The organism is Sphingomonas sp. UYAg733, from assembly GCF_054057355.1.
This window is the reverse complement of the sequence record NZ_JBSRZE010000007.1, coordinates 1-56,299: the sequence shown is the minus strand read 5'-3', so window position 1 is coordinate 56,299 and position 56,299 is coordinate 1. Positions and strand designations below refer to the sequence as shown.

Genomic DNA, 56,299 nt, shown 5'->3' with positions numbered 1-56,299 from the left:
CATCGCGCTGATCGGCGAGCGCGGGCGCGAGGTGCGCGAGTTCATCGAAGACAGCCTCGGTGTGGAAGGTCTGGCGCGCTCGGTCATCATTTGCGCGACGTCGGACCGTGCGGCGATGGAACGGGTCCGCGCGGCGCATCATGCGACCGCCATCGCCGAAGGTTTCCGGGCCGAAGGCAAAAGCGTGCTGTTGCTGATGGATTCGGTCACGCGCTTCGCGCGCGCGCTCCGCGAGATCGGGCTGGCGGCGGGCGAGCCGGCGGTGCGGCGCGGCTTTCCTCCTTCGGTGTTTGCCGAACTGCCGCGGTTGTTCGAGCGCGCCGGCAATGACGAGACCGGGTCGATCACCGCAATCTATACGGTGCTGGTCGAGGATGAGGAGGGCGGCGATCCGATCGGCGAGGAAGTCCGCTCGATCCTCGACGGGCATATCGTCCTGTCGCGCAAGCTAGGGTCGGCGGGACATTACCCCGCGATCGATATCCTGGCGAGCCTCAGCCGCCTCTTCCCGCGGCTAGCCGACGCGCCGCACCGCGCCGCGGCGACGCAGGTACGGGCGCTGATGGCGAAACATGCCGAGATCGAATTCCTGGTGCAGGTCGGCGAATATCGTGCCGGCGCGGATCCGGTCGCCGACCGCGCAATTGCCGCCAAACCGGAGATCGAGGCATTGCTTCGCCAGGACGCAGCGGTGCCCGAAGCGTGGGATAGCGCGTTGATCCGGCTGCGGGGGATCGGCGGATGAGCGCGGAAGCCAGACGGCAGGCCGCAATGCTGGTGCGGCTGCGAGAGGTTCGCATGAACAGCGCCGCATCCGCGCTCGCCGTCGCGCGCCTGGAAACGCAGCGCGCGGAGCAAGCGCGGGCGCACGCCGACGCGTCCTCGAACGATGCGCAAGACGCGTATCTTACGTCGCGTGACCGGCTGGCCGACGATCCCAACGAAGCGGAAAGGCTGTTAGCCGTGGTCGATCGCATGCGGTTCGCCCAGTCGGTGGCACGCAGCGCGTTGAACGACGCGCTGGAAGCCGAGCGGCTCTGCGTCGCGGCCGAGGCGGCGCGGCGCAAGACGATGATCCTTGCCCGGGCTCGCCATGATATTCTTGCGGAGCATGCGGCCGCGGCACGCACGGCAGTCGCGCGGGCCAATGAAGACCGTAACGCGGAAGAAGTCGATGAATCGAGGAGGATACGATGACCAGCGTCAACAGTGCCACCCGTAGTCAACCCAGCCGGACGCTAGATTCGCGTCCGCAGCCCGGCCTGGCTCGCACCCAACCGGCCGACGCAAAGGCGATGTCGGATGCCTTTGCCGCGGCGCGCAAGACGATGGGATTGCCGCCCGAATCACACGGCAAAGCGGGTAAGGAGGCTAAGCTTGGTGCACATGGCGAGCGGGAGAGTTTCACCGCGGCGGTCGATGCCAAAGCGCGCGATGCCGATCTGATCGTGCGCGAGCGGGAGTCGCAGGATCAGCATGGCCAGGGTTTTGGCGCGCCGGCCCAGGGCGTACCGATCGTTCCGCTGGCGATGCCGGCAATGCCCGCCCCGCATATCGACGCGAGTGCCTTTGCGCAGATGCTCGCCGACCTGTGGACGCGCGAGAACGGCAAAGGCGCGCGCGAGGTGCAAGTCCTCTTCGGCGCGAATGCATGGCCTGCTACGGGCGCCCGGCTGGTGCGTAACGCCGCCGGCGCGCTGGATATCGCGTTGCAGGTCGGCGACGGCGGTCGCGCCTATGGCGATCGCTTGCAGGGCCTGGGTGCTCATCTGGAAGAGGCTGGCGTCACACTGGGCGCACTGGCCATCGAGGACGCCTGACGCGAGACAATCCGCCTGAAATCGCCATCGCTACTGGATCGTCGCGGTCCCCTTGGCGCGGGCGACGAGTAGCGCGAGAATGTCGGCAGGCATTGGCGCGGCCTTTATCCCGGGCGGCGGCCAGTTTCCGCTCAGTGCCGCCTCGCGGATCTGGCCGGGTGTCAGCGCGGGATTGGGCCAGCCGAGCGCCAGCGCGCGCTGCGCCAGCCGGGCCTGGCTCGCCTCCTCCTCGGACACGGCGGTGAACATCGCGGTCGTGACCGACGTCCCCAGATTGGCCCCGCTCGCATCGATCGCCCAAGGGTCGGCGCCACGATCGAGCAGCAGTTCGGCGATCCGAAAGCGCTCCATGTCAAGCGCAACCTGCAGGGCACGGGTACCGGTCGGACCCGCCGCCCGGAGGTCCGCGCCGAAGTCGAGCAACAGCCTGACGGCGCCGACCGAATTCGCCGCGATCGCCGCGCGCATCGGGCCGAGCGGGCTATCGGCCGGGGTCGCCTTTGCCCCGGATTGAAGCAGCCGCATCGCAAAGGCCGGGTCGTCCGCCATCATGGCCAAAGCCAGCGCCGGCCCCTCGACCCGCGCGCCATGCGCGATCAGCAAGTCGAGCGCATCGGTCGACGCGGTCGCGAGCGCGACGCACAACATGTCGTAGGTGTCGCCGATCCTGAACGACGCCAAAGCGGGATCGCGCGCCAGATAGCGCTGAGCGGCGTCCAGATCGCCGTCGAACAATGCTTCGGAAAGTGCCTGAGCCGACGAGCCGATCCGCAAATTCCCGACCACATCTTTCCGCGTCGGAAGCGCCGCGCCACCGACGAAACGATCGAACCGCGCATCGCCCGTCATCATGAGATCCTCAAGGTCATACGCCAGCATCGACCCACCGGGACGGACGCGTCAACCGCTTAGCCGCCGGTGTAACGCGCCGTGCTGGCCAGGACCGCATCGATCATGTGCCGGTTGACCGGATTGCCCTGCCACCAGGACGCGCCCTCCGGCTTCACGTAGGGCATGGTGTGCTGATTGCCGAACGCCTTGGGCAAGTCGAGCCTGGCCGCGCCGACACCGCCGCCGATCGCGCCGCCAATGCCGCCGGCGATCGTGCCCAGCCCCGGGATGATCGACCCGATGCCCGCGCCGGTCGCGCCGCCGGCGAGCGCGCCGACGATGCCGCGCGCGCCCGGGTTTTCCTGCAACATGGTCAGCGCTTCGCCATCGACGCGGTAATTGTCGACGTCGCCCGGCGCCCTGCCCGCAGCGGCAGCTTCCGCTTTGGCGATGGTCGATCCGTGCAGGCCTGCTGCATTGAAGGTCGTCGCATCGCGACCCGACGCGATTGCCGCCTCGGCGGCAAGCCCCCCGCCGAGCGAATGACCGACCAGCGTGACTTCCGCTCCCGAATTCTGCAGCTGGCGGCCGATCTCGAGCGCGCGCGCATAATGGACGGAATCGGCACCGAATGCCTGCTTGGCATCGGCGGCGATGTCCTTCATCGAGCTCGGGTTAGTGCCCCGGAAAGCGACCGTGTAGGAGGTGCCGGACGGGCTGTCATGGGCGTAGACCCGCGCGAAAAACCCCTTTTCGTCTGCCTTGCCGAGCAGATTGGCATCGACGCCAAGCGCCTTGATTTCACCGGTGCTCGCGGTGCGGAAACCCGCCGGTGGCGAGATCGGGCTATCCTTGGCACCGGTCTTGTACACATCGCCCGCCAGTTCGGCGCGCTCCATCAGCGTCGGTCCCGCATCGGCCGCATTGGCCAATGCGGGGGCGGGCCCGCCTGGCGGCGGCGGGTCGGCGCGCAGCGCGGGCTGAAGTGCCGGCGGCGCGGCGAGCGTGCGGGCGGTTGCCGGCGCGACTGCATCGTCGGCAGTCCGCGCGGCCGGCCGCGCGACATCTGCACCCGTCTGAGCGGCATTGCCGCCACCGCGAAGTGCGGCCTTTGCGGCGTCGCCGATGCCCGGCACGAAACCGATCAGGGATGCGCCGAGATTGAGCCAGCCGCTGCTTTCTCCTCGTGCGATCTGACCGATCGAGGCAGCGGTGTCGCGAACATCGGCGATCTGCCCTGCAATCGGCACGAAACCCATCGCGACCTGCCCGGCGGTCGCCGACCAAGTGTGATTATCGCTGAAATTGCCTGCGACCGCGCCGGTGAAGAAGGAGCCGATACCTTCCTGCGCCTCAGGCGGCGGGGTGGGCCGGCCGGCGATCGGTTGGGGGCCAGCGGGCTGCGTCGCCCAATCACTGCGATAGGATGAGGTCGGCTGGATACCGGGCAGCGCCGGTCCGCGGACCGGCAGCAGCGCAAGTTGGCTCGGCGGCGGCGGTGGCGGTGGCGGGGCCTGGCGAATGGGCTGCACGGCACGAACTCCTGTCCTCAATCTGCAAGGACTATCGGCCGAAAACTGCTTCCGGGACCATAATCGATCCGACTATCCCGATTTGCAGGCTCGTGCGTTTGAACCGGACTGGCGTGCCGGCCATCACGAGTTAACGAAGGAGAATGACGATGCGGCGATCCCGGAAATCATGGCGGGCGATATCGGCTCTGGTCGGGCTGGCGGCGCTGGGTACACCCCTGGGGATCGCCGAAGCGCAGAGCGTGCGTGAACGCGTCCGCTGCGCGATCAACGATGCGCCCGACAATCTCTGCGTGCTGGTCGATCAGGTGCGCGCACCGGGCGTGCATCGCATGACGTTCCTCGCAGGGAATCGGCGGATCATATTCGAAGGGCGATCGAACAGCGGATGGTGGTCGGGAAGGCTCAACGGGCGCGCGGCAATGGGTTATGAGCGCAATCGCGGCAATGTCGTCTTTTCGACGACCGACCTGAAAATCCGCTTCTCCTGGTGGTATCCGACCAATGCGCATGGGACATACTGAGGCGGAGGCTCGGCGGCCGCGACCGCGGGCTTGGAGCATCGAGCGTTACATCAGACGGGGATCTGACAATGGTCGAGTCCGTGCGCTCGTTGCGCCGTGGCAATGCTGTTCCGACAATAAGAAAGAGCAAGCCGGTTTAAGTCCGGCAAGGGATGACTTCCCAGATTCTGTGCCGTGGTTGAATCGCCGCCGCCGACAGGATCGCGGGGATGACCGGCCAGAGATATGTCACACCGGTATGTGACATTTCTCGGCAAGACGTTACCGCGATAATATTATTATATATCAGATTGTTGAATTACGATAAGCGGCTCACCGTAATTGCTCACCCCCACTGATTGCCATTGTTTGGGTTTAGGGGATTGAGTTCAAGCGATTGCGGTGAGGGTTTCGCCTGCGAGTGAGAGGCGGATGGCATCGATGGCACGGATGTTTCTGCGTCGTCCGGTTTCGACGGCGGATCGGATATCGGCGTAGAGAGTGGCGGCCCAGTGACTTCGGAACCCGTTGGTGATCTTTCGGTAAACAGCACAGGGCCGCAGGGCGCGTTCGGAGCCGTTGTTGGTGGCGCTGACCTGTCGGTTTGTGACGAAGACGAACAGGTTGTGGCGCAGCTTTTGGATGATCTTGATCATCTTGCGGCCGGCCTCGCAGAGCGGGGTCAGCGTCAGGATGAGGCTCATCTTGCTGACCAACTTGCGGCGATGGGTCTCGAGTTGGGCATCGTTTAACTGGTCTCGCCGTCGGCCAACAGCACAGGCGCGCTTGAGCAGGCTCATGAAGGCTGGGGCGATGACGGTGTCGCCAGCGTCGATATGATAGCGCGTGTCGCGGATCAGATGGGCCAGGCAGAACTGATGTCCCTTGCGGGACCAGCCCCTTTGGCCGCCATAGCGGTCGGATATCCAGTAATCGGGCCGCCAGTCGCCGAGAAAGCCTTCGACCACCGCCTTGGCGCGGCTCTGATCGGCAAGGAACAGAGCGGTGGGCCCATGATGGAACACCCATAGCCAGCGGTTCTTCTTGCCCACTCGGAGGCCGGTTTCATCGGACGCGATGACCGTGCCGCGCTTCAGATCGGCCGTGAGGCGGCCGGCCTGCCCGGTAAAGGCGCCGCGCGCCGCGCGCAGGATATTGACCAACGCGCCCTCGCTGATCGACAGCCCGAACAGATCCTTGAACAAGCAGCGCAGCCGAGCCAGGGGGGTGCCCTGTACCGAGCGCAGATAGATCGCATAAGCGCGCAGTTCCGGCCCGAACGGCGAGCCGGGTTCGAGCCCTGCCGGCGCCGCTGCCTTGAAGCGCCCGGCACAGCATGGGCAAGTTCCGCCGTGCAGTACTACCCGGGTCACATCCGGCTCGATCTTCGGGATTTCTATCCGGTCGTAGACCGCACACGGGCTTTGCTCGACACCCGACACGTCCGCTCCGCATCCCGGACAGGTCTCCGCCAATACCTCGCAGTGCCGGGTCGGGTTGGGATGCAACGCACGGTGCGACCCGGCATGCGGCTTCTTCTTGCGCTTCGCCTTCAAGGACCCAGACGCCTTCATGCCGCTCGATCGCGGCAGGCTCGAATTGTCAGGCCCCTTGGGTGGTAAACCAAGCTTTGCCTCAAGCACCGATATCCGCGCCAACAGCGATGCATTCTGCTTCAGCAGAGCCGCGATCAACGCGTCCTTGGTGGCGAGGGCCTCTTCGTGCGTCACATGCAGGTTGACTCACATCCCCACACAAACCGCAACCAAAAATCGCTACCAAAACCACACCGCCACGTGAGCAATTACGGCTCACCCGATAGATGAACTCGGGCCGAACGGATGGTGGCGGACCGCTTTAGCGGTCCTTTCCGTAGCGAAGGATCGTGACGGGATTTGCACCAGCCGATGCATGGCGCGTGAGCCAGATCATGACAAAAGCCTGGTCGCCATGCGTGAAACCGAAACCGTGCCCGCCGCCGGCCCTGGCCGCGCCTTCGACGTCGGGCAATGGCTGCCAGCGCTGGGCGCGCTCGCCATACCAGTGGCGCACCGCCGCGAAGTCGGTCCCGGCCGGCGCGGTGAGATGCGTTTCGGCCGGTTTGCCGAAGCGTGCACGCAGGGCCTGATCGATTTGGCCGACGAGATGTTCCTCGGCGCTCGCCACCTGATCGCCGAACGCATATTCTGCGGGCCGGACGATCGGTGCAGGCGGGTCCGGCAGAGTCATGATGACCGGCTCCTTCTGATTGCATGCCGCGAGCGTCAGCGCTGCGGAAAATGACACGGACCAGCGCCATCCGAACCGTGACGGAGGGCCGCGATCGATCATGGTTCGGCGGTGCGCTGCACGCGGCTCAGCGTGGTGTTGAAGGCATCGGCGACCGGATCGCCAACGCCCAGTTCACCGGTCTGCGGGTCCTGCGGCAAAGCGGCGCGCTCCAGCTTCTGCGCCGCGGTCGCACCCGGATCGGCGATCGCCGCGCGCACCGCGAACTGCACCCATTCCTTGCCGACGCTCGCCGCAGTGCCGACCGCCTTGCCGCCCACGCCCGCCTTGTCGACCACGGTAAGAACCGATTTCAACACCGCCGTCACCACCTCCTGCTGCGCCTTCACGTCCTTGGAATGCGCAGCGGCGCCAGCGTAGATCGCGCCGGTGAAATAACCAAGCGTACCGGCATTCTCGCGCCGTTCCTGGCCGTTGACGGTCGTCGTCTGATTTAGTCGCGCGATCGGATCACCTTGCAAGTCGTTCCCGAACTGAATCCGTGCCATTTGCTCGCCGAGCTTCGCTTCCTTGCCGTCGGCGATCATCACCTGGGCATAGGCGGCGAGATCGGAACCATCCTGCGTTTCGGTATTGTAGGTCAGTTCGCGGGTGATGCCGGCGGTGTCACTGTCGAGCAGCCTGGTCATCGAATCGGTGATGGTGGAGAGAGTTTCGCCCCGATCCGGCGAATTCTGGCCGATCCCGACGCCTTGCGTGTCGCGCACGGTGCGAAGCGCATCGGCGCCAGCGTCGAAGATTCGCGCCTTGAGATCCGGGTTAGCGGTGCTGGCCGCCGCGTCCATCACCGACTGGAAGCCCTTGGCGTCGAAGCTGGTGATGACACCGCCCTGCGAGTATTGGTTATTCTGATCGATGCCCGTATTCATCACCGCGCGCAGCTGATCCTGATTGAGCGCGCCGAACGCCGCCTCCGCCTGGGCGCCGCGCATCGATCCGATCACCTTGCCGATCGCCGAGGCTTCCGCGTCCACTTCACGTGACCAGGATCCGCCAAGAGTGATGCCATCCAGTCCCTTGCCGTCGGTGGACTGAGCGGCAAGTGCCTTCACATAGTCGACCTTGGCCGCAGATGACGCATGCGACGCGACGGCGTCGGCAAGTTCGCCGACCCGGTTATAACCATCTTCCCCGCCCGACGCCTTGGCGAACGCATTGCTCACCTTGGCCAGACTGTCGCCATCGAGCTTTCCCGCAAGATCGGTGAACATGTCGCGGCGCTCATTGTCGGTATAACCGCCATTGCCGAACCACGACCCATCAACCGCCTCGGACGCGAAGCGATCGAGTTCGCCGCTGCGCTGCATTTCGTCGATGACCGCGTCGGCATCGGTCGCGCTCAGCCCCTTGAGCTTCGCGGCGACATCGTTGACTTCGTCATGGGTGACGGTGTTGAACCAGCCGCCATTGTCGAGCTTGCTCTTGATGTCGTTATAGGCGGACTGCTGTACTGGGTTGAGCGACACTGACCCGACTCCTGTGATGAACCTAGGGGCCCGTTGAAGCATATTTTGGGAGAAGCGGCTGTCATCGAAACGACTAGGTCGGCGATCCCCGCCCAGCCCGTCGGCCACAGGCCCCAAATCAACAATCTTTACACCCTGAGATCGGCCGGGATGCCGCCCTGATCACGGTCATTGACGTTTAGAGGCGGGGATAAAAGTGGGCCGAGCCCGTTTTCCTACCCAAAGTGCCCCAAGCAGGACCCAAACGAGCACCTTGCCCAAGGCCCTTCCGCAGCAAGTTTCGGATTTCCTTCTCAAAGGACTGGTGCCCCACAGGGGACAAAGATGGGCACTCAGATCGTTGGATAATCTCAGTGCCACGCGGCTGAAGTTAGGCCGGTTGCTGCCTGTCGGCTTTGGGCGTGACCTCTCAAAAAGCGGCCTCTTGACGGTGTCACAACCGTTCGGTTGTGACACCGAGCAAACGTCCGGGCGTGGATGGTAAGCGGCGCGGCACGCGAGCAGCCGAAGGTGTCGCTGCCGAGCTGAGTTCAACCGATACCTCGTGGCGGAGAGCGGAAATCCGATCCATCCGCCCCGGGATCCGTCCAAATTCCCCGAGAGCTCGTTCAATGATCGCCTATGATCGCCCCACAGCCATCGCCACGATTTAGCGCCCGGCGGTTCAGGAACGAACCTGGGGTGCTTGTCGCCCTGCGGGGTTGGCTATCTGCCAGTCCGCTACAACCTCGCTCAGCACCTTGACGCTGAGGTCAATGCCACTCTCCGATATCCTGCCATAGCCCAGGAACAATCGTCGCGGGCCGGCTGCGGTCGCACTGTATCGGCTTAGACCATCCGTCGCGAACCCGCGACGCAGCAACGCAGCAAGAATCGCGGCTTCCCCATCCGCATCCACTGCATCCGGCAACCTTAGAGTTAGGTGAAGGCCGGCTGCTGCACCTTCCACCTCGAGTCCCGGCATAGCCATGCGGAGGCGTGTGAGCAGGTGATTACGCCGATCGCGGTATACTCGCCGCATCCTGCGCAGGTGCCGGTCGTAGGCGCCCGATCCGATCAGTTCCGCGAGGGCGTCCTGATCAATCCGCGGCGGCCCTTCGCTCCATCGGCGCAGTTCCGAATTCATAGTGTCGACAAGTGAAGGGGGAACGACGAGCCATGCAAGTCGGAGCGCGGGCGCCAGGGTCTTGCTGGCGGTGCCTGCATAGATGATTTTGTCAGGGGCGAGCCCCTGGAGCGCCCCAACCGGCGCTTGATCGTATCGGAACTCGGCGTCGTAATCGTCCTCAAGCGCCAGGCGATCGCCGTCGCGTAGCCATTGCACCAGGTACTGCCGTCGCTCGGCACTCAGGACGCCGCCGATCGGAAATTGGTGAGACGGTGTGACCAACACCGCATCGGCTCCGGACCCACCGAGATCCTCGACCTGCATGCCATCCCCATCGACCGGTATCGACAACCGGCGGAGTCCGGCCCTGTCCACTGCCGTCCAGTCGCTGTAACTCGGGTCTTCAACTGCCAGGCATCGCGCGCCCCGCGCGTGGAAAACAGCGCAGGTCAGCGCTCGCCCTTCTGCGAAACCACTGGTGACAAAGATGCTGGACGGGTTGGCGATCACCCCGCGCACCCGCCCTAGATAGTCGGCCAGTGCCTGGCGCAGAACAGGGCTTCCGCGCGGATCGCCATAGCCAAGATCGCTGGCCGGAAGCCTATGAAGCACCGTCCGAATCGCCCGGATCCAGTCGTTTCGGGGAAACATGCCAACATCGGGCATGGCGGGACGGTGGTCGAGGCGAATGGGATCGGTGACCGGTTCGTCCGGGCCCTCGAAGGCAGGCGTGCCGCTGGGATCGACGATCACAATCGGTCGGACTCCCCGTCGCGACGCAAGATAGCCTTCAGCTGTCAGCTGGCCGTAAGCATCCACGACGATCGGACGCGAAACGCCGAGTTGTTTAGCGAGCGCCCGCGTGGATGGCAGGCGGACACCGCGACGCAGTGCGCCTGACCGGATCAACCCGAGCAACGACCTACGCAATTGCAGCCTCAGGCTGTCGGCAGCGTCTTTAGCCAGGGAGATCGGCAGATCGGAAGGCGAACTGGTCATCGTTTTGGGCCTGAATGTGGTCATTATCTCTGGTCCAGTAGCACGGTATTACCTGGGTCAGCAGTCTAGCAGGAGTATCGTCCATGACAGCCCTACGAACTCCAGCGCGCGAAGCGGCTTGCGAGGCCATCCTCACACCCGCCATGCTTGCGCTTTGCGCACTGATCATGGCGGCGATGAGTAGCTACTATCTGCTGCTCTCAGCGGTGCCCGCCCATATCGCTACCCTAGGCGGAGACTTCGCCGCCGGGCTGGCCACAAGTACGCTTATGGCAACAACGATCGTGGGCGAACTTTACGCTGTGCGCATCATGGGACGGATCGGCCGGGGTCCTGCTCTTACATTCGCCCTGCTCGCCTTGGCCGCGCCTTCGCTCTGCAGCCTGTCGGACAGCAGCTTCATAGTGCTGCTCAGTTGCGCAGTTCGCGGGTTGGGAGTTGGCGTGCTGCTAGTCGCAGCTGGCGGGCTTGCAGCCAGGATCGCGCCGCCGGCACGGCGGGCGGAGGCCATGGGAATTTATGGCGTGGCTTCAGCGACCCCCGCCATCCTGTGCATTCCCATTGGACCGTGGGCTCTGCCTCAATGGGGACCGTGGCCCATTGAGCTTGCCGCGGCCCTGCTGGCGCTGGCCGGCACCATCTGCATCGCGCTTCTTCCGCGTGGCAGCGTAATCCCGGAGGGCGTCTGCGGCACGAACCGCCTGCCTGCGCTGCGGGACGCCGCCTGGCCGACAGCCTCGCTCGCCTTCGGTGCGATAGCGATCGGCGCGGCCGTCACGTTCCTGCCATTAGCTCATCGAGAGTTGAGCACGGGAACGATAATGCTGGCGCTGCTGCTTCAGGGTTTGACGTCCGCGGTCGCTCGCTGGGGATCGGGACGGTTCGTCGACCACCGGGGTCCGCAGGGAGCGATGGTTGCCGGCATTGCCCTAACCGCCTTCGCGACCCTCCTCCTCGCATTTCGGGGTGACATCGCCGTAATTGCAGCAATGGTGCTCAGCGGCGTCGCATTCGGGGTCCTGCAAACCGCCAGCCTCGCGCGGTTGCTGGCGCGCACGACCGCGCGCCAGGTCGATGGCGCCAGCGCTCTCTGGAACGCGGCCTACGACGCCGGACTTGGTCTCGGCGGCTTCGCAGTCGGCGTACTGGCGGCCACCTCCGGCTACCCAGCAGCGTTCGCGATCACCGGCGTCGGGGTTGCGGTGCTGGCTTTGACCATCTTCCAGCTCTTCGAGGCGCAGAAGTGAGTTGCCGAGTTCGGCCGCCGCCGCCACCGGAGCGTGAAGCCGCTTGATCTTTCTTGCCACCAAAAGGAACGAAACCATGGCAAATCTCGTCTACGGAATGATGCAGTCTCTCGACGGCTATGTCTCTGGCCCGGAAGGTGGGCCGGGGCTAGGGGCCCCGGACGAGGCACTCCATCGACACTTCAACGAACACGTGCGAACCCTCTCCGGCTGTCTCTACGGGCGGCGCATATACGAGATTATGCGCTACTGGGACGAGGATGAGCCGGGCCAGGACGATGTCGGGCTTGAATTTGGGGCGACCTGGCGGGATTGCCCAAAATGGGTTGTCTCACAAACCCTGAAGTCGGTCGGACCGAACGCCACTCTAGTTGACGGTGACCTCGAAGAATTCGTTAAAGCACTGAAAGTCGGCCAAGATGGCGAAATCGGGGTCGCAGGGCCAGAGCTGGCCGGGAGCCTGACTGAGCTTGGCCTGATCGATGAGTATCGACTTTACGTCCTTCCCGTCGTGCTTGGCAGCGGCAAGCCCTTCTTCGCCGCTCCCGGCCCGCCGCTTCGCCTCGTCGCAAGCGATCGCGTCGGAGAAGACACCGTTCTGTTGCGCTATGTCCTTGCCTGAAGCTGCATCCACGTGTGCCCGACCAGTGAGTAGTGGCATTGGCAATGACGATTTCCTCAGGAATGAAACCGAAGGATGCTGCACAAAGCATCTTTGGCGCATCGCCTATCGGTGGTCAAAACCGGTCGGTTTTGACACCGTCGCTCATCTACGGTTTTCTGCGGGCGGGGAGTGTCAGAAACCCGCATCACAATGACCGCTTACGGGTTCGGCAAGAACGGGCTTCAACGACCGCGTCTCTAGGGCGCGAAGCAGACGTAAAACGGCCAACCGCAGCACCCGGAGCGGGGCCCCAGTTCTCAGGAGTCCTCTATGGGGGTGCCGGAAATTGGCAGTTTTCTGCCGATCCTGAAAATGGTGCCGCTTACAGGACTCGAACCTGTGACCCCCGCATTACGAATGCGATGCTCTACCAACTGAGCTAAAGCGGCATACCGACCGGGCCCGCAACGAGCCTTGGCAAGGCGGCGGCGGTTAGCAGGTCCACCCGGACCTGACAAGCGCCCCACGCGCAACTCGTTTAGCCAGCAATGCCTTTACGCATCGTTTACCACGCGCGGTGCACAACGGCCGGTAATGGATGCCTGTATGTCCGGTAAGGGTCTTTTGCGTAATGGATAATGTTCGCGGCTTCGACGAGGATCGGATCGGCATGGATGAGCGCGACGCCTACGCGGGCGGCGGCGAGCCCGCGATCGACATTGGCAGCGACGAGCGCCGGATGCATGTCCGCGCCTATAATCACTGGGTCTCGTTGCTCCAGGGCCGTGCCTATCCGTCGATCGAGGATCTCGACCCGGCAAGCATCGCCGATTTCGGGCCGCATAGCGTGCTGCTCGATTTCTCACGCGGGATCGAGGATCCGACGATCGCCTTTCTTGGCGGTGCGTTGCGTGAGGAGTGCGGCCTCGATTCGTCGGTCACGCTGATCTCTCAGGTGCCGGGCCGTTCATTACTGTCACGCCTGACCGACCATTATCTGCAGATCATCGCCAACCGCGCGCCGATCGGCTTCGAGGCCGAATTCGTCGCCACGCGCGGGCACAACACAATGTATCGCGGCATATTGATGCCCTTCTCCTCCGACGAGGATGCGATCGATTTCATCTATGGCGTGATCAACTGGAAAGAGCTGGTCGACGCCGAGACCCAGGCGAAGCTCGATGCCGAAGTCGCCGAATCGGTTCGCAGCAAGCCCCGTACGCCGGCCTCCGCCGCGGTCTGGGCCGATGGCCCGAGTGCCGGCCTGGATGACGAGCCCAGCGACGCCGATGACGACAATGCGCTGGTGATCGGCGCCAGCCTGTCCGACCAGTTGATGCTCGCGCAGCAGACCGCCGCCGCGGTACGCGCGCATGATACACGGAGCCGCTCCACGCTGTACCGTGCGCTTGGCCGCGCGCATGATTTCGCTGCCTGCGCCGATGCCGACCCGGCTGGTTACCAGGCGCTGCTCCACACCGCCGGCATCGCCGTCCAGTTGCGCGCGCCGATGACGCCGATCGTCAAGCTGGTGTTCGGCAGTGATTACGACAAGACGCGGCTGACCGAATTCGCCACCGTGTTGTCGCACGCACGCCGGACCGGTGTCGCGACCGGCCGCCTTGGCGCGTTCCTCGACGGATTCGACGGCGGGATCAAAGGCGTGGTCAAGGCCGAGCGCGCGCTGCGCCAGCCGACCGCCAGGCCCGTCGCCGACCCGGCCGATGCCTTGCGCGAGCGCCCGACGCTGGCCAGCGTATCGATCGATACGCATAGCGCGGCGGGTGAGTATGTCGTGTTGCTGGCGCGCGCCGGGGCGGGTGATACGCTGGATATCGTCGCGGCGATCGGCGGCGGCGATGCGCTGACGCAGCGCGCGATGCGGCAAGTTGCGGGTTGAGGTTATACTCCCTGCCGGGTTAGATTCCCGGACGTTTCGCTGCCGGCTCACCCCCTCCACCACCCGCTGAAGAAGCGGGCGGTCCCCCTCCCCGTGCCGGGGAGAATCTAAGTGTTCGTTGTGCACTGCCACAAGGGTTGAGGTCGAAACGCGACCGGCGCATAGGTCACCGCATGGTCAAGACTATGCTCAAATCGCTGTCGGATGCGCTCGCCGTCCGGCTCACCAAAGGCGCGCTTCCGGGCGAACTTCATGGGTTCGGCAAGGCCGAACGAGCCGCCGCCGCGGAGTTCATGGCGGCCACCGCGGAGACCCGCGCGCCCGGCGTAGCGGTGCTTTCGCTCGAGGCAATGGCCGGTACCGACCCGCGCCGCCGCATGCGGCTTGCCATCGTCAATGACGATATGCCTTTCCTGGTCGATTCGATCGCCGCGACGATCGGTGCACACAATATCGTCATCGACCGAATCATCCATCCCGTCGTGTGCGTCACGCGCGACGCGGGCGGCGTGCTTGGCAAGGTCGCCGAAGATGGCAGCGCAGAATCGATGATCTATATCGAGATGGAGCGTGCCGATGCGCGCGAACGTCGCGAGTTGATGACCGCCCTCGAACGAAATTTGCGCGACGTCCGTTCGGCGGTTGCCGACTGGCCAGCGCTGCAGAGCGCGCTCTCCGGGGATATCGCGCAGCTCGGGCAGAATGAGATGGGGAGCGAAGGCGCGGCGTTGCTGCAATGGTTGCTCGACGGCAACATGACGCTGCTCGGCCATGAAACCTGGCACAGCGACGGCAAATGCGATGCGCAGCTTGGGCTCAGCCGTCACGCGCACGATGTGCCGATCCTTGCCGATGCCTCGCGCCTGCTCGCGGTCAAATGGTTCGAGAAGGGCGGCGGCGGCGAAAATGGCGGGGCACCGCTGCTGCTCAAGTCCAACCTGATCTCGGGTGTGCACCGTCATGTACCGCTCGACCTGGTGCTGGTCCCGGTCAAGTCGGGCAAGAAGGTGGTCGGCCTGTCGATCCATGCCGGACTATGGACCAGCGCCGCGCTCGGCGCGCCGCCGCAGGAGGTGCCGGTGCTGCGCGCGCGGCTCGCCGCGCTGGAGGCAAAATTCGGTTTCGACCCGCGCGGCCATACCGGCAAGGCGCTGACCCATGCGCTCGCCGCGCTGCCGCACGATCTGGTCACCGCATTCGACACCGACCAGCTCGAGGAACTGGCGCTGACCGCGATGTCACTGGCCGATCGACCGCGGCCCAAGCTGGTGCTGGTGCGCTCGACGCTTGGCCGGCATTTGTTCGCGTTCGTATGGCTGCCGCGCGACGATCTGACCACCGCGCGGCGCATCGCGATCGGCGACATGCTGGCCGAGGCGGCCAACGGCAGCCTGCTCAACTGGTCGATCGCGATGGAGGACGGCGTGGTCGCGATGATGCGCTTCACGATCGACCTGCGCGGCGACGGCAAGATGCCCGACGCCGCACCGCTCGACGCGCGGCTCGGCCGAATGGTGCGCGGCTGGGTGCCGGCGATCGAAGCGGCGCTGTCCGACAACGGCCTGACCGACAGCGTCGAGCCGGCACGCGCAGCGCGCATGGCGCTGCGCTACGCCGCCTGTTTCCCGCAAGGTTATCGCACCGCCAACCCGCCGGAAGAGGCAGCGCGCGACATCCTGCGCCTGTCGCGGCTCGAGACGCCCGACGATCGCTCGGTCCGGCTCTATCGCGGCGCGCAGGGCACGACGCGGCTCAAAATCTATCGCCTTGGCGGCGCGCTTGCCTTGTCGGATGCGGTGCCGGTGCTGGAAAATTTCGGCTTCCGCGTGATCGAGGAAGTGCCGACCGCGCTGGCCGATGAAGGTCAGGCGTTCGTGCACGATTTCCTTATCGAAATGGGTGCCCAGTCGGCACGCGACGCGTTCGGCACCGATCCAGTGATCCTCGAAAATGCGATCGCCGCGGTGCTCGAGAACAAGGCGGAGAATGACGCGATCAACCGGTTGATCGTCGATGCCGGCATGGCGCCCGGCGCGGTCATACTGTTCCGCGCCTGGTTCCGCTATTTGCGCCAGGCCGGCATGACCTATGGCCTGGTCACCGTGGTCGATGCGCTGCGCCGCGCGCCGAAAGTCGCCGCCGCGCTGATCGATCGCTTCGCGGCGGCGCATGATCCGGCGCGGACCGCCAAGGCTTCCGCCGCGATTGATGCCACCGACGGCGCGATCGAGCGGGGACTCGATGCCGTGTCGGCGATCGACGACGACCGTATCCTGCGCGCCTTGCGCAGCGTGATTGCCGCGACGCTGCGCACCAACGCATTCGCGCCGGCCGGGAAAGTCGCGCTGGCGTTCAAGCTCGACAGCGCGCTCGTCCCCGGCCTGCCCGCGCCGGTGCCGTGGCGCGAGATCTGGGTCTATAGCCCCCGCGTCGAGGGTATCCATCTGCGCGCCGGCCCGGTCGCGCGCGGCGGCCTGCGCTGGTCCGACCGGCGTGACGATTTCCGCACCGAGATTCTCGGCCTGATGAAGGCACAGCGCGTCAAGAACGCGGTGATCGTGCCGACCGGTGCGAAGGGCGGCTTCTATCCCAAGCAATTGCCGCCGTCCTCGAACCGCGACGCCTGGCTCGCCGAAGGTACCGAGAGCTACCGCGTGTTCATCCGCTCGCTGCTGTCGATCACCGACAACATCGTCGAGAATCAGGTCGTCCATCCGAAATCGGTCGTCATCCATGACGGCGAAGATCCCTATTTCGTGGTCGCCGCCGACAAGGGCACCGCGACCTTCTCCGACGTCGCCAACGCGATCGCGCTGGAGCATAATTTCTGGCTCGGCGACGCGTTCGCCAGTGGCGGCTCGGTCGGTTATGATCACAAGGCGATGGGCATCACCGCCAAGGGCGCATGGCTATCGGTGCAGCGCCACTTCGCCGAGCGTGGCGTCGATGTGCAGAGCGATCCGATCACCGTGGTCGGCTGCGGCGACATGTCGGGCGATGTGTTCGGCAACGGCATGCTGTTGTCGAAGACGTTGAAGATCATCGCCGCGTTCGACCATCGCCACATCTTCCTCGATCCCGATCCCGATCCGGCGGCGAGCTGGGAAGAGCGCAACCGCATGTTCGTGCTGCCACGGTCGAGTTGGGCGGATTACGACGCCAAGCTGATATCCAAGGGGGGGGGCGTCTATCCGCGCACCGACAAGACGATCAAGCTGTCGAAACAAATCCGCGCCGCGCTCGGCCTCAATATGGATGAGATCGAGCCGGCGGCGCTGATCTCGGAAATCCTGAAAAGCCCGGTCGACCTGATCTGGTTCGGCGGCATCGGCACCTATGTGAAGGCGGCGGCGGAGAATAATATCCAGGTCGGCGACCCGGCCAATGACCGGCTGCGCATCAATGCCGAGGATATCCGCGCCACCGCGATCGGCGAAGGCGCCAATCTCGGCGTGACGCAGGCGGGACGGATCGCCTTTGCTGCTCGTGGCGGCCGGATCAATACCGACTTCATCGACAATTCAGCCGGCGTCGATTGTTCGGATAACGAGGTCAATATCAAGATCGCGCTCAACCGCGAGATGATCGAGGGGCGCCTCGCTTACGAAAAGCGTAACGTGTTGCTTGCAAGCATGACCGACGATGTCGCGCATCTCGTGCTTGAGGATAACCGGCTGCAGACGCTGGCGCTTTCGGTGATGGAGCAGGACGGCGCGCAGGCGCTGCCCTCCTATGTCCGCGTGATCGAGATCTTCGAGGCCGATGGCCGGCTCGACCGCGTGGTCGAGGGGCTGGCGTCGAACGACGAGCTGTTGCGCCGCGTGCAGGAGCATCACGGGCTGACCCGGCCCGAGCTCGCCGTACTGCTCGCGACTGCCAAGCTTGCGCTGCAGGCTGCGATCGAGAACGGCAATCTCGGCACCGACCCCGAACTGGCGCCCGATCTTCATGCCGCCTTCCCGGCGGCAATGCGCAAGAAGTTCGGCGCGGCGATCGACAGCCATAGGCTGCGTGGCGAGATCGTCGCGACCAAGCTCGCCAACCGCATCATCAACCGGATGGGCGTGCTATATCCTTTCGAACTCGCCGAGGAGGAAGGCGCCGCGATGAGCGACATCGCGGCCATGTTCGTCGTCGCGGAGCGGTTGTTCGACCTGCCCGCACTGTGGAAGGAGATCGAGACCGCGGCGATGCCCGAAATCGCGCGCATCGCTCTGTTCGACGAAGTCGCGGTCGCGACGCGGGCGCAGATCGCCGACCTGCTGCGCATCACCCATCCCGGCACCGGCCCGGGCGAGGTGCTCGCGCGGATCGCCAAAGGCATCGGGCAGCTCGACAAGCAGCACAAGTCACTGCTCCGTGACGAAGCCAATGCGCAGAGCGCGCGGATCGCTGGCCGGCTCGAAGAAGCCGGCGCGCCGAAGAAGCTGGTGCAGAAGGTCGTGCGGCTGTTCGAGCTCGACGGCGCGGTCGGCCTGGCCGATCTCGGCAACCGGCTCAAGCTCGACGAGACGGTGTTGACACAAGCCTTTACCCGGCTCGGCCAGGCGCTCGGCCTGGATTGGGCACAGACCAATGCCGCGCGAATCAGCCCGAGCGACCCCTGGGAACGGCTGCTGATCGCCGGCCTGGCGCGCGATTTCCAGCAATTGCGGCTCGACTTTCTCGGCCGCAGCGAGCGCGATCCGCAGGCGCTGGTCGAGAGCTGGCTGACGATCAACGCGCAGCGCGTGTCGCAGTTCAAGGCGGTGGTCGACCGCGCGCGCAACGCGCCCGCGCCGAATGCGGCAATGCTGGCGCAGATCGCCGGGCAAGCGCGGGTATTGCTGGGGCGGTAAGGTGCTGCTCCTCCCCGGCACGGGGAGGATATCCCATTTGCAATTGCGAATCGTTCGCGTTATCGCGACTCATTCTCAAGACACGAGTCGGGATGCGCCTCCACCAATGACCAGCCCGGCCGCGCGGCAGAAGCCACGGCGCAAGACCTTTTGGCTTAAACAGCTGCACACTTGGCATTGGATCAGTTCGGCCGTCAGCCTGATCGGCCTGTTGCTGTTCGCGATCACCGGTTTCACGCTCAACCATGCCGCCGATATCGAGGCCAGGCCGGTGTTCAGGGAACGCGCCGCGCAGCTTCCCGCACCGTTGCTGCCGCAGATCGCCCCGAACGACGCCCGCGATGCAAAGAAGCCGCTGCCCACCCCGGTCGCGCGCTGGGTCGAGCAGAATTTCGCGGTCGGCGCGGGCGGCGATGCGGAATGGTCGGCCGATGAAGTCTATCTGCCGCTGCCCCGCCCGGGCGGTGATGGCTGGGTGACAATCGCGCGCGCGACCGGCGCGGTGACGTCGGAATTCACCAATCGTGGCTGGGTTTCCTATCTCAACGATCTCCACAAGGGCCGCAATTCGGGTGCCGCGTGGAAATGGTTCATCGATGTGTTCGCCTTTGCCTGCCTGGTCTTTGCGCTGACCGGGCTGATCCTGCTGCAACTCCACGCCGCCAAGCGCCCGATCACCTGGCCGCTGGTCGCGCTCGGCTTCGCCATCCCGGCGCTCATCGCCATCATCTTCATCCATTAAGCCCGACGGCGATCGCCGTCTTCCTATCAGGGAGCAATCCATGCAGCTTCGCCACCACATCATCCTCTCCGGTACCGCTGCCGGCTTGATCGCCGCCGGCCCGGCCACGGCACAGTCGGTCGAGGTCTCGATCACCGTGCCGCGTTTGTCGGTCGCCGAATATCACAAGCCCTATGTCGCGGTGTGGATCGAGACGCCGGGCACACCCGCCAGGACGCTGTCGGTTTGGTACGACGTTGCCAAGGCCAAGAACGAAGGCCGCAAATGGCTCAACGAGGTGCGCAGCTGGTGGCGTGCCTCGGGTCGTTCCGGCCAATATGTCAGCGACGGCACCTCCGGCGCCACGCGTGCGCCCGGCGTGCAGAAACTGAGCTTCAATGCCGCCAGGCTCGGCGCGCTCAAGCCAGGCCAATATACGCTGGTGGTCGAAGCGGCGCGCGAAGTCGGCGGACGCGAAGCCGTGCGCCTGCCCTTCACCTGGCCGCCCAAGCCCGGCCAGACCGCCAAGGGCACCGGCACGACCGAACTAGGCGCCGTTTCCGCCACCTTCAAGCCATAAGCTTCAACAGGGGATTTTCGACCATGACATCGCTCCGCGCCAAACTCCTCGCCGTCGCGCTCGGCTCCGCCGCGATCGCCGCCCCGCTGCAGGCGCACCGCCTCTGGGTGCTGCCGTCGACCACCATCGTTTCGGGCGACGACGACTGGATCACCTTCGATGCCGCCGCGTCGAGCGATTTGTTCTTCCCCGACCATCAGCCGCTCCGCGTTGAGCCGGCTGTGGTTCAGCCCGACGGCACGCCGGGCAAGGTCGAGCATGTCAATATCGGCCAGTACCGCGCGACCTTCGACCTGCACATGGTGCAAAAGGGCACCTATAAGCTGGTCGTGCAGAATGGCGGCGTGATGGGCAGCTTCAAGGTCGACGGCAAGGAACAGCGCCTGCCGCGCGGGACCAGGCCGGATCAGCTCGCGACCGCGATTCCGGCCGGCGCGACCGACGTCAAGCTGAGCGAGACGGTCAACCGCAACGAAGTGTTCGTCACTGCGGGCGCGCCGACCGAAACGGCATTGAAGCCGACCGGGGTCGGGCTCGAACTAGTGCCGGTGACTCATCCCAACGATCTGGTCGCTGGCGAGCCGGCGACGTTCAAATTCACCGCCGACGGCAAGCCGGCCGCGAAGCTGGTCGTGACCGTGATCGCCGGGGGCAGCCGTTATCGCGGATCGGTCGACGAGAAAACCTTCACCGCCGACGCACAGGGTCAGGTCGCGATCAGCTGGCCGGCGGCGGGCATGTACTGGATCAACGCCACCACCACCGCGCCGAGCGTCGCCATCCCCAAGGCGGAAAAGCGCATGAGCTACACCGCCGTGCTCGAGGTCCTTCACCCCTGAACATCTACGCGCCCCGACCGAACGGCGTCATTGAGCCCCGGATCGCCATCCCCGACGTGTCGGTCGATGCGTTTCGGCGGCGCGATCCGACTGCCGCGATCGCCGCGCTGTCGGGCGCGACGATGGGCACGACCTGGTCGGCGCGAATCGTCTCGTCGCGTCGGCCGCTTGAGCTTAAGACGGCAATCGAAGACGCGTTGCGCGGCGTCATCGCCGAGATGAGCGACTGGGAGCCGGACTCGCTGCTTTCGCGCATCAACCGCGCACCGGTCGGCACATGGCGGAGTCTGCGCGCCGATCTCGCTTATGTTCTCGATGCCGGGCTGGCGATCGCCCGGACGAGCGACGGCGCGTTCGATCCCGCCGCCGGCACGCTGGTCGACCTATGGGGCTTCGGCCCCGCCGGCCGCTGCACCGCGCCGCCCGCTGCGAGTGCGTTGGAAGAGGCAGCGTCCGGCTGGCCGGCGATCGAGCGGCAGGGCAATCGCGTGCGCCGCACTGCCGATGTCCGGATCGACCTGTCGGGAATCGCCAAGGGCTTCGGTGTCGATGCGCTGGTCCGCGCCTTGCGTTCGATCGGGGCGCACGACTTCCTGGTCGAGATTGGCGGCGAACTGCGTGCCGAAGGCGTGAAACCCGATGGCCAACCCTGGTGGGTCGATCTCGAAGCGCCGCCGGGCGCGCGGCTCACGCCGCTCCGTGTCGCGCTGCATGGTATCGCGGTCGCCACGTCGGGCGATTACCGCCGGTTCTTCGACGCCGAGGGCAGGCGCTATGCCCACACGATCGACCCACGCACGCGCCGGCCGGTGGTCAACGATGTGGTGTCGGCAAGTGTCGTCCATGCCGAATGCATGATCGCCGACGCCTGGGCGACCGCTCTGACCGTGCTCGGCCCGGAAGCGGGAATCGCGCTGGCGACGCGCGAAGGCCTGGCGGCGCGGATCGTGGTGCACAAGGGTGAAGACCACCAGGAATATCTGTCGCCGGCTTTAACCGCGATGCTCGAATGACGACTCTCCCGCTATCGTCAGACTGGATCCGACCCCGGCACGAGCAGGGCGAGTAGCGCCACGTAGAACAGGCAGATGGTCGGCAGGAGGTAACGCACCGGATCGGCGACGCCGAACACGACCAGCATGCCGAAATTCCCCAAGGCGAGGCCGGCCGGGAGCAACGCGCCGAGCCGGATGCCCTCGCGCCGCCTGAGCCCGCACAACAGCAGGATCGCCAGCGATCCAATCATGGCGACGGATTGTACTTTGGGATATCTCAACAGGCCCGTTTCGAGCCACTGGAACGGCTGGTCGGCAGGGCGGGTCTGCCATAGCTGGACCGGACGGTTCGCCCGCAGCCGCGTCATCATCTCGCTCATTTCGAGCGCGCCGATGGGCGAGGCGGTATCGTTGACTGCCACCCCTGCGATCCCCCAGGTCGCATGATCCTGCGACCGTAACAGATAACCGGCATAGGTCAGCCGATGCTGAGCATAGGCGATCGGGTGCGACACGATTTCGGTCGCCCATCGACGCGTCAGCGGCCCGTCCAGCGGGTCGTAGGCGGCCGAATAACCGGCACATGGCCCCCATGGCGCGAACGGATCCCACATATTGGGCATGAAGCATTTCCCGATCGGCGGCAGTTTTGCGGCGGGCCAACCGGGGACCTTTGCGAACGCGTTCGTTCCCGTTCGCAGCGAGATCGCGGCAAGGTCGAAAATGACCAATTGCTTGTCGGGATGCATATCCTTGGCATGGAACAGGGCGCGATCGACCACGCGGTTCAACGGGACGGCGAGCAGACCCATCAGCAGCGCCACGGCGACGACGGCACCATAAATCTTCGGCGATCGCACGGCGAATGGCAGGAGCATGGCGATGCACAGGACGAAGGTCAGGAAGTTCGGCGCCTTGATCAACAGCATGAACAAGACGAGCAGCGCGAGCGCGATATAATGTGCATAGCCAAGCCGCACGTGCAGCCCATAACGGATCAATTGCACCGCGATCAGCAGTGTCGCGACGGTCACAATGTCCTTGCCGAGATAACCAAAGCTTCCGGCCAGTGTGAGACGAAAGAGCAATTCCAGCGCAAGCGTCAGCCGTCCTCTCATGGTCGGCAAGGTGCGCGGCAGGAAACCGGCGAAGAGCCCAAACAAAATCGATTGGATCAGCAGCCCGCCCGCCGGCTGTCCCAGCAGCGGTCCGGGCAAGCTCCATAGCCAGCCCAGGGTCGCGGAGTGCCAGTTGCCGAGCTCGCCGGGCGAGGTCATGGTGATGACGCTGTACAGCGAATCCTGATTTAGCCGCCCCGGATAACCGATCGCGAAGCAGATCGTGGCGAACAAGACGCCCACCGGCCAATAGAAACCAAGCGCTGGATCGGTAAAGCGTGGGGCTTCGATCCCTTGCCGCAAGCCGTGCAGCAGTGATGAATGGCGTGCCAGGCCTATGAGCTGCACGGCGGCGCCAACTGAGACGTGACGACCGAAGCATTGTCCGTGAGATGCCGCGCGAACACCGTGACCGGACAGGCGACCTCGCCGACCAGCCACATGCGGAGCATCGCCAGTTGCCCTGCCGCCGCCGCAGTCGCGATCAACGCATGCGGCATGGTGGCTGACACTCCCTCCAGCCGCTCGTCGATCATCGCGGCGAGCCTGCGCTGCAGCTTGGGCAAGCGGTCGGGATCAAAGATGACCCGGGCCAATGCGCGCTGTTGCCACATATGGTCGAGCATCATGCGCAGGCGCGCCATGTTGCCGCGGCCAGTAGCGGCATCCGCCAATGGTCCGAAAATCGGATCGATGACCGCGACCAGCACATCGTCCTTGTTGCGGAAATGTTCGTAAAAGGTCGAGCGGCCGATATCGGCTTCGGCAATCAGGTGCGCGGTACGGATCGTCTCGTAGCGCCGCGTAAAGAGCAGGCGGGTAAAGGCGCCGATAATCGCCGTCCGTGTCCGGCGCACTCGCCGATCCTGGTCCCCATCATCCTCGGATCCCTGCCTCATCCGGCAAGAATACACGATTCGCGCCGCCGATGAGCGACTATCGGCTGACCAATGCCGGAGTTTTTGGCATGATCGTCCGGAAACGGAGTCCCGCCGGTCCTTGTCCGTCGCGATGCGGTGACGCATGAAACAGAGTGTCCAGCGTCCTGAGCGCCGGATTTGGACGCCATTGGACCACTGAGGAAGGGACAGAATGACCGAGACCCATCGGGCGACCGCCATCGTGCCGAGCGACGATCTGGATGTCAGCGAAGCCTTTTACCGAAAGCTCGGCTTTCAGGTGGAAAGCGATTATGGCGACTATCGCATCCTTGCCGATGGCCGGGGCTGGCATCTGCACCTGACCAAGTGCGCGGGATGGCCGGCAAAGGTCGAGGACAATCCCTTTGGCCTGTATCTGTATGTCGATGATGTCGATGCGGTCGCCGACCGCGTTCGCGACCTGATCATCGAGAAAGGCACGCCGCACCTCAAGCCCTGGGGCACGTATGAGTTCGCGGTGAGCGACCCCAGTGGCACGCTTGTTCGGATAGGTCGCGCCATCACATGAGTTAGGGTGGGCGATCAGCCGGCGCTCGCGTCGCGCTCCGGGGCAATCCGCCGGACGTCCAGGCGCCGGGTCAGGTCCGCAACCAGCGCGGCTGCGGCGCTCTCTCTCAAATCGTGAATGTCGGGGCCGGCGAAGATGCCGGCGCCTGCCGTGTCGATGCACACGCTAGCCAGGCCGAGCCGGCGCTGGATCCAGCCGCGGCTGAGCGTGATCGACTGGATACGCGCGATCGGCACTACCCAGAGCGTGCGCGCGACGACGCCACGCTGAACCTGGAGCAAGTCACCGTCCAGCGCATAGCGGTGATACTTCCTGCGCAGCAGCGCGATAGCGAGCGTCGGCAGGAGAAGTGGCAAGGCGAACAGGGCCTCCAGTTTCCAAAATGCGGCCGCCGCGATCACCAGGGCAGGCAGTGCGACGCTGCGCAACATGGTCCGCCAGACGTGCCGGTGAGACACTTGCGTCATATCGACCGGGTCGATCCGGGGCAGCCGGAGGGCATCCAGCAAGCGGTCGAGCTCGTCGGCCCGGGCGAGCGGCGCGAGATCCTGACGGCCGGTTGCACCCTCCCCGCCGAGCAGCTGCCCGCGCAACCGCTGCCAGCCCAGCCAGCGCCGGAGCGGACCCGAGTCGATCGCCGCGAGCTGAATCCGCGGCAGCGCGATGACCGTTTCGCTCCGCGTCAACAGGCCACGCACCCGGCGCAGGCGCCCGCCATCGTCGGACAAGGAGAAACCATAGTCGCGTAGCGTCGTCCGGATCAGCCCCGCAACCACACCGAGCACAAGGACCAGCATCGCGCCGGTCGCGATGGCCGCAACCCAGGAGCCGGTCTGCGCGGCACCAATTCTGTCGGTACGATCGGCGGCGGCGCGCCAAAAGGTTTCGTCGTCGATGCCGAGCGCAGGCGCGAGAAACTGGACCGCGCCCAGTGCGACCGCGATCCACACGAGCGAGAAGTTGAACAGGCCGGAAAGCAGGACGCGCCCGGCGTCCATCGCGAACAGCAGCGAAGCTATCGGGGCCGGAACGGGGTCCGCCTGATTCTCCGGCGCTTCCGACACGACAGCGCCTGCCCGTTGTCGATGCAATACAGCACGAAGCCGTTCGGCCTCAGCCATCGACACGCTATCGAGCTTGCCCTCATCCTGCCCTGCCCCGCCGGTCTCCAGTGTCAACGTCGCCAGCCCGAACAGTCGTTGCAGCGGGCGTTGTTCGATGCCGACATCCGCCATGCGCTCATAGGGGATGGTCCGGCGATTGCGGCTGAGCACGCCGCTCTCGATGACCACCGCGTCGTCGGTCAGCAGGTAAGTGAACCGTCGCCACGCGATCCAGCGCAGCACAGCCGTGGCCAGAAAGACGGCAGCCGCCGCCCCGAGCACCAGAAGAAGGTCCATCTTGCCCACCACCGCCAGGAGTGCCGGAAGGCCGAGAAACGTCGAGGGAGCACCGCGTGCGACCGACACCAGCATGGTTGCCGGATGGAGTCGCCTGGGACCGCCATCGAGCCCGGCCTCACTCACCATTGTTCGGCCCTGATATGGCCGCGAATAGTATCGCGCAGGCTTTCGGCGGTCTCGCGCGTTACGCCCGGCAGCGTCACGGTCGCGTGCGCCGTGCCCGCGGTATGGAGAACGAGGCGCGCAAGACCAAGCGCCCGTTCCAGCGGCCCCTGTGCCACGTCGATATGCTGCACCCGGGCGAGCGGTACGACCGTATGGACCGTCGTCCAGACGCCATGCGCGACGTGGAGTTCATCCTCCTGCAAGGCCCAGCCCCATGCGGCCCAGCGCCGGCGCGGCGCGATCAGCAACGACCATAGCGCGACCAGGCCGAGGGCGAGCGCGAACGGCCAGCCGGGCAGATCGAGTTCACTGCGCGCGGCAAAGCCCGCCCCCAGGCCACCGGCGGCGAGCGCGAGCGACGGCACCAGCGCCCCGACATGTATGACGATGCGCTGACCGGTTTCGAGGGGGCCGAGGTGGACATCGCTCATTTCTGGCATGCTCTTTTTGCAGCGATACGCGCGGGCCGTGGACCATCGTGGCAGCTGAATGGATCGCCCCGCCATCGACAGGTCATGCGCGGCGATACTTCCCCCGAGCGTAATCACCAATAGCTCAGGGAAAGACCGCGCCCTGCGTTTCGCCGTGGCGCGTCTGGCGATCATATTCGATGTTATATTGGTCGATCTTTTCGATCGCCGCCGTGGCTGCTGCGTCGATCGTTGCGCAGGTCGCGCCCCTGATCGCCGTCAGCACCTCGTCGTGATGGTCGTACGCATAACGAAGATGGCCGGCCTCATGCTTTTCCAGCGCCGCGATATAAATTTGCCAGCGCGCCCGCAGTTCGGGCGACAGCGAGGCCGGCGCGGTCAGGCGCGGCATCACCACGGTGGCCGAAAAAGACAATGTGATCGAGGCGAGATCGCAGCCGCCCTTGCCGTCGCCCTTCTGACTCCAGGTCATGCCCCAGTTGCTCAGCGCATCGACCTTTTTGCCGTCATGCGGATCTGTCGGCCTGACCTCGTCGATCGCCAGACGCAGATCGCTGGCGGTGATCCCCGCCACATCATAATAAGCGTAGGTGATGTCGGGCACACCGGCAAAGGCATCGGTCGATTGCGCGATCGCGACCGGTGCCGACAGCGATGCCAGCAACAGGACAAGGCAGGCACGGCGCATCATCGCTCGCTCACGCCTCGGCCCAGCGGCGCAGCAGATTGTGATAGACTCCGGTAAGCTGGATCACCGCCGCATCGCCCAGACCTTGCGCAGCGGCGACCGACTGCACCGCCTGGTCGAGGTCGAACAGGATGCGCCGCGCGCCATCGTCGCGCACCATCGACTGTATCCAGAAAAAGGACGCGGTGCGCGTGCCGCGCGTCACCGGCTCGACCTTGTGCAGGCTCGATGCCGGATAAAGCAGCATATGGCCGGCGGGCAGCTTGACCGATTGCTGGCCGAACTGATCCTCGATCACCAGTTCACCACCGTCATAATCCTCGGGCGGTTCGAGGAAGAGTGTGGCCGACAGGTCGCTGCGGATACGAAAATCGCTGCCGCGCCGGATGCGGATCGCATTATCGACATGCAGGCCGAATTCCTGGCCGCCGGCATAACGGTTGAACAGGGGCGGGAAGACCTTGAGCGGGAGGGCCGCCGCGACAAACAAGGGCGACGCGGCGAGCGCGTCGAGCATCATATTACCGGCGCGCTTCGCGGCGTCCGATTCCTCAGGCAATTGCTGATTGCGCTTGGCCAGGGCGGATTGCGCGCCGGAGGTCGCATTGCCATCGATCCAATCGGCGGCGTCGATCAGCGCGCGCAGTTCGACTATTTGCCCGGCGCTCAGCACATCGGGAATGGCGATCATCATTTTACGCCGTTCCGCAATGCCGCAACGCCGCGCGTCGGGAAGCCGGCGGTATGCGAGGCGGCGAGCCAGACCGCAGCCTTGTCGATAAAAGCCGGCGTAGCGATTTCGCCGACCCGGCCGAGCCAGCCCAGCGCCTCGTCGATCCGGCCCGCCGTACCGAGCAGGCGCGCATGGTTGAACTGACCGCGAAAATCGCCGCCTTGCGCCGCGCGGGCATAATAACCGGCGGCCAGACCCAGATCGCGTTCGACCACCCAGCCATCCTCATGGAAGCTGCCGACGAAATTGATCGCCTTGGCGTTGCCCATAGCGGCGGCCTTTTGCAGCCAGCCGAGTGCCATCGCCTTATCCTCCGCCACGCCATCGCCGAGCGCGAGCAATGTCGCGTAATTGTACATCGCCCAGTCGAGGCCCTGTTCGGCCGCGACGCGGTAACATTCCGCGGCGCGGCGCTTGTCCGGCGCGGTGCCCCAGCCGAGATCGTAGCAGCGCCCGACCATGTTGAGCCCCATCACATGATGTTGCGCCGCTGCCTTGGTAAACCAGCCGAGCGCGTCGCGCGGGTCGGCCGTCACGCCGGCACCGTCGAGCAGCATTTGACCATAGACCGCCTGCGCCTCGGCCACGCCCGCCTCGGCCGCCTGACGCATAAATACCGCGCGCTCCTCCAGCGGGGCGGAGAGGCGCGCGGCGATATCGTCGGGCGTCAGTGTGTCGAGAGTCGCGCGGTCCATATGCTCAGCTAACCATTCCGCTCCGGCCGTGTCGAGCAAAGTCGCTCAAGCCGACCGGGGCGGAGGTCGCCTTCAGAAGCCGACGCTCAGGGTCGCAAAGGCCGAGCGGCCGGGGGCGATCGCGGCATAATGTGAGGTATAGACCTGGTTGAAATAGGTCTTGTCGGTCAGGTTCTGCACATTAACCGCGAGTTGCAACTTGTCGGTGAACTTATAGGCCACTCGAGCATCGAAGCGGACATAACCCGGCACGGTGCGCGAGATGATGCGGCTCGCCGGATTGACCGTGACCACACCAGCGTTGGTCTGGACCGCCGCGCGGTTGTCCTGATACCCGCCGAACACGCGGCTGGTGTAGAAAGCGCCACCGCCGAACGACAATTTGCCGAGCACCACGCTGCTCCAGATTGTCGCGCTGTGCTTGGCGGTCTGCGGTGCCTGCTTGCCGGTGTTGACCGACACGACCTGCGTTGTCTTTGCCGGCTGGATGATCGTCGTCACGTCACCGACAGTTTGCGTGATCGCAGGGGCGGTCAGCACCGTGAACCCGCCATCGATGATCTTAGGGTCAAGATAGGTATAGCCGCCGAATACCGTCCAGCCAGGCAGGATCGTACCGTTGACGCCGAACTCGACACCGCGGATGCGGCGCTTGCCGATAAATTCGATCGTGTTGTTGGGTCCGGTGACGCGGGCATTGTCGGTATCGGTCTGGAATGCGGCGAGGCTCAGATTGAGCTTGCCTTCGAACAGGTCGGCCTTGGCGCCGACTTCGGCCGACCTGGTCTTTTCGACCCGGAGCGCATCAAGCGGCGTGAGGAGTGCGGCAGCGGGTGTCGTCGGCAGTGCATTGGGCTCCTGCCCTTCGCCAAGCAGCGAGTTAGGCGGCGTCGCGGCAGTCGCATAGCTGGCATAAAGGCTGGTGTTCTTGGTCGGTTTGAACACCAGGCCGACCTGATAGTTGAAAATCTCGTCAGTGCGCTCGAACTCGACCACGCTGGTCGCGGTCACCGCCTGGCCAGGGCGGACCTGGGTATGGAAGCGGTCGTAACGCAGGCCGATGTTGAGAATCAACGGTTCGGCGAGCGTGATCGAATCGAAGCCATAGACGCTTTGCGTGCTGGCATCGTTCTGCGTCTCGGCGATCGGCAGATTGCGCACGATCGGTGCTGCGACGTTCGACGTGTCGTTGGCGTAATTGACCCAGTTCGCGTCATTATTCGGATTGAACAGATCGACACAATAGAACCGCGCGATCGACGCGGCGTTGCAGCGCGGCGAGATGGTCGATCCGGTGGAGAGAAGTTCTGATCCCGTCGCGTTAACGAAACCACGCGTCACGAACGCGCCGCGCCGCGCCTCTTCCCAGGAGAATTCGGCGCCGACCGAGAAGCTGTGCTTGATCCCGCCCGTGTCGAAATCGCCGTACAGGTCGGTCTGATTGACGATGCTCTTGGTATAGCCATAGCGCGTGTTGGCGCGCGTCCAGACATAGCCGCCGGTCAGTACGTCACCCCGCGCACCGGCTGCACCGGTGGTCGGGTTGGTCGCCGCAGTGCCGAAGACATTGCCCTGGCTGTCGTCGGGCAGCAGGAAGATATAGGCCTGATCGTTATGCGTGAAGCGCGACGTGTTGCGCAGCGTCACATTGCCGAAATCATGCTCGATCCGGATGGTCGCCTGTTGCGTGGTCGCATCGCGGAAGTCGCGATTCTTCAGGCCGTAAAAGGTCGAACGATCGACCGTGCCGGTGCGCCCGCCGGCGGTGGTGATGGTGCCGAGCGCGGGCTCGGAGTAACTGCTGCCGAGCGGCGCGTTGGCGATGGTGTAAAGGAACGGGATGCCACTGTCGGGCAGCTCGTGACTTTCGAGATAATAATAGGACGCAGTTAGCCGGGTCGGCGTGCCGAGACCGATGGTGACCGACGGCGCGACGCCCCAGCGCTTTTGCCAGATCGCGTTGCGGCCGGCGACGTCCTGATCGTGCCACATGCCCTCGATGCGGAAGGCGACCGTGTCGCTGATTTTGTGGTTCACATCGATCGTCGCGCGCTTGTAATCGTCGGTGCCGTAGCTGATCGCGGCATTCACGAAATCCTGCCGACGTGGCAGTTTCGACAGGATGTTGATCGACCCGCCCGCACTGCCGCGGCCGCCGAGCGTCGAATCCGACCCGCGCACGATCTGGATCGAATCGACCGCGAAGACCTCGCGCGTCTGCGCGGCGAAATCCCGCACGCCATCGACATAGGTGCTGCCCTGGCTGTCAAAGCCGCGGATGAAAGGGCGGTCGCCGATCGGGTTGCCGCCCTCGGCCGCGCCGAAGGTGATGCCGGGCACTGTACGCAGCGCATCGGCCAGGCTGGCCGAGCCGGTTTCGTCGATCACGTCGCGCGGCAGCATGACCACCGAGCGCGGCGTATCGATCCGCGGCGCGACGTCCTTGGGCGAGGCGTCGGGTTGATCACGACGGTCCGTTACCAAGATGTCGTCATCCCGGCGCTGCGCGTCATCCGCTTCCTCGGCGGGCGCCGCGTCGGGCCCGTCCTTGGCCATCGCGGGCGCGGTCATGAAGGCACCGAAGCACGAAAGCGCAAGGAACGCGGGCGCGACGGTAGCGCGCGAGACTATGCCTGAACGGCGCATGACGGTGATCCCCTTGAAAGTCAGGGGCCGGCTATTGCGAGTCACTCTCATTGTCAACGCTATTGAGAGTAATTCTCACTAGAAAATTGGAAAAGCCAGGTTCGCAACGCGCTTGCGAGATTTGGCGGATCATCCGCCGTGATGCGCAGCGCGTCGATCTCGGCGATCAGCGCGTTGAGCGGCAGGGCGCGGGCATTGGCCGCCGACTCCAGCGCGGCCCAGAAAATTGGTTCGAGGCTGACCGAGGTCTGGTGGCCGGCGATGGTCACCGAACGTTTCAGCGGCCCCTGAAAGCCGGCCGGCGGGGTGGTAATCACCTAATTCCTCCCCCGGTTCCCGGGGAAGGATTTAGGGGCATCTCCTTTATCACTCGGTATCGAACAGCGCCGCGAGCTGTTCGATGATCGTGCCGCCGAGCTGGTCGGCATCCATGATCGTCACCGCGCGCTGGTAATAACGCGTCACGTCATGGCCGATGCCGATCGCGACCAGCTCGACCGGTGACTTGGTCTCGATCCAGCCGATCACCTGGCGCAAATGTCGCTCGAGATAGCTGCCCGAATTGACGCTAAGCGTCGAATCGTCGACCGGCGCGCCGTCCGAGATGACCATCATGACCTTGCGCTCCTCGGGCCGCCCGATCAGCCGCCCATGCGCCCAGAGCAACGCCTCGCCGTCGATATTCTCCTTGAGCAATCCTTCGCGCATCATCAGCCCGAGCGACGCCTTGGCACGACGCCATGGCTCATCGGCCTTTTTGAAGACGATGTGGCGGATATCGTTGAGCCGGCCCGGCTGCGGTGGACGCCCGGCGGCAAGCCAGGTCTCGCGCGCCTGCCCGCCCTTCCACGCACGGGTGGTGAAGCCGAGGATCTCGGTCTTGACCCCGCAGCGCTCCAGCGTGCGCGCGAGGATGTCGGCGCTGATCGCGGCGATCGAGATCGGGCGTCCGCGCATCGAGCCGCTATTGTCGATCAGCAGCGTTACGACGGTATCGCGGAAGTCGGTTTCGCGCTCGATCTTGTAGCTCAGCGAGAGCATCGGGTTAACCACGATCCGCGCCAGCCGGGCGGCATCGAGAATACCTTCTTCCTGATCGAAATCCCATGAGCGGTTTTGCTGCGCCATCAACCGGCGCTGCAACCGGTTGGCGAGCTTGGTCACCACGCCCTGGAGATGGACGAGCTGCTGGTCGAGATAGGAGCGCAGCCGCGCCAGTTCGTCGGCGTCGCACAGCTCGGTCGCGGCAATCACTTCGTCATAGGCGGTGGTCCAGGCCTTATAGTCGAACTGCGCGCCGAAATCATGCAGCGGGCGATTGGGACGGACTGGGAGCATGCCCTCCTCGCCCTCGTCGCCCGGCTCGCCGTCCATGTCGTCATACTGATCGTCGCCCTGCTCGGTCGATTCGCCATCCTGCGATTCGGCGTCGCGGTCCTGGCCGCGCGCCTCAATCTCGCCCTGACCTTCCTCGCCCTCGCTCTCGCCTTCGTCGCCCTCGTCGGATTGCTGGTCGTCGGTGCCTTCGTCGTCGCTGCCACCCTCTTCGCTATCGTCGGGGATCATGTCTCCCTCGATCAGTTCGAGATCCTCGAGCAAGCGCGTCGCCAGCGTCGCAAAGGCGCGCTGGTCGTCGATCGCCAGCGCCAATGAATCGAGATCGTGCCCGGCCTTGTCCTCGATCCAGTCGCGGATCAGCGCCATGCCCATCGCGCTTGCGGCGGGCGCCTGCGCGCCCGTCAGCCGTTCGCGCACCATCAGCCCGAGCGCCGTCGACAGCGGCACTTCCTCGCGGTTGCGCGCGCGGGTGATCGGGTCGGCGCGCAGCTTCATGTCGAGCGCAGTCGCCAGATTGGCGGCGATGCCGGCATAGCCGCGCGCCCCAAGCGCTTCGACGCGCGCGCCTTCGACCGCGTCGAACACCGCGCGTGCCACCGCGTCGCCCGGCGCGATGCGGGCGTGAAGCGCCGCATCATGGTGCTTGAGCCGAAGCGCGAAGCCATCGGCGAAGCCGCGCGCCTCCGCCACCTGATCGGCCGGCAAGGTGCGCGCCGGCATCGGTACCTTGATATGCTTGCCCGACTGGGTCGGCGCGTCGGCGGTGAAGGCCAGTTCGATCTCGGGCTCGTCGGCAAGCGCACGCGACGCGCCGCCAAGCACGGCCTTGAACTGGTCGAGGGGGGTTTCGGTCGTCATTGGCTCAGCTCTGGCAGGACGATATGCCCGGGCGCAAGATCGCGGTTCATGATCACCGTCGCCTCGCCCGATTTCGCGTCGTAGGCAAGTAAAGTGATCACCGCACCCGCGATGATGTCGTGCGCAGGAAGCTTAACGGTCGACACCGTGTGGCGCGCGCCGGGCAGCGCGCGCATGCGCCCAAAGCCCGATGCCTCGAGATCGAACGACACACTGCCTTTCTCGCCGCCGCTGCCGACATAGCGCAGCCGGACTACGCTCTCGCCGCCGAGCGGCAACCCTTCGATCAGGCCATATTCCGCCTTGGGAATGGCGAAGGGCAATTTACTCTTGCCCTTGGCGCCGACCAGGAACGCATGGTCGAACCACGAATCACCATCGGCGTCGATCAGGCAATAACGCGTGTCGAGCTTGGTCGGACGCAGCGCGCCGACCAGCCCGAACAGCATCTGGCCGGTCATCACCTTGCCGATCGCCCCTTCCCTGCCCTCCTCGCAAAACACTCGCTGCGGATCGCCGGGCAAGCCCGGCACGCTGGCCGCCGCAACCACTGAGCCGCGCCCGAACGCACGCTTCTCGCCCGACTGATCGAGCGCGATTGGCGTGACCAGGATCGCCGCATCGGGCCGGCCTAGGACGCTCATCGCGACGATCGTGCCCGGCATCACCTTCTGCTCGCCCGCCGGGGTCAGCGACGGCAGCATACGCAGCGGCGGCGCGCCGATCTTGTAATCGGCCGCGGCAATTAGGAGGACCGCGGCGGCAAGCATTCCCGCACGAGGAAGCAATCGAATCGGTAGGATAAGCATCGCGCCCTGCTACCAGATCACATCGCAGCCGAATGCAGCGAATTCGGGATCGCGGGTGATTACCGACATGCCTTCGATCAACGCCTGCGCGGCAAGCAGGCGATCGAATGGATCGCGGTGTGCACCCGGGAGGAAACCGGCGCGCATGGCATGGTCGTCGGCCACCGCCAATGATTCGAAGCCGTTCGATTCCATCAATGGCTTATAATCGCGCTCGAAATTTTCGATTTCAGCCAATTTGCCCGACTGCGTCTTGATCGCGATCTCCCAGACGCTCGCTACGCTCACGACGATTGCATGGTCGCCGGCGGCGATAAGTTCACGTCCCGCTGGCCCCAGCCGATCGGGATTGGTCCACCACCAGATTAAACCGTGCGTATCGAGGAGATAGCGGCTCACAGCCGGTGTTTATCCAGCGGTTTGCCTTCCCAGAGTTCGAGCTCCTCCTCGGGCAAGGGATCGAACCACACAGAATCGGGGATCGGCGCTGTGATAACCAGTCCACCGGGTTGCCGACGCAGCTTTGGCGTGTCGGTCATCGGCACCAGCCGCGCATAAGGTTTACCGGCCTTGGCAAGGATGATCTCCTCACCGGCATGCGCGCGGTCGAGCAGCTTGGACAAATGGGTCTTCGCGTCGTGGACGTTGACGATGGCAGGCTTGGTCGGCGCATTCATCACCGCAACTCCATATGGACTTAGCTAACCTAGTCCATATAGCGCAACAATCAAGCCTTGCCGACAACGCTCTCGGGCAAATCCTTACCGAACACGCGCTGATAATATTCCGCCACCAGCGCACGTTCCGTCTCGTCGCACTTGTTGAGAAACGACAGGCGAAAGGCGAAGCCGACATCGCCGAAGATCAGCGCATTCTGCGCCCAGGTGATGACAGTGCGCGGGCTCATCACGGTCGAGATATCGCCATTCATGAAGCCGCGCCGGGTCAGGTCGGCGACGCGGACCATATCCTCGACCGCCTTCTTTCCCTCGGGCTTGTCATACTCACCCGACTTGGCGAGCACGATCTGCGCCTCGACCGCGGCGGGCAGATAGTTGAGCGTGACGACGATGTTCCAGCGGTCCATCTGTCCCTGGTTGATCTGCTGCGTGCCGTGATAGAGCCCGCTGGTATCACCAAGGCCGACCGTGTTGGCGGTCGAGAAGAGGCGGAACCAGGGGTTGGGCCGGATCACGCGGTTCTGGTCGAGCAGGGTCAGCTTGCCCTCGGTCTCCAGCACCCGCTGGATCACGAACATCACGTCGGGACGGCCGGCATCATATTCGTCGAACACCAAAGCGGTCGGCGTCTGCAGCGCCCAGGGCAGCAGGCCTTCGCGGAATTCGGTGATCTGCTTGCCGTCCTTGAGCACGATCGCGTCGCGCCCGACCAGGTCGATACGGCTGATATGCGCGTCGAGGTTGATGCGGATGCACGGCCATTTCAGGCGCGCCGCGACCTGTTCGATATGAGTCGATTTGCCGGTGCCGTGATAACCCTGCACCATGACGCGGCGGTTGTGCGCGAAGCCGGCACAGATTGCGAGCGTGGTATCCGCGTCGAAGACATAGGCCGGATCGAGATCGGGCACGCGCTCGTCGGCCTCGCTGAATGCGGGGACCTGCATGTCCGAATCGATGCCGAACACATCACGGACGCTGATCATCTTGTCCGGCGCCTCCATGATCGTCGTCTCACGGCTGTCGGGCTGGGTATTGGGGATGTCGGTCATGGATCGCCTCACGTCTGGCCCAAGCCCTTAGGACAAGCGCGCCCCAACACTCAACACTTCTGGATCAACTTCTCGACACTTAAAGCCGATAAAGCCGCACCGGCGAGCCGTCGGCCCGCGCAATCACCCGCTTTGCTTCCTGGTCGAGCTGGACCGCCTTGATCCACTAGCCGGCCTTGTCGCCACCCGGAAACAGCGAGTCGAGCAGACGCGGCAGCACCGCCGCCTTCAATGCGGGAACGGTCATCCCCTGCAGGCTTGTCGGCAGGCTGGCGAGCATGGCATCGCGCATCGCGGCGAATTTCTCGGCATCGACATTGTACGTCTTGCCCGGCTGGATGACATTCTCGATCGCGATGCGGTTCGGCTTGGTTGCCATTGCCTTCACTCCTTGGGGGGCGGGGAATTTTTCGGAGGCAACGGGAACAGTGTCACGAACCGGTCGAGTAGCGCCCGGTCGCCCGTCACCGTCAACATGCCCGCCGCCTCGGCATCGGCGATCGGCAGTCCGCCATAAACTGTCGCCGCCAGCATCATCGGCGTGGTCGACAAGATCAGATCGGCATCCGACGGATCGGCGCGTCGGATCGGAATGCCGTCCGCGACAAGCTCCGCCACGAATGTCTCCGCGCCGAACCGGAAGCCGATCGTCGCGGCCAGGCCGGTCGCCCGATCAGGCGCATACATGGTGCGAAACGACATCATGATCGACGCCGCGCTCAGCGGCAGCGTCGAATCGTGCGCGGGCGAGCGCACCGCCCAGCGTCCCAGTTCCTTGATCGCGCCCTCGCTCTGGTAACCCCAGGGGGTCAGGCCATAGACCTGTACCGATGCCGGCGGCGGCAGTTTATGCCGTTCGACTATCCCCGCACCCTCCATGCCCTCGAGCCGCTGAGTCAGCACATTGGCGCTGATTCCGGGCAGGCCGGCGCGCAATTCACCAAAGCGTCGCGGACCGAACATAAGCTCACGCACGATCAACAGGGACCAGCGCTCGCCGACCAGTTCCATCGCCAGGGCGGTACCGCAGGCATCGTCGTACCAACGCTTTTCAGCCGCTTTTATCGAATCAGTTACTTTTTCTAACTTCATGGTTGCTTTTAATAACTCATACTGGCATCAGATGCAACATCGAGTCGCAAAACAGCCGGAAGGGACGAGACAATGACCAACGACACAAAGGCGATCCGCACCGTGATCGACGGGCGCAGCGCCAGTGTCCGGCGCGGCGACGCCGAAGCGGCGGTCGCGGTCAGCGCTAGCGACATCGTCGCTTACGACTTGCAACCGCCGCTCGCCTTTTCCGGCGACGCGGCGCGGAACGCCGACACGTTGCGGCAATGGATGGCGGACTGGGCAACCATTCCGACGATTGTGCTGCACGATCCGCGGATCATGATCGATGGCGATCTGGCCGTCGCGCACGGCTTGAGCAGCATGTCCGGCGCCAATGAAGGCAAGGATTTCTGGTACCGGACGACGATCGTCCTGCGCCGCGCCGATGACAGCTGGCGGATTGTCCAGGAGCACAACTCGGTGCCCTTTCTGATGGATGGCAGCATGAAGGCGGCCGTCGACCTGCAACCCTGAACCCTAACCCATCCTACCCAAAAAAAGGACAAGACCGATGGCCAAGATGATTTTCGTGAACCTGCCGGTGACCGACGTCGCGAAATCGACCGACTTCTACAAGTCGATCGGCGCGGAGCAGAATCTGATGTTCAGCGACCCGACCGCATCGTGTATGGTGTTTTCCGACACGATCCACGCAATGCTGCTGAGCCATGAAAAGTTCGCCCAATTCGTTCCCAGGCGGAAGATCGCCGATGCGCATGACGCGGTCGGCATGCTGATCTGCATTTCCGAGGACAGCCGCGCCAGCGTCGATGCGGTGGTCGACAGGGCGAGCGCGGCCGGCGGCAAGGCCGATGCTACGCCAAGCCAGGATTTCGGTTTCATGTACAGCCGCAGCTTCGCCGATCCCGACGGCCATATCTGGGAAGTGATGTGGATGGACCCTGCGGCGGCCACTGCCGGCCCTGAAGCGATGGCCGACGCCGCCGCCTGACGGCGCACGCCACAAAGGATTAAGGTCATGCGCAAGCTCACCCCGTTCATATCCGGTGCCTGCGGTTTCGCCGTCACCGTGATCGCCACCCTCGTGCACGGCGCGATGACTGGCGCGCCCCTGTTCGTCTGATCCGTGAAGGAACCACCCATGTCCTCCCCACCCAACACAAAGACATTATGGGCCGGCCGCGTGCTGAGCGGGCTAGCGATCTTCGCGCTCGGCCTGGATGCGATAGCCAAGCTCACCGTACCGCGGTTGATGATAGACAATAGTCCGCCACTTGGTCTTGCGCCCGATCCCGGCCTTTACCGCACAATCGGAACGATCCTGCTGGTTGGCGTCGTGCTTTATGCCTGGCCACGCACCGCTTTTCTCGGCGCGCTGCTGATCACCGCGTTCCTCGGCGGGGCGGTTGCGGTGAACCTTCGCGCCGACATGCCGTTGTTCAGCAACACGCTGTTCGGCGCCTATGTCGGGCTGGTCGCCTGGGCCGGGCTGTGGCTGCGCGATCCGCGCGTCCGGGCGTTGCTGCCGATCGCTCGATGACGTTGGAAACTCACGAAAAAGAAGGAGCAGGATGATGACTTCCCCCTCAATCGAAATCACCGCTTTTCGCTGGGTGCCGGACTTTGCACGCGGTGTGGTGCGCGACATCCGGGTGCGCTGGGCGCTGGCCGAAGCCGGCATCCCCTATCGGGTGCGGCGGCTCGACGCGACCACCCAGCGCCCGGCGGACTATTTCCACGAACAGCCCTTCGGCCAGGTGCCGGTGTTCGTCGAAGGCGATCTCGCCCTGTTCGAAAGCGGTGCGATCGTGCTGCACATCGGCGAGCGCAGTGATGCGCTGCTCCCCGCCGACACGGCCGGGCGCGCCCGTGCGACCTGCTGGGTGATCGCGGCGCTCAACAGCATCGAGCCGATGACCCTCGAACTGGTCAATATCGATGTCTTCAACGCCGGCGAGCAATGGGCGGCGCTGCGCCGGCCCGAGGTGGAGCGGAAGGTGCGTGAGCGCTTGTCGCGCCTGTCGGACTGGCTTGGCGAGAAAGACTATCTCGAAGGCAGCTTTACCGCAGGCGACCTGATCACGGCCTCGGTGCTGCGCAATCTGCGTCACACCGGGTTGGTCGGCGAACATGCCAATCTCGCCGCCTATCTCGCGCGGTGCGAGGCGCGGCCAGCATTTCAGCAGGCCTTGGCCGAACAACTGGCCGATTTCGAAGACCGCGAGGCAGCCTGAGCCGCACCATATTTCACTCGATAAGGAGAGAAACGATGAGCTATATTCAAGGTTTCGTACTTGCCGTGCCGACGGCCAGTAAACAGGCTTATATCGACCATGCGGCCAAGTCCGTGGCGTTCTTCCGCGATTTCGGCATGGCCCGCATGGTGGAGAATTGGGGTGACGAGGTTCCCGATGGCAAGGTCACCGACTTCAAGCGCTCGGTGAAGGCCAAGGACGACGAAACCGTCCTGTTCAGCTGGCTCGAATGGCCCTCCAAGGAGGTGTATCAGGACGGCATGAAGCGGATGATGGAGGATCCGCGCATGGCCGAAATGGGCGAGATGCCGTTCGACGGCAAACGCATGATCTATGGCGGCTTCGAACCGCTGCTCGACGACGGCCCGGGCGGATCGACCGGCTATGTCGACGGTTATCTCGTGCCGGTCGAGGCCGGCAAAAAGGACGCGTATCGCGGCATGGCGAACAAGGCATCGACCGTTTTCCGCGACCATGGCGCGACTCGCGTGGTCGAAGCCTGGGGCGATGACGTGCCCGATGGCACCGTCACCGACTACAAGGGCGCAGTGCAGGCGACCGGCGACGAGCATGTCGTCTTCTCCTGGGTCGAATGGCCCTCGAAAGAGACCCGCGACGCCGGCATGGCCAAGGTCATGGAAGACCCGCGCATGAAGCCGGATGCCGGCTCTGAAATGCCGTTCGACGGCAAGCGCATGGTCTATGGCGGCTTCGCCCCTATCCTCGACCGCTGAACCAAGACGCGCAATTTTTGACAGGAGAGAGACGATGACGAATCCTGAAGGCACCCCGATCTGGTACGAATTGCTGACCGCCGATCCCGATGCGTCCAAGGCATTCTATGATAACGTGATCGGCTGGACGATCGAGGCGCAGCCGTCGGGCGACATGGATTATCGCATGATCGATACCGGCAATAATGGTCTGGTCGGCGGCCTGATGCGCGTGACGCCGGAGATGGTCGCGAACGGCGCCAAACCCACCTGGCTGTTCTATATCGGCGTCGATGACGTCGATGCCTCGGTCGACAAGATCAAGGCGGCCGGCGGCAGCGTGCTGATGCCCGCCTGGGACATCCCCGATATCGGCCGTCTCGCGATGGTCGCCGATCCGCAAGGCATCCCCTTCTACGTCATGCGCGGCACGAGCGATGAAGGCAGCACCGCCTATGACCGGATGGGCATGGGCAAGTGCAATTGGAACGAGCTGTCGACGCCCGATCAGGATGGGGCCAACGCTTTCTACGCCACGGTGTTCGGCTGGACCTATCCCGACAAGATGGAGATGCCGGGCATGGGTGATTATGTCTTCATCGCCGTCGGCGACCAGACGATCGGCGCGACGATGTCGCATCAGCCGAACAGCCCGCCGCCGGCCTGGCGATTCTATTTCCGTGCGCCCGACATCGAAGTCGCGGCGCAGAAGGTGAAGGACAGCGGCGGCACCGTCCATATGGGTCCGATGGAGGTTCCCGGCGGCGACCGCATCATCGTCGCGAGCGACCCTCATGGCGCGATGTTCGGCGTCGTCGGGCCGGGCCAGTAAGGGCCAGAAGCAACAAGAGCGGGGCCAATGAGGAAAGAGAATATGACCAGGATCTCTCCCTGTCTGTGGTTCAACCACAATGCCGAGGAGGCGGCCGAATTCTACGCCGCGACCTTCCCCGACTCCAGCGTCGACGCGATCAACCTCGCGCCCGGCGACAATCCTTCCAGCAAGCAAGGCAGTGTGCTGACGGTCGAATTCACCGTGCTCGGCATGAAGTTCCTTGGCCTGAACGGCGGCGACATGTTCAAGTTCGATGAGGCCGTGTCCTTCCAGGTCTATACCGACAACCAGGAAGAGACCGACCGCTACTGGAACGCGATCGTCGATAATGGCGGCGCGGAGAGCATGTGCGGCTGGTGCAAGGACAAGTTCGGCCTATCCTGGCAGATCACGCCGCGCGCGCTGACGAATGCGATGACCAATCCGGACCCGGCCGCTGCCAAACGGGCGATGGATGCGATGATGACGATGAAGAAGATCGACATTGCGGCGATCGAACGCGCGGTAGCCGGAGAGCTTGTCGCTTAGGTCAATCGGCCGGCACGTCCCCCAACGCCCCTCCTCCGTAGCGCGGAGGAGGTCAGGCGGACACGTCCTCGCACCGCTTCCGGAAAGGCATTCTCATGAGAAAGATCATCGCCGGCGTCTTCCAGTCGCTCGACGGTGTCATGCAGGCGCCCGGCGGGCCGAGCAAGGACCCGACCGAGCGACGGTCCCAATCTGCTGATCCAGGGCAGTTCGAAACTCTATCCCACCCTGCTCGAGTCAGGCCTGATCGATCGGCTGTTCGTGATGACCTTCCCGGTCATCCTCGGTGGCGGCAAGCGCTTGTTAGAAAAGGGCGTGAAGCCCGGCGCGCTCGAGCTCATCGATCACAACGTCTCGACCACCGGTGTGATCATCGCGACCTATCAACCCGCCGGCCCGGTGCCGACCGGTTCGTTCGCGATGCCCGAGCCGAATGTGCTTGAGCGCGCCCGCCAGGAACGAATGAAGCGCGAGGGGTAACTAATCCTCCCTCGCGAAGCGGGGGAAGGGGACCGCGCGCTGCTTGACGCGTGGTGGAGGGGGCTTCGCCGCGAGCGCCGACGGCTGCGAGGATGTGCTGCAGAACGCCGTCGAGGTTTTTCAACACGTCCTCGGCCCGGATTCGCAGCACCCGAATATCGCGATCGGCGAGCCAGCGGTCACGTACCTCGTCGCGCTGCGGGCGATCCCCGCGCGAGTGCGCCTCGCCGTCCACCTCAATCGCCAGCCGTGCCGCCGCGCAGTAGAAGTCGAGTGTATAGGGATCGGCCGGATGCTGACGCCTGAAGCGAAGGCCGTTCGGTTTTTTACGCAGTTCACGCCAGAGGAGCACTTCGGGAAAGGACATCTCACGCCTCAAACGCCTGGCATTGGCAATAGCCCGCTTTGATCCATTAAGCTCCACCCCAACCTCCCCATCAACCATTTGCTGAAGAAGCAAATGGTCCCCCTTCCCTTGGCGGGGAAGGATACGAGTCAGGCAAACGCCGCCGCGCTTTTCAACTGGGTGTAGGCCGCGATCACCTCCTGCAACGCATTCTCGTAGCTGCGGTCGCCGCCGTTGCGGTCGGGGTGATATTTGCGCACCAGTTCGGCGTAACGCGTCCGAAGGCCGCGCCGGTCGACATCGGTGCCGAGCCCGAGCACTTTCAGCGCGCGGCGGTCGCTCTCCGACAATATGCGCCCATCGGCGCGGGGCGCTTCGGTCGCTCGGCGAAAGCGCGCGCCGATCGCGTCGAGCGGATCAGTGAAGTCGGCCCAGGTCGGCGGGCGGTCCGCGCCCGAATGCGCAAAGGCCCGCGTCTCGCGCTCCCATCCGGCGAACGGGCGCTGGGCATCGTGGATCTCGTCGGCGTTCATCCCGTTGAAGAAATTATAGCGCGCATTGAAGGCGCGGACATGATCGAGGCAGAACCAGCGATAGGGTCGCGGGCCGTCGCTGCCGTTCGGGCCATCAAGCGCGGGCGCACGAAACTCGCCCGCCTCCGCGCATCCGGGCTCGGCGCAAACCCGGCCGCTGCCTTCTATGCGGCCATGGAAGCGTACACCCGGCCGGTCCCTCTTTTCATTCTCACCCACCTTCTTCTCACTCACAGCGCCACGCGGCTCCCCGAACATCCAAAAACCGCCTATATAGGATCGATGACCAATCTCGCCACCGGCCCCGCCACCCAATCTGTAGCCGCAGAAATCACCGCCCGCCTGACCGAGGCACTCGCGCCGTCGCATCTCGACGTGAGCAACGACAGCGCGCATCATGCCGGGCATATGGGCGATGACGGTACGGGCGAGTCCCATTTCTCCGTCACCGTCGAAAGCCGCGCGTTCATCGGCCTGTCCCGGGTTCAGCGACAACGCCTGGTCAATCAGGCGCTGGCGGATCTGCTGAGGGACCGGATCCACGCCCTTGCGATCCGCACAAGGGCGCCGGGAGAATGACCGTGCGCTACGGACTCTGGTATTGGCCCTCTATCCAGGGGCGCGGCGAATTCGTGCGCCTGCCGCTCGAGGCGGCGGGCATCGAATATCTCGATTGCGCGCGGATCAACGGCGCGCAAGCGCTGATCGATCATATGAAGACGCATGCAGCGGCGCGCGGCGCGTTCGCACCGCCCTATCTCGAACTCGACGGCATGCTGATCGCTCAGGTCGCCAACATCCTGATGTTTCTCGGCGAGCGGCATCAACTCGCGCCGTCGAACATGGCCGAACGACTATGGCTCAATGGGCTGCAGCTGACCATCGCCGACCTCGTCAACGAGGCACATAATGTCCATCACCCGATCGACGCCGCTACCTATTACGAGGACCAGAAGGACGCCGCGCTGACCGCGGCAGCGGCGTTCCGCAGCGCACGCATGCCGAAATTCCTGCGTTATTTCGAACTCGCCATCGGCTCCGCACCTGGCGAATGGCTGATCGACCATCGCTGGACCTATGCCGACACCTCGCTGTTCCAAATGGTCGAGGGGCTACGCTACATGTTCCCGCGGCGCATGGCGGCGATCGAGCGGGATTATCCCGGCGTGATCCGCATCCATGACCAGGTCGCCGAATTGCCGGGCATCAAGGCCTATCTGAAGAGCGACCGCCGGCTGCCGTTCAACGAGCAAGGCATCTTCCGCCATTATCCGGAACTCGACGGCGAATGATCGAGCGCATTCCGCGACCGGCGGCGCGCGTCCTGCTGCTCGACGAGGCAGGGCGGACCTTGCTGTTCCGCTTCACCCCGAACGATCGGCCGCCCTTCTGGTGCACGCCGGGTGGCGCCGTCGATCCGGGCGAAGGCTATGCCGCCGCGGCGCGGCGCGAACTGTTCGAGGAAACCGGGCTCGACCTGGACCCCGGCCCGGAGATCGCGAAACGGCTGGCCGAATTCATCACCATCGAGGGCGTGCCGGTGGCCGCCGACGAACGCTATTTCCTGGTCCGCGTGTCCGCCAACTGCGCGATCGATACCAGCCGCCATACCCCGCTCGAACAACGTGTGATGCAAGAATGGCGCTGGTTCGATGGCGATGCGATCGGCGCGCATGACGAACCAATCTTTCCCGAAGACCTGAGCGATATGCTGGAGCGACATGATGACCAATGACGACCTGATCCTGCAGACGATCACGCCGGTCACGCACGACCTTGGCGGGTTCAAGGTCCATCGCACCTTGCCCTCCAAGCCACGCACCATGGTCGGACCGTTCCTGTTCTTCGACCAGATGGGCCCGGCGCATCTCAGCGTCGGCGAGGGGATGGACGTGCGGCCGCATCCGCACATCAACCTCGCCACCGTGACCTATCTGTTCGAGGGCGCGATCGCGCACCGCGATTCGATCGGCAGCGTGGCGACGATCGAACCGGGCGCGGTCAATCTGATGACTGCCGGCCACGGTATCGTCCACTCCGAACGCTCGCCCAGTGCGGAGCGCGCGGTCGGTCCCGAATTGTCGGGCATCCAGACCTGGATCGCACTCCCTGAGAAGAACGAGGAAATGGACCCGGCGTTCGAGCATGTCGGCAAGGCCGATTTGCCGGTGGTCGAATCGACCGGCGCGCGGGCGCGGATCATCATGGGCAATCTGTGGGGCGCTGCGGCGCCGACCACCACCTATGCCGATACGATCTATGCCGACATCATCCTCGACGTCGGCGGCAGCGTACCGATCGACGCCGGCGCGGATGAACGCGCGCTCTACGTCGCGCTGGGCGAGGCGAGCCTCGACGGGATGACGCTGGAGCCGATGACGCTCTATGTGCTCAAGCCCGGAGTCGCCGCGACCTTGCGCTCGGCAAGCGGCGGTCGCGTGATGCTGTGTGGCGGCGAGGCCTTCGCGACGCCACGCCATGTCTGGTGGAACTTCGTCTCGTCCGACCGCGAGCGTATCAACGAAGCGAAGCGCGCCTGGAAAGCGGGCGAGTTTCCCAAGGTGCCGGGCGACGACAAGGAATGGATCCCCATTCCCGAGATCCCGATGACGGTAAGCTATCCCTGATTTCATCTCCCCTCCCGCTTGCGGGAGGGGTAGGGATGGGCTCGCGCTCACCACGAATGACGCCGCCTGAGGAAAACGGGAGCCCACCCTGCCCCTCCCGCGAGCGGGAGGGAAAGAATGACGAAGACCTTCGACCTGCAGTCCATCCCCCTCCCCACCGGCGTCACGCTCGACGTCGCGGTCGCGGGCGACCCAGCCAATCCGGCGATCATCCTGCTCCACGGCTTCCCCGAATCGCACCGCACCTGGCGCCACCAGATTCCTGAGCTGGCCAAGACGCATTTCGTCCTCGCCCCCGATCAACGCGGCTTCGCGCGGTCGTCCAAGCCGGCCGAGGTCAGCGATTATACCCCCGACAAGATGGTCGGCGACCTGGTCGCGCTGGCCGATCATTTCGGCATCGGGACATTCACCTTGGTCGGTCACGACTGGGGCGGTGCGATCGCGTGGATGGCGGCGCTGACCCGGCCCGACCGGGTCGAGCGGCTGATCATCATCAACGCGCCGCACCCGTTCGTCTTTCAAAAGACGATGTTCGACGATCTCGGCCAGCGTGAGGCAAGCCAGTATATCCGCGCCTTCCGCAATCCCGATTTCGAGAAATACATTGACGGCATCGGGCTCAGCGCGTTCTTCGACGGCAGTTTCCTGCGCCACACCGACTTCGCCAATGTCGCCGACGAAAAGCCGATCTATCTCGACCAATGGGGCCAGCCCGGCGCGATGACCGCAATGCTCAACTGGTACCGCGCCAGCGCGATCGTCGTGCCTGAAATGCACGAAACGCCCGAACGCCCGGCCTTCCTGAACGCGCCCTTCCCGTCATTGAAGCAGCCGACATTGGTAATCTGGGGCCTGAAGGATGCGGCGCTGTTGCCGAGCCAGCTTGAGGGAATCGACGCGCTGGTCCCCGACATGACGCTGGTAAAAGTCGATGCCGGGCATTTCGTGCCGTGGGAAGCGCCCGAGGCAGTGACCGCAGCGATCAAGGAATGGCTGCCCTAAAATTCCTCCCCGGCACGGGGAGGGGGACCAGCGAAGCTGGTGGTGGGGGTGGGCCGGCAACGTTACGCCGCTTGGCACGCACCCTCCACCACGCGCTAAGAAGCGCGCGGTCCCCCTCCCGTGCCGGGGAGCTAAAGCACTTCCACCCAAGCCCCATGCGCCTGCACATTGGCCAATTGCACGGCTTCCGCAAAGCCCGGCCAGCTCTGCACCCAGACCTGCTGCTGCGCGGTATTGCGGTTGGGTTCCATCCGCACCCAGGCGAGCGGCCGTTCCGCCGTTGCGGCGGCACCCGCCGCCAGTATTGCCGTCTCGATCCGCGCCTGGCGCTCCGGTCCTAGATATTGCCACACCACCGAATGCATCAGCACGCGGACCACCCCGGCCGCCTGTGGTTCGGCGAGTCGGGCTTCGACCCAGTCGGCCGCATCGCCCTGCACCATATTCACCGGTCGATCCTCGATCATGGCAATCGCGCGCGACAGGCGCTCGGTGCGATCGGGATTGTCCGCCCAGATATAGGCGCGCAGCCGGTTGGCGGCCCTGGAGTCGGTGACATCGACCGGCTGGATCTCGACGCCGCGCACCGACGCGATCTCGACCGGCACGTCCGGCGGCGGCGGACCACGCCAGTCGGGGCGGATCGTTACCGCTGAATCTTCCGGCCCGAACATCTTGCCCCCAAGATCGAAGCGAAAGCGGTCGATCAACAGGTTGAGGCCGGCGCTCGACCCGATCTCGAGCAGATCGAGTTTCGCCCTATGGCGCCGCGCCACTTCGATCAGGCCTGTCATCAAGGCGGCCGAACGGCCCGCTTCGTTGGTTTGCGGCGGCCCATCGAGCCACGGATAGATCGCCGCGTCATGCGTGGCGAAGCTCTCGCGCAAGATGCGCTGCACGGTGTCGGAATCGATGACCCCGCCGGCGAACACGCGCGAAAGGTCCGGCGCGACTCCGGCCAGGTCGAGCGCGTGCAACCCACCGACCAGCCGCAGCGGCAAGGCATCGGTGGTCGGCTCGCCCGGCCAGTCGAGCACCCGCCTGCCGGTTTTCGTGCTTCGGTCGAGACAAATTGCCAGCGCGGCACATATCCGCGCAGTGATCGGCGCGCCCATGACGGTGCAGAAATGCTCCTGGATCAGGAATGCGCCCCGACTATTCCCCTCGCTCGTCATCGCGGCCTCCATTGTCCAACTGCGGCATTGTTGCGCCCGCGAAAGACCCCAAGTAAAGCCCCGCTCGATCATGGCCGCACCAATCACCCCACCTTTGATAATCGCCGTCCCCAAAGGGCGCATCCTGGCCGAGGCCATACCGCTTTTGAGGCGTGCCGGGATCGAACCCGAGCCGGCCTTTTCCGACGAGGACAGCCGCGCGCTGCGCTTCGCGACAAGCAACCCAGGCATCGACCTGATCCGGGTCCGCGCGTTCGATGTCGCCACCTTCGTCGCGCATGGCGCGGCGCAACTCGGCATCGTCGGATCGGACGTGCTGGCCGAATTCGACTATTCCGAACTTTACGCACCGGTCGATCTCGGCATCGGGCATTGCCGCCTGTCGGTCGCCGAGCCTGCCGCGCTGGCGGCAAGCGACGATCCGCGCGGCTGGAGCCATGTGCGCATCGCAACCAAATATCCGCACGTGACGCGCGCGCATTTCGAAGCACGCGGCGTGCAGGCGGAATGCGTCAAGCTGAACGGCGCGATGGAGCTGGCGCCGTTGCTCGGCCTGGCGCCGCGCATCGTCGACCTGGTCTCGTCGGGCCGCACGCTGAAGGAAAACGGCCTGGTCGAGGTCGAGGTGATCGCCGAGGTCACTTCGCGCCTGATCGTCAATCGCGCGGCATTCAAGACGCGCGCGGAAATCGTGCCGCTGGTCGAGGCATTCCGGCGCGCGGTGGATGACGCACGTGCGGCCTGACCTTGCTCTCACCCTCGGTTCGTTTCGAGCGAAGTCGAGAAACCAATACCTGACCCTGGTGGTCAGTTTCTCGACTTCGCTCGAAAGGAACCGAGCAAGGGTGCTGCCCGGATGCTGAAGCTCTCCACCTCCGACCCCGGTTTCGACCGCGACTTTGCCGCTTTGGTCAACGCGCGCCGCGAGGCCGATGCCGATGTCGCACGCGACGTGCGCACGATCGTTGCCAGCGTGCGCGACGAGGGTGATGCGGCACTCGCCGCTTTCACCAAAAAGTTCGACCGTCACGATCTCAACGAAACCGGCTGGCGGATCGAAAAGGCGGAGTGGGTCGCGGCCTATGACGGTCTCGAGCCGGCCCTGCGTGAAGCGCTCCACCTCGCTGCCGCACGAATCGCGACCTATCACGAGAAGCAGAAACCCGAGGACAGCGACACCATAGACAGCGCCGGCGTCCGCCTCGGCGCGCGCTGGAACGCAATCCAGAATGCCGGCATCTACATCCCGGGCGGTCGCGCGGCCTATCCCTCATCGGTGCTGATGAACGCGATCCCCGCCAAGGTCGCGGGCGTAGAGCGGCTCGTCATGGTCACGCCGACCCCGGATGGCGAGATCAATCCGCTGGTCCTTGCCGCCGCGCATATTGCCGGAGTCGACGAGATCTGGCGTGTCGGCGGGGCGCAGGCGATCGCCGCGCTTGCCTATGGCACCGGGCGGATCGCCGCGGTCGATGTGATCACCGGACCTGGTAACGCCTGGGTCGCGGAGGCCAAGCGCCAGCTTTACGGCGTTGTCGGCATCGACATGGTCGCGGGGCCGTCGGAGATCGTCGTCGTCGCCGACGGCCGCAACGACCCCGAATGGATCGCCGCCGACTTGCTCAGCCAGGCCGAACATGACCCGACCAGCCAGTCGATCCTGTTCACCGACAATGCCGCCTTTGCCGAGCGCGTCGCCGAAGCGATCGACCTGCAGATGGGCACGCTATCAACCGCGCGGGTCGCGCGCGACAGCTGGGGCGCGAACGGCGCGATCATCGTCACCGCCGACCTGATCGAGGCGATGCCGCTGGTCGATCGCCTCGCGCCCGAGCACCTCGAACTGGCGTGCGACGATCCGCAGGCGCTGTTCGACCGGGTGCGGCATGCCGGATCGGTGTTCCTCGGCCGCCACACGCCCGAGGCGATCGGCGACTATGTCGCCGGGCCGAACCATGTGCTGCCGACCGGCCGACGGGCGCGCTTCGCATCCGGCCTGTCGGTGCTCGATTTCATGAAGCGGACGAGCTTCCTGCAATGCAATGAGGCGGCATTGGCCGCGATCGGCCCGGCAGCGGTTGCGCTGGCTGAGGCCGAGGGCTTGCCCGCGCATGCCAGGTCGGTAGCACTGCGGCTGACGCGGTAGTAACGAATGACGAGCGTCCTTTAGACTTCTCATCATATTGATATCATTAGATATATAGTATATTTTCCAGCGCACGCGCTGCCGGAGAGATATGACACATTAGGGTGTGTCATATCTCTCCGGCCATACGACCGGCCATGGCTGCTGTTGAGCGGATCGATTCAAAAACCATTCAGCCCCCGCTATCCGGCTGATATGACAGAACAGGGTGGGGTTTTTCGCCGTACGGGGTTAAGAGCGCGCAAATGTCCAATCGTACCGCCCCCCGCTCGAAGGCTCGCTCCGCCGCGCGCCTCGCCGCCGCCCAGGCACTCTATCAGCATGAGATGGAGGGCACCAAGATTCCGCAGCTGCTCCACGAATTCCATCAGCACCGGCTCGGCGCGACGATCGAGGACGCGGAATATGCCGAGGCCGATGTCGATTTCTTCGACGATGTGGTGAAGGGTACGCACGCACGACTGGAGGAGATCGACCTGGCGATCGCGGCCAAGCTCGCCAAGGGCTGGAGCATGACACGGCTCGACAAGTCGATGCGCGCGATCCTACGCGCGGGCACCTATGAACTGATGGCGCGGGTCGACGTGCCGGCGCCCACCGTGATCACCGAATATGTCGATGTGGCGCACGCCTTCTTCGACAAGCGCGAGGCCGGGTTCGTGAATGGATTGCTGGATGCGATCGCGAAAGACGTTCGCGCCTAATCCTCCCCGGCACGGGGAGGGGGACCAGCGAAGCTGGTGGAGGGGGCGTGCCGGCAGCGTCACGCTTGCGCAGGCCCCCCTCCACCATTCGCCTGAAGAAGGCGAACGGTCTCCCTCCCCGTTTCGGGGAGGATTTGAGGCGTGACCGAATCCGACTTCCTGACCTTGCTCCGCACGCTCCCGCTCCACGCCGGCGCGCAGGGTCTGACCGACGACACCGCCACCCTCGGTCCCTACATCCTCACTACCGACACGATCGTCGAGGCGATCCACTTCCTCGCCACCGATCCTCCGCAAGACATCGCCTGGAAACTGGTCGCGACCAACCTGTCCGACCTCGCCGCGAAGGGTGCCACGCCGGTCGGTGTGCTGCTCAACTATCCTTTGAGCGATGACGCCTGGAACCGGGCGTTCATCGCGGGCTTCGGTCACGCCCTCGAAACCTTCGGTACACCCTTGCTCGGCGGCGACACCGTCTCGCTCCCCAAAGCTGCGCCCCGTGTCCTGACCCTGACCGCGATCGGCGCCGATGCCGCTGCGCCGCCGCGCTCGGGCGCCAGGGCCGGCGATGCGCTCTACGTCACCGGCACGATCGGCGACGCGGGTGCGGGCCTGACCATCGCCCAGGGCAAGCCCGGCCCGGCCGAACTGCTCGCCGCCTATCGCCGCCCCCAGCCGCGCATCGCCGATGGCCGCCTGCTTGGACCCTATGCGCATGCCATGATGGATGTGTCGGACGGGCTGTTGATCGACGCGCGACGCATGGCCGAGGCGTCAGGGCTGGCGGTGACGATCGACCTTGCCGCCGTGCCGCTCTCCGCCGCGTATCTCGGCTTTGCCGGGGATAGTCGCACCGCGCGACTTGCCGCAGCGACCGCGGGCGACGATTATCAATTGCTGTTCGCCGCCTCTCCGGACGAAGCGCCACCGGTGCCCGCGACGCGCGTCGGCCGGTTCGATCCCGGTGCCGGCCTGATCCTCCATGACGGCGGCGATGTCCTGCCACTTCCGGACAGACTCGGATTTCAGCACGACCTTCGACCGGGTTGCGCTCCGCGTTACCCGCCTTATACCCTCCGCCAAACCGTAGGGGACGCGGTCAGCCTGACCATCCGTCCCAAGCGATATAAAGGGGAAGGATCAGCATGACGATTGTCTATGCCGCCATGTTCTGCGGCCTGATTGCCGTAGTATACGGCATCATCACCAGCCGCTGGGTGCTCGCCGCGAGCCCAGGCAACGAAAAGATGCAGGATATCGCCGCCGCGATCGCGGAAGGCGCCAAGGCCTATCTCGGCCGTCAGTATCGCACCATCGCCATTGTCGGGATCGTCGTCGCGGCGCTGGTCACCTATTTTCTGGGCTATGTCTCCGCGATCGGCTTCGCGATCGGCGCGATCCTGTCCGGCGTGACCGGCTTTATCGGCATGAACGTCTCGGTGAAGGCCAACGTCCGCACGGCGGAAGCCGCGCGCACCTCGCTGCAGGGCGGCCTGACCATGGCGTTTCGTTCGGGCGCGGTGACGGGTATGCTCGTCGCGGGTCTCGGGTTGCTCTCGATCACCGGTTTCTTCTGGTACCTGACCGGTCCCGGCGGCCATGCTCCGACCTCGCGCATCGTGATCGATTCGCTCGTTGCGCTGGCTTTCGGCGCCTCGCTGATCTCGATCTTCGCGCGTCTCGGCGGCGGCATCTTCACCAAGGCGGCCGATGTTGGCGCCGATCTGGTCGGCAAGGTCGAGGCGGGCATTCCCGAGGACGATCCCCGCAACCCCGCGACCATCGCCGATAATGTCGGCGACAATGTCGGCGATTGCGCCGGCATGGCGGCCGATCTGTTCGAAACCTATGTCGTGACGCTCGGCGTGACGATGGTGTCGATCGCTCTGCTCGTCCAGGCTTCGGCCAGCGAGCTGCTTGCCCTTATGGGTCTGCCGCTGATCGTCGGCGGCGTGTGCATCATCACCTCGATCATCGGTACCTATATGGTACGCCTCGGGAGCAACAATTCGATCATGGGCGCGCTCTACAAGGGCTTCTGGACCACGGTCATCCTGTCGATCCCGGCGATCTATTTCGCTACGCAGTACACGCTCGGCGACATGCACACCGTGATCGGTGGCGCTGCGTTCCTCGAACCGGGCGTGGCCAATTCTGGCTTCACTGGCATGGACCTGTTCTGGTGCATGATGATCGGCCTCGCCCTGACCGGCGCTTTGGTGTGGATCACCGAATATTACACCGGCACCAATTATCGTCCGGTCAAGTCGATCGCCAAGGCATCGGAAACCGGTCACGGCACCAACGTCATCCAGGGTCTCGCGGTCAGCCTCGAGAGCCCGGCGTTACCCACGCTCGTCATCTCGATCGCGGTCATCGCGACCTATCAGCTGGCGGGCGTAATCGGCATCGCGTTCGGCGCGACCGCGATGCTGGCGCTGGCCGGCATGGTCGTGGCGCTCGACGCTTATGGCCCGGTCACGGATAACGCCGGCGGCATCGCCGAAATGGCCGGCTTGCCCGACGATGTCCGTCACCGCACCGACGCGCTCGATGCGGTCGGCAACACTACCAAGGCGGTGACCAAGGGCTATGCGATCGGCTCGGCGGCACTCGCCGCGCTGGTGCTGTTCGGTGCGTACACCACCGATCTCGGGATCTACTTCCCCGACCTCAACGTCGATTTCTCGCTCTCCAACCCATATGTGATCGTCGGCCTGTTGCTCGGCGCATTGCTGCCGTTCAGCTTCGGCGCGTTCGGCATGACCGCGGTCGGCCGTGCGGCGGGTGCGGTGGTCGAGGACGTTCGCGCGCAGTTTCGCGACAATCCCGGGATCATGGAAGGAACCAGCCGTCCCGACTATGCCCGTACCGTCGATCTCGTCACCAAGGCGGCGATCAAGGAGATGATCATCCCGTCGCTGCTGCCGGTGCTTGCGCCGATCGCAGTGTATTTCATCATCACCGCGGTATCGGATCAGGCGAGCGGCTTCGCGGCGCTCGGCGCGCTGCTGCTCGGCGTGATCGTGTCCGGCCTGTTCGTCGCCATCTCGATGACCTCGGGCGGCGGCGCATGGGATAACGCCAAGAAGTACATCGAGGACGGCAATCACGGCGGCAAGGGCAGCGAAGCCCATAAGGCGGCGGTGACCGGCGATACCGTCGGCGATCCGTACAAGGATACCGCCGGCCCGGCGGTCAATCCGATGATCAAGATCACCAACATCGTCGCGCTGCTGCTGCTCGCGGCGCTCGCGGGTCACGGGGTCGGCTGACACTGGGGCTGACACCAGTCGATCCGTTTCGGTTCCGAAAAGCCCGTCCCACCCCAAGTGCGGCGGGCTTTTTGCTATGCCCATCCCTTCGTGTCGGCTAGCCTTAGACCGGGAAAATCAGGGGGAATTCAATGATCTTGCGCGTTGCAGCGGCATTGTTGGCGGGCATGGCACTGCCGCTCGGCATTGCCGCCCAGGAAAAACCTGCCGCTCAACCTGCTACAGGCACCGCCGCGACCCTGATCCCGATCGAGCATTTTGCCAGCCTGCCATTCCTGACGGCCCCCGAACTGTCGCCCGATGGCACCCGGATCGCGGCGCGGGTCGCGGTTGCCGGGCAATTGCGGCTGGCGATCATCCCGCTGGCCGACACGAAGAAGATGATCACGATCGGCATGGGGGAGAATGACCTCAACGATTGGGAATGGGTCAATAACGACTGGCTGATCGCCAATATCGGCGCAACGGAGAAGGTCGAGGGCGACGATTGGTATCTCACCCGCATCGCTTCGATCAGCGCGGACGGCAAGAAGATCACCATGCTCGGCGCCAAGATGGCGGGGCAGAATGCCGGCAACGTGTTGTGGATGGCGCACGACGGATCGCCACACATCCTGCTCGCCTTGCAGACCTCGATCTATTCCAACGACGAGGGTTTCTGGCCCGAGGTGCGCGATTTCGACGTGAGCACGGGAAAGAGCGTGCGGGTCGTCCCGTCGACCAACAAGGTGTCGAGCTGGTTTACCGACGGTGCGGGGACGGTGCGCATGGGCGTCGCCTATAATGACGACAGGCGTTCCTATCGCCTGCTCTATCGCGACGACCGTACCAGGCCGTTCCGCACCGTCAGCAAGGCGCGCGGCCGCGGCGCTTCCCTCGGCAGCGTGCCCGCGATGTTCCTGGCCGAACCCGGCGCCGGATCGTACAGGGCGATCGCGTTCGACGATGACGACGGCTTCAACGCGCTCTATGCCTTCGACCTGACCACGCTGAAGACCGGCGAAAAGATGTTCGGAAAACCGGGTTATGATATCGGCGGAATCATCCCCGACGCCACCGGCTCGCGGATCATCGGCGTACAATATACCGATACGCACGCGCGCGCGCATTGGTTCGACCCGGTCCTGGCCAAGATCCAGGCCGATATCGACAAGGCGGTCGGCGCGCGCCAAGCGCAGATCACGTCATGGAGCAGCGATTTCAGCGTGCTGATCGTCAAGGTCGCAGGTGCCGACCGTCCGGGCGCCTATTATGTCTATCGCCCGGACAATGGCCGGTTGCGCGTGCTGGCAAAGATTAACGATGCGCTTGGCACCGGCGCGCATTCGCCGGTCAGCACGATCAAGTACAAGGCGCGCGATGGGCTTGAGATTTCCGCAATCCTCACCGTTCCGAAGGGCAAGACAGCCAAGGATCTGCCGCTGATCCTGATGCCACATGGCGGCCCGTTCGCGCGCGACGACGAGAGTTGGGACTGGTGGACGCAATTTCTCGCCAGCCGCGGTTATGCCGTGCTGCAGCCCAATTACCGCGGTTCGTCGGGCTATGGCACCGCCTTTGCCGAAAAGGGCGAGGGGCAATGGGGCCTGGCGATGCAGGACGATCTGGTCGATGCCGTCAAATGGGCGACAAGCACCGGCCTGGCCGATGCCAAGCGCATCTGTGTCGTCGGCGCATCCTATGGCGGCTATGCCGCGTTCCGCGCGGCGCAGCGCGACACCGGCCTCTATCGCTGCGCGGTGTCCTATGCCGGTGTGTCCGACCTGCCGGCGATGCTGCGCTACGATGGCCGATTCCTCAACAGCGGCGCACGCGGCGACTGGATGCGGCTGCAGGCGCCGGACCTGAAGAGCGTTTCGCCGATCAACCACGCAACCGAGTTCAGCGTGCCGATGCTGGTCATGCACGGCAAGGCGGATCGGGTGGTGCCGGTCCGCCAGTCGCGCGAAATGGTGGAAAAGCTGAAAGCGGCGGGCAAGCCCTATCGTTATGTCGAACAGCCACTGGGCGACCATCATTTCTCGCGCCAGGCCGACCGCGTCCAGTTCCTAACCGAGCTGGAGGCCTTCCTGAAAGAGCATAATCCGGCGTGAGCCGCCCCTCCCCGGCACGGGGAGGGGGACCACGACGCGAAGCGGCGTGGTGGAGGGGGTGGGCCGGCAACGATACGCTGCTTGGCATGCCCCTTGTATCTAGACGAGCACGGCTCGTTTCTGCTGGAAGCGACTGAGCGCCGGGGTGGGTGGCCACCCACCCCGGCGCG

The 56,299-nt window shown here is 64.7% G+C and carries 56 protein-coding genes, 1 tRNA gene and 1 pseudogene (1 of these 58 cut by a window edge); 32 read left to right on the top strand and 26 right to left on the bottom strand.

Annotated elements, in window-relative coordinates; translation table 11 throughout:
- The 3 genes in view from ACVWZA_RS13345 to ACVWZA_RS13335 are tightly spaced (each overlapping or abutting the next) and all read left to right on the top strand, a layout consistent with a single transcriptional unit that may run on beyond the window.
- A protein-coding gene (locus tag ACVWZA_RS13345; RefSeq protein WP_457311721.1) for a FliI/YscN family ATPase crosses the window boundary here: on the top strand, window positions 1-745 show its 3' portion. It extends 584 nt beyond the left edge of the window; only the last 745 of its 1,329 coding nucleotides appear in the window; its start codon lies beyond the left edge, outside the window; the stop codon is at window positions 743-745.
- The gene (locus ACVWZA_RS13340) at window positions 742-1,197 is read left to right on the top strand and encodes a hypothetical protein (protein ID WP_457311720.1); all 456 of its coding nucleotides are present in this window, start codon (window positions 742-744) and stop codon (window positions 1,195-1,197) included. The genes ACVWZA_RS13345 and ACVWZA_RS13340 overlap by 4 nt, the downstream gene beginning before the upstream one ends.
- Complete coding sequence (locus ACVWZA_RS13335; RefSeq protein ID WP_457311719.1) at window positions 1,194-1,820, top strand: hypothetical protein; 627 nt, start codon at window positions 1,194-1,196, stop codon at window positions 1,818-1,820. Before ACVWZA_RS13340 ends, ACVWZA_RS13335 begins: the two co-directional genes overlap by 4 nt.
- A 30-nt stretch (window positions 1,821-1,850) precedes the next feature.
- Here the strand turns inward: ACVWZA_RS13335 and ACVWZA_RS13330 are convergent, their stop codons facing one another.
- Both ACVWZA_RS13330 and ACVWZA_RS13325 read right to left on the bottom strand, forming a co-directional pair.
- Entirely contained in the window at window positions 1,851-2,669 is an 819-nt protein-coding gene (locus ACVWZA_RS13330) for an ankyrin repeat domain-containing protein (protein ID WP_457311718.1), read from the bottom strand.
- A 59-nt stretch (window positions 2,670-2,728) separates the two neighbouring features.
- Window positions 2,729-4,183, bottom strand: a complete 1,455-nt coding sequence (locus tag ACVWZA_RS13325; protein ID WP_457311717.1) for a hypothetical protein — start codon at window positions 4,181-4,183, stop codon at window positions 2,729-2,731.
- Between the two features lie 149 nt (window positions 4,184-4,332).
- On the opposite strand from ACVWZA_RS13325, the gene ACVWZA_RS13320 reads away from it, so the two are divergent.
- Window positions 4,333-4,707, top strand: coding sequence for a hypothetical protein (locus ACVWZA_RS13320; RefSeq protein WP_457311716.1), 375 nt, complete (start codon window positions 4,333-4,335; stop codon window positions 4,705-4,707).
- Between the two features lie 368 nt (window positions 4,708-5,075).
- Here the strand turns inward: ACVWZA_RS13320 and tnpC are convergent, their stop codons facing one another.
- From tnpC to pdxR, 4 genes are all read right to left on the bottom strand, one after another.
- The gene (gene tnpC / locus ACVWZA_RS13315; RefSeq protein ID WP_457311714.1) at window positions 5,076-6,242 is read right to left on the bottom strand and encodes an IS66 family transposase; all 1,167 of its coding nucleotides are present in this window, start codon (window positions 6,240-6,242) and stop codon (window positions 5,076-5,078) included.
- 301 nt (window positions 6,243-6,543) lie between these two features.
- A complete protein-coding gene (locus ACVWZA_RS13310) occupies window positions 6,544-6,972 on the bottom strand; it encodes a hypothetical protein (RefSeq protein WP_457311713.1) in 429 nt (142 codons plus the stop codon).
- A gap of 41 nt (window positions 6,973-7,013) precedes the next feature.
- A complete protein-coding gene (locus tag ACVWZA_RS13305) occupies window positions 7,014-8,441 on the bottom strand; it encodes a hypothetical protein (RefSeq protein WP_457311712.1) in 1,428 nt (475 codons plus the stop codon).
- 664 nt (window positions 8,442-9,105) lie between these two features.
- A complete protein-coding gene (gene pdxR / locus ACVWZA_RS13300) occupies window positions 9,106-10,548 on the bottom strand; it encodes a MocR-like pyridoxine biosynthesis transcription factor PdxR (protein ID WP_457311711.1) in 1,443 nt (480 codons plus the stop codon).
- A gap of 83 nt (window positions 10,549-10,631) precedes the next feature.
- On the opposite strand from pdxR, the gene ACVWZA_RS13295 reads away from it, so the two are divergent.
- Together ACVWZA_RS13295 and ACVWZA_RS13290 are read left to right on the top strand one after the other, a co-directional pair.
- The gene (locus ACVWZA_RS13295; RefSeq protein ID WP_457311710.1) at window positions 10,632-11,795 is read left to right on the top strand and encodes an MFS transporter; all 1,164 of its coding nucleotides are present in this window, start codon (window positions 10,632-10,634) and stop codon (window positions 11,793-11,795) included.
- Window positions 11,796-11,871: 76 nt separating this feature from the next.
- Window positions 11,872-12,417, top strand: coding sequence for a dihydrofolate reductase family protein (locus ACVWZA_RS13290; RefSeq protein ID WP_457311709.1), 546 nt, complete (start codon window positions 11,872-11,874; stop codon window positions 12,415-12,417).
- Window positions 12,418-12,772: 355 nt separating this feature from the next.
- Here the strand turns inward: ACVWZA_RS13290 and ACVWZA_RS13285 are convergent.
- Window positions 12,773-12,848, bottom strand: a tRNA-Thr gene (locus ACVWZA_RS13285).
- 182 nt (window positions 12,849-13,030) lie between these two features.
- Here ACVWZA_RS13285 and ACVWZA_RS13280 point away from each other — a divergent pair.
- The 6 genes from ACVWZA_RS13280 to ACVWZA_RS13255 all read left to right on the top strand — a co-directional run bounded on the left by ACVWZA_RS13280 (window position 13,031) and on the right by ACVWZA_RS13255 (window position 22,290).
- Window positions 13,031-14,299 carry a PAS domain-containing protein gene (locus ACVWZA_RS13280; RefSeq protein WP_457311708.1) on the top strand — a complete coding sequence of 423 codons (1,269 nt, stop codon included), beginning with the start codon at window positions 13,031-13,033 and terminating at the stop codon, window positions 14,297-14,299.
- Window positions 14,300-14,472: 173 nt separating this feature from the next.
- Window positions 14,473-19,137, top strand: a complete 4,665-nt coding sequence (locus ACVWZA_RS13275; protein WP_457311707.1) for an NAD-glutamate dehydrogenase — start codon at window positions 14,473-14,475, stop codon at window positions 19,135-19,137.
- 106 nt (window positions 19,138-19,243) lie between these two features.
- On the top strand, window positions 19,244-19,879 hold the full coding sequence (locus ACVWZA_RS13270; RefSeq protein WP_457311706.1) for a PepSY-associated TM helix domain-containing protein: 636 nt from the start codon (window positions 19,244-19,246) through the stop codon (window positions 19,877-19,879).
- Between the two features lie 40 nt (window positions 19,880-19,919).
- Window positions 19,920-20,438 (top strand): DUF2271 domain-containing protein, encoded by a 519-nt coding sequence (locus ACVWZA_RS13265; protein ID WP_457311705.1) that lies wholly within the window; start codon window positions 19,920-19,922, stop codon window positions 20,436-20,438.
- A 23-nt stretch (window positions 20,439-20,461) separates the two neighbouring features.
- Window positions 20,462-21,277: a DUF4198 domain-containing protein gene (locus ACVWZA_RS13260; protein ID WP_457311704.1), complete on the top strand. Its 816-nt coding sequence runs from the start codon at window positions 20,462-20,464 to the stop codon at window positions 21,275-21,277.
- Window positions 21,278-21,399: 122 nt separating this feature from the next.
- Window positions 21,400-22,290: an FAD:protein FMN transferase gene (locus tag ACVWZA_RS13255; protein WP_457311873.1), complete on the top strand. Its 891-nt coding sequence runs from the start codon at window positions 21,400-21,402 to the stop codon at window positions 22,288-22,290.
- Between the two features lie 17 nt (window positions 22,291-22,307).
- On the opposite strand, the gene ACVWZA_RS13250 is transcribed toward ACVWZA_RS13255, so the two are convergent.
- Both ACVWZA_RS13250 and ACVWZA_RS13245 read right to left on the bottom strand, forming a co-directional pair.
- Window positions 22,308-23,738, bottom strand: coding sequence for a hypothetical protein (locus tag ACVWZA_RS13250; protein ID WP_457311703.1), 1,431 nt, complete (start codon window positions 23,736-23,738; stop codon window positions 22,308-22,310).
- Window positions 23,726-24,247, bottom strand: a complete 522-nt coding sequence (locus ACVWZA_RS13245) for a TetR/AcrR family transcriptional regulator (protein WP_457311702.1) — start codon at window positions 24,245-24,247, stop codon at window positions 23,726-23,728. Before ACVWZA_RS13245 ends, ACVWZA_RS13250 begins: the two co-directional genes overlap by 13 nt.
- A gap of 235 nt (window positions 24,248-24,482) precedes the next feature.
- Between ACVWZA_RS13245 and ACVWZA_RS13240 the strand changes: the two genes are divergently transcribed.
- Complete coding sequence (locus tag ACVWZA_RS13240) at window positions 24,483-24,839, top strand: VOC family protein (RefSeq protein ID WP_457311700.1); 357 nt, start codon at window positions 24,483-24,485, stop codon at window positions 24,837-24,839.
- Window positions 24,840-24,853: 14 nt separating this feature from the next.
- Here the strand turns inward: ACVWZA_RS13240 and ACVWZA_RS13235 are convergent, their stop codons facing one another.
- From ACVWZA_RS13235 to ACVWZA_RS13170, 14 genes and pseudogenes are all read right to left on the bottom strand, one after another.
- Window positions 24,854-26,368, bottom strand: a complete 1,515-nt coding sequence (locus ACVWZA_RS13235) for a PH domain-containing protein (RefSeq protein ID WP_457311699.1) — start codon at window positions 26,366-26,368, stop codon at window positions 24,854-24,856.
- Window positions 26,362-26,838, bottom strand: a complete 477-nt coding sequence (locus ACVWZA_RS13230) for a PH domain-containing protein (RefSeq protein ID WP_457311698.1) — start codon at window positions 26,836-26,838, stop codon at window positions 26,362-26,364. The genes ACVWZA_RS13235 and ACVWZA_RS13230 overlap by 7 nt, the downstream gene beginning before the upstream one ends.
- Window positions 26,839-26,962: 124 nt before the next feature.
- Window positions 26,963-27,529 carry a DUF922 domain-containing protein gene (locus ACVWZA_RS13225; protein ID WP_457311697.1) on the bottom strand — a complete coding sequence of 189 codons (567 nt, stop codon included), beginning with the start codon at window positions 27,527-27,529 and terminating at the stop codon, window positions 26,963-26,965.
- 7 nt (window positions 27,530-27,536) lie between these two features.
- A complete protein-coding gene (locus ACVWZA_RS13220; RefSeq protein ID WP_457311696.1) occupies window positions 27,537-28,220 on the bottom strand; it encodes a Fe2+-dependent dioxygenase in 684 nt (227 codons plus the stop codon).
- Window positions 28,217-28,954, bottom strand: coding sequence for a tetratricopeptide repeat protein (locus ACVWZA_RS13215; protein ID WP_457311695.1), 738 nt, complete (start codon window positions 28,952-28,954; stop codon window positions 28,217-28,219). The genes ACVWZA_RS13220 and ACVWZA_RS13215 overlap by 4 nt, the downstream gene beginning before the upstream one ends.
- 72 nt (window positions 28,955-29,026) lie before the next feature.
- Window positions 29,027-31,600 carry a TonB-dependent receptor gene (locus ACVWZA_RS13210; RefSeq protein ID WP_457311694.1) on the bottom strand — a complete coding sequence of 858 codons (2,574 nt, stop codon included), beginning with the start codon at window positions 31,598-31,600 and terminating at the stop codon, window positions 29,027-29,029.
- Between the two features lie 59 nt (window positions 31,601-31,659).
- On the bottom strand, window positions 31,660-31,917 hold the full coding sequence (locus ACVWZA_RS13205; RefSeq protein WP_457311693.1) for a ribbon-helix-helix domain-containing protein: 258 nt from the start codon (window positions 31,915-31,917) through the stop codon (window positions 31,660-31,662).
- 49 nt (window positions 31,918-31,966) lie between these two features.
- Window positions 31,967-33,796, bottom strand: a complete 1,830-nt coding sequence (gene cobT, locus ACVWZA_RS13200; protein ID WP_457311692.1) for a cobaltochelatase subunit CobT — start codon at window positions 33,794-33,796, stop codon at window positions 31,967-31,969.
- Window positions 33,793-34,605, bottom strand: a complete 813-nt coding sequence (locus ACVWZA_RS13195; protein WP_457311691.1) for a hypothetical protein — start codon at window positions 34,603-34,605, stop codon at window positions 33,793-33,795. Before ACVWZA_RS13195 ends, cobT begins: the two co-directional genes overlap by 4 nt.
- 9 nt (window positions 34,606-34,614) lie before the next feature.
- Complete coding sequence (locus ACVWZA_RS13190; protein WP_457311690.1) at window positions 34,615-35,004, bottom strand: type II toxin-antitoxin system VapC family toxin; 390 nt, start codon at window positions 35,002-35,004, stop codon at window positions 34,615-34,617.
- The gene (locus ACVWZA_RS13185) at window positions 35,001-35,282 is read right to left on the bottom strand and encodes a type II toxin-antitoxin system Phd/YefM family antitoxin (protein ID WP_457311872.1); all 282 of its coding nucleotides are present in this window, start codon (window positions 35,280-35,282) and stop codon (window positions 35,001-35,003) included. The genes ACVWZA_RS13190 and ACVWZA_RS13185 overlap by 4 nt, the downstream gene beginning before the upstream one ends.
- A gap of 50 nt (window positions 35,283-35,332) precedes the next feature.
- Window positions 35,333-36,337 (bottom strand): cobaltochelatase subunit CobS, encoded by a 1,005-nt coding sequence (gene cobS, locus ACVWZA_RS13180; protein ID WP_457311689.1) that lies wholly within the window; start codon window positions 36,335-36,337, stop codon window positions 35,333-35,335.
- 79 nt (window positions 36,338-36,416) lie between these two features.
- Window positions 36,417-36,716, bottom strand: a pseudogene (locus ACVWZA_RS13175) (DUF6958 family protein).
- 5 nt (window positions 36,717-36,721) lie between these two features.
- Window positions 36,722-37,429 carry a winged helix-turn-helix transcriptional regulator gene (locus ACVWZA_RS13170; RefSeq protein WP_457311688.1) on the bottom strand — a complete coding sequence of 236 codons (708 nt, stop codon included), beginning with the start codon at window positions 37,427-37,429 and terminating at the stop codon, window positions 36,722-36,724.
- A gap of 72 nt (window positions 37,430-37,501) precedes the next feature.
- Here ACVWZA_RS13170 and ACVWZA_RS13165 point away from each other — a divergent pair, with 72 nt between their 5' ends.
- The 8 genes from ACVWZA_RS13165 to ACVWZA_RS13130 all read left to right on the top strand — a co-directional run bounded on the left by ACVWZA_RS13165 (window position 37,502) and on the right by ACVWZA_RS13130 (window position 42,225).
- Window positions 37,502-37,927 (top strand): nuclear transport factor 2 family protein, encoded by a 426-nt coding sequence (locus ACVWZA_RS13165; RefSeq protein ID WP_457311687.1) that lies wholly within the window; start codon window positions 37,502-37,504, stop codon window positions 37,925-37,927.
- Window positions 37,928-37,964: 37 nt separating this feature from the next.
- On the top strand, window positions 37,965-38,405 hold the full coding sequence (locus tag ACVWZA_RS13160; protein ID WP_457311686.1) for a VOC family protein: 441 nt from the start codon (window positions 37,965-37,967) through the stop codon (window positions 38,403-38,405).
- 150 nt (window positions 38,406-38,555) lie between these two features.
- Window positions 38,556-38,954 (top strand): DoxX family protein, encoded by a 399-nt coding sequence (locus ACVWZA_RS13155; RefSeq protein ID WP_457311685.1) that lies wholly within the window; start codon window positions 38,556-38,558, stop codon window positions 38,952-38,954.
- Window positions 38,955-38,988: 34 nt separating this feature from the next.
- Entirely contained in the window at window positions 38,989-39,648 is a 660-nt protein-coding gene (locus ACVWZA_RS13150) for a glutathione S-transferase family protein (RefSeq protein WP_457311684.1), read from the top strand.
- Between the two features lie 35 nt (window positions 39,649-39,683).
- A complete protein-coding gene (locus tag ACVWZA_RS13145; protein WP_457311683.1) occupies window positions 39,684-40,403 on the top strand; it encodes a DUF1428 domain-containing protein in 720 nt (239 codons plus the stop codon).
- A 34-nt stretch (window positions 40,404-40,437) separates the two neighbouring features.
- The gene (locus ACVWZA_RS13140) at window positions 40,438-41,214 is read left to right on the top strand and encodes a VOC family protein (RefSeq protein ID WP_457311682.1); all 777 of its coding nucleotides are present in this window, start codon (window positions 40,438-40,440) and stop codon (window positions 41,212-41,214) included.
- Window positions 41,215-41,256: 42 nt separating this feature from the next.
- Complete coding sequence (locus tag ACVWZA_RS13135) at window positions 41,257-41,745, top strand: VOC family protein (RefSeq protein WP_457311681.1); 489 nt, start codon at window positions 41,257-41,259, stop codon at window positions 41,743-41,745.
- A 135-nt stretch (window positions 41,746-41,880) separates the two neighbouring features.
- Complete coding sequence (locus ACVWZA_RS13130; protein ID WP_457311680.1) at window positions 41,881-42,225, top strand: dihydrofolate reductase family protein; 345 nt, start codon at window positions 41,881-41,883, stop codon at window positions 42,223-42,225.
- On the opposite strand, the gene ACVWZA_RS13125 is transcribed toward ACVWZA_RS13130, so the two are convergent.
- On the bottom strand, window positions 42,116-42,592 hold the full coding sequence (locus ACVWZA_RS13125; RefSeq protein ID WP_457311679.1) for an endonuclease domain-containing protein: 477 nt from the start codon (window positions 42,590-42,592) through the stop codon (window positions 42,116-42,118). The genes ACVWZA_RS13130 and ACVWZA_RS13125 overlap by 110 nt on opposite strands.
- Window positions 42,593-42,720: 128 nt before the next feature.
- Complete coding sequence (locus ACVWZA_RS13120) at window positions 42,721-43,362, bottom strand: J domain-containing protein (RefSeq protein WP_457311678.1); 642 nt, start codon at window positions 43,360-43,362, stop codon at window positions 42,721-42,723.
- A gap of 24 nt (window positions 43,363-43,386) precedes the next feature.
- On the opposite strand from ACVWZA_RS13120, the gene ACVWZA_RS13115 reads away from it, so the two are divergent.
- From ACVWZA_RS13115 to ACVWZA_RS13095, 5 genes are all read left to right on the top strand, one after another.
- Complete coding sequence (locus tag ACVWZA_RS13115) at window positions 43,387-43,683, top strand: BolA family protein (RefSeq protein WP_457311677.1); 297 nt, start codon at window positions 43,387-43,389, stop codon at window positions 43,681-43,683.
- The gene (locus ACVWZA_RS13110; RefSeq protein WP_457311676.1) at window positions 43,680-44,396 is read left to right on the top strand and encodes a glutathione S-transferase; all 717 of its coding nucleotides are present in this window, start codon (window positions 43,680-43,682) and stop codon (window positions 44,394-44,396) included. Before ACVWZA_RS13115 ends, ACVWZA_RS13110 begins: the two co-directional genes overlap by 4 nt.
- The gene (locus tag ACVWZA_RS13105; RefSeq protein ID WP_457311674.1) at window positions 44,393-44,839 is read left to right on the top strand and encodes an NUDIX hydrolase; all 447 of its coding nucleotides are present in this window, start codon (window positions 44,393-44,395) and stop codon (window positions 44,837-44,839) included. Before ACVWZA_RS13110 ends, ACVWZA_RS13105 begins: the two co-directional genes overlap by 4 nt.
- Window positions 44,829-45,731 carry a pirin family protein gene (locus ACVWZA_RS13100; protein WP_457311673.1) on the top strand — a complete coding sequence of 301 codons (903 nt, stop codon included), beginning with the start codon at window positions 44,829-44,831 and terminating at the stop codon, window positions 45,729-45,731. The genes ACVWZA_RS13105 and ACVWZA_RS13100 overlap by 11 nt, the downstream gene beginning before the upstream one ends.
- Before the next feature lie 117 nt (window positions 45,732-45,848).
- Window positions 45,849-46,736 carry an alpha/beta fold hydrolase gene (locus ACVWZA_RS13095; protein ID WP_457311672.1) on the top strand — a complete coding sequence of 296 codons (888 nt, stop codon included), beginning with the start codon at window positions 45,849-45,851 and terminating at the stop codon, window positions 46,734-46,736.
- A gap of 131 nt (window positions 46,737-46,867) precedes the next feature.
- On the opposite strand, the gene ACVWZA_RS13090 is transcribed toward ACVWZA_RS13095, so the two are convergent.
- Complete coding sequence (locus tag ACVWZA_RS13090; protein WP_457311671.1) at window positions 46,868-47,911, bottom strand: DUF2332 domain-containing protein; 1,044 nt, start codon at window positions 47,909-47,911, stop codon at window positions 46,868-46,870.
- Window positions 47,912-47,993: 82 nt separating this feature from the next.
- Between ACVWZA_RS13090 and hisG the strand changes: the two genes are divergently transcribed.
- The 6 genes from hisG (at window position 47,994) to ACVWZA_RS13060 (ending at window position 56,129) form a co-directional block, all read left to right on the top strand.
- Window positions 47,994-48,656 (top strand): ATP phosphoribosyltransferase, encoded by a 663-nt coding sequence (gene hisG / locus ACVWZA_RS13085; RefSeq protein ID WP_457311871.1) that lies wholly within the window; start codon window positions 47,994-47,996, stop codon window positions 48,654-48,656.
- Window positions 48,657-48,767: 111 nt separating this feature from the next.
- A complete protein-coding gene (hisD, locus tag ACVWZA_RS13080) occupies window positions 48,768-50,057 on the top strand; it encodes a histidinol dehydrogenase (RefSeq protein ID WP_457311670.1) in 1,290 nt (429 codons plus the stop codon).
- A gap of 245 nt (window positions 50,058-50,302) precedes the next feature.
- Window positions 50,303-50,761: a transcription antitermination factor NusB gene (gene nusB, locus ACVWZA_RS13075; protein ID WP_457311669.1), complete on the top strand. Its 459-nt coding sequence runs from the start codon at window positions 50,303-50,305 to the stop codon at window positions 50,759-50,761.
- A gap of 141 nt (window positions 50,762-50,902) precedes the next feature.
- Window positions 50,903-51,910, top strand: coding sequence for a thiamine-phosphate kinase (thiL, locus tag ACVWZA_RS13070; RefSeq protein WP_457311668.1), 1,008 nt, complete (start codon window positions 50,903-50,905; stop codon window positions 51,908-51,910).
- A complete protein-coding gene (locus tag ACVWZA_RS13065) occupies window positions 51,907-54,036 on the top strand; it encodes a sodium-translocating pyrophosphatase (protein ID WP_457311667.1) in 2,130 nt (709 codons plus the stop codon). The genes thiL and ACVWZA_RS13065 overlap by 4 nt, the downstream gene beginning before the upstream one ends.
- A 131-nt stretch (window positions 54,037-54,167) precedes the next feature.
- Complete coding sequence (locus tag ACVWZA_RS13060; RefSeq protein ID WP_457311666.1) at window positions 54,168-56,129, top strand: alpha/beta hydrolase family protein; 1,962 nt, start codon at window positions 54,168-54,170, stop codon at window positions 56,127-56,129.
- The last annotated feature ends 170 nt before the right edge of the window (window positions 56,130-56,299 follow it).

Bases quoted from the DNA above. Each gene is read 5' to 3' on its own strand.
- ACVWZA_RS13135 (WP_457311681.1), top strand. From the start codon at position 41,257: ATGACCAGGATCTCTCCCTGTCTGTGGTTCAACCACAATGCCGAGGAG.
- ACVWZA_RS13260 (WP_457311704.1), top strand. From the start codon at position 20,462: ATGACATCGCTCCGCGCCAAACTCCTCGCCGTCGCGCTCGGCTCCGCC.
- ACVWZA_RS13150 (WP_457311684.1), top strand. From the start codon at position 38,989: ATGACTTCCCCCTCAATCGAAATCACCGCTTTTCGCTGGGTGCCGGAC.
- ACVWZA_RS13275 (WP_457311707.1), top strand. From the start codon at position 14,473: ATGGTCAAGACTATGCTCAAATCGCTGTCGGATGCGCTCGCCGTCCGG.
- ACVWZA_RS13220 (WP_457311696.1), bottom strand. From the start codon at position 28,220: ATGATGATCGCCATTCCCGATGTGCTGAGCGCCGGGCAAATAGTCGAA.
- ACVWZA_RS13060 (WP_457311666.1), top strand. From the start codon at position 54,168: ATGATCTTGCGCGTTGCAGCGGCATTGTTGGCGGGCATGGCACTGCCG.
- ACVWZA_RS13155 (WP_457311685.1), top strand. From the start codon at position 38,556: ATGTCCTCCCCACCCAACACAAAGACATTATGGGCCGGCCGCGTGCTG.
- cobS (WP_457311689.1), bottom strand. From the start codon at position 36,337: ATGACCGACATCCCCAATACCCAGCCCGACAGCCGTGAGACGACGATC.
- nusB (WP_457311669.1), top strand. From the start codon at position 50,303: ATGTCCAATCGTACCGCCCCCCGCTCGAAGGCTCGCTCCGCCGCGCGC.
- pdxR (WP_457311711.1), bottom strand. From the start codon at position 10,548: ATGACCAGTTCGCCTTCCGATCTGCCGATCTCCCTGGCTAAAGACGCT.
- ACVWZA_RS13215 (WP_457311695.1), bottom strand. From the start codon at position 28,954: ATGGACCGCGCGACTCTCGACACACTGACGCCCGACGATATCGCCGCG.
- ACVWZA_RS13105 (WP_457311674.1), top strand. From the start codon at position 44,393: ATGATCGAGCGCATTCCGCGACCGGCGGCGCGCGTCCTGCTGCTCGAC.
- ACVWZA_RS13295 (WP_457311710.1), top strand. From the start codon at position 10,632: ATGACAGCCCTACGAACTCCAGCGCGCGAAGCGGCTTGCGAGGCCATC.
- ACVWZA_RS13185 (WP_457311872.1), bottom strand. From the start codon at position 35,282: ATGAATGCGCCGACCAAGCCTGCCATCGTCAACGTCCACGACGCGAAG.
- ACVWZA_RS13320 (WP_457311716.1), top strand. From the start codon at position 4,333: ATGCGGCGATCCCGGAAATCATGGCGGGCGATATCGGCTCTGGTCGGG.
- ACVWZA_RS13165 (WP_457311687.1), top strand. From the start codon at position 37,502: ATGACCAACGACACAAAGGCGATCCGCACCGTGATCGACGGGCGCAGC.
- ACVWZA_RS13335 (WP_457311719.1), top strand. From the start codon at position 1,194: ATGACCAGCGTCAACAGTGCCACCCGTAGTCAACCCAGCCGGACGCTA.
- ACVWZA_RS13125 (WP_457311679.1), bottom strand. From the start codon at position 42,592: ATGTCCTTTCCCGAAGTGCTCCTCTGGCGTGAACTGCGTAAAAAACCG.
- ACVWZA_RS13235 (WP_457311699.1), bottom strand. From the start codon at position 26,368: ATGGTGAGTGAGGCCGGGCTCGATGGCGGTCCCAGGCGACTCCATCCG.
- ACVWZA_RS13115 (WP_457311677.1), top strand. From the start codon at position 43,387: ATGACCAATCTCGCCACCGGCCCCGCCACCCAATCTGTAGCCGCAGAA.
- ACVWZA_RS13270 (WP_457311706.1), top strand. From the start codon at position 19,244: ATGACCAGCCCGGCCGCGCGGCAGAAGCCACGGCGCAAGACCTTTTGG.
- ACVWZA_RS13340 (WP_457311720.1), top strand. From the start codon at position 742: ATGAGCGCGGAAGCCAGACGGCAGGCCGCAATGCTGGTGCGGCTGCGA.
- ACVWZA_RS13290 (WP_457311709.1), top strand. From the start codon at position 11,872: ATGGCAAATCTCGTCTACGGAATGATGCAGTCTCTCGACGGCTATGTC.
- ACVWZA_RS13210 (WP_457311694.1), bottom strand. From the start codon at position 31,600: ATGCGCCGTTCAGGCATAGTCTCGCGCGCTACCGTCGCGCCCGCGTTC.
- ACVWZA_RS13120 (WP_457311678.1), bottom strand. From the start codon at position 43,362: ATGTTCGGGGAGCCGCGTGGCGCTGTGAGTGAGAAGAAGGTGGGTGAG.
- ACVWZA_RS13100 (WP_457311673.1), top strand. From the start codon at position 44,829: ATGACCAATGACGACCTGATCCTGCAGACGATCACGCCGGTCACGCAC.
- ACVWZA_RS13195 (WP_457311691.1), bottom strand. From the start codon at position 34,605: ATGCTTATCCTACCGATTCGATTGCTTCCTCGTGCGGGAATGCTTGCC.
- ACVWZA_RS13265 (WP_457311705.1), top strand. From the start codon at position 19,920: ATGCAGCTTCGCCACCACATCATCCTCTCCGGTACCGCTGCCGGCTTG.
- ACVWZA_RS13110 (WP_457311676.1), top strand. From the start codon at position 43,680: ATGACCGTGCGCTACGGACTCTGGTATTGGCCCTCTATCCAGGGGCGC.
- cobT (WP_457311692.1), bottom strand. From the start codon at position 33,796: ATGACGACCGAAACCCCCCTCGACCAGTTCAAGGCCGTGCTTGGCGGC.
- ACVWZA_RS13145 (WP_457311683.1), top strand. From the start codon at position 39,684: ATGAGCTATATTCAAGGTTTCGTACTTGCCGTGCCGACGGCCAGTAAA.
- ACVWZA_RS13225 (WP_457311697.1), bottom strand. From the start codon at position 27,529: ATGATGCGCCGTGCCTGCCTTGTCCTGTTGCTGGCATCGCTGTCGGCA.
- ACVWZA_RS13240 (WP_457311700.1), top strand. From the start codon at position 24,483: ATGACCGAGACCCATCGGGCGACCGCCATCGTGCCGAGCGACGATCTG.
- ACVWZA_RS13090 (WP_457311671.1), bottom strand. From the start codon at position 47,911: ATGACGAGCGAGGGGAATAGTCGGGGCGCATTCCTGATCCAGGAGCAT.
- ACVWZA_RS13095 (WP_457311672.1), top strand. From the start codon at position 45,849: ATGACGAAGACCTTCGACCTGCAGTCCATCCCCCTCCCCACCGGCGTC.
- ACVWZA_RS13255 (WP_457311873.1), top strand. From the start codon at position 21,400: ATGGGCACGACCTGGTCGGCGCGAATCGTCTCGTCGCGTCGGCCGCTT.
- ACVWZA_RS13160 (WP_457311686.1), top strand. From the start codon at position 37,965: ATGGCCAAGATGATTTTCGTGAACCTGCCGGTGACCGACGTCGCGAAA.
- hisD (WP_457311670.1), top strand. From the start codon at position 48,768: ATGCTGAAGCTCTCCACCTCCGACCCCGGTTTCGACCGCGACTTTGCC.
- ACVWZA_RS13230 (WP_457311698.1), bottom strand. From the start codon at position 26,838: ATGAGCGATGTCCACCTCGGCCCCCTCGAAACCGGTCAGCGCATCGTC.
- ACVWZA_RS13140 (WP_457311682.1), top strand. From the start codon at position 40,438: ATGACGAATCCTGAAGGCACCCCGATCTGGTACGAATTGCTGACCGCC.
- ACVWZA_RS13170 (WP_457311688.1), bottom strand. From the start codon at position 37,429: ATGAAGTTAGAAAAAGTAACTGATTCGATAAAAGCGGCTGAAAAGCGT.
- ACVWZA_RS13065 (WP_457311667.1), top strand. From the start codon at position 51,907: ATGACGATTGTCTATGCCGCCATGTTCTGCGGCCTGATTGCCGTAGTA.
- ACVWZA_RS13330 (WP_457311718.1), bottom strand. From the start codon at position 2,669: ATGACGGGCGATGCGCGGTTCGATCGTTTCGTCGGTGGCGCGGCGCTT.
- ACVWZA_RS13280 (WP_457311708.1), top strand. From the start codon at position 13,031: ATGGATAATGTTCGCGGCTTCGACGAGGATCGGATCGGCATGGATGAG.